The sequence below is a fragment of the Mucilaginibacter terrenus genome (genome assembly GCF_003432065.1).
GTDB lineage: Bacteria > Bacteroidota > Bacteroidia > Sphingobacteriales > Sphingobacteriaceae > Mucilaginibacter > Mucilaginibacter terrenus.
The window spans coordinates 1,671,945-1,729,615 of sequence record NZ_QWDE01000001.1 but is presented as its reverse complement, the minus strand read 5'-3'; the positions used below and the strand labels follow the sequence as shown (position 1 = coordinate 1,729,615).

Sequence of the window (57,671 nt, the reverse complement as noted above, 5' to 3'; positions counted from 1 at the left end):
TTTGTCGCGGCCACAAATTTCTTTGCTCAGATCAGGCAGGAATGATGGATTTGTAAGTGCTTGTGTGCCTACAATAACGCGGTGCACACCAGAATCAATAAGTTCTTTAACCTTATCTATGCTGCGTATACCGCCGCCGTATTGAACCTTCATGTCTGTTTTCTGTATTACATCAAACAGGTATTGCTGATTGCTGAAATCGTTTTTGGCGCCGTTCAGGTCGATGATGTGGATGAAGTTTGTACCGTTGCTCTGGTACCTTTCTATCATCTCTTCCAGTGTAACGTCGTATTCGGTTACCTGGCTGTAGTCACCTTCACGCAGGCGAACAACCTTTTTATCCAGAATATCAATTGCGGGGATAATGTACATGTGTTTAAATATTTGCAAAGTTTTTTAATAAGGTTTCACCATACACACCTGACTTCTCGGGGTGAAACTGCACTCCGTAAAAGTTATCATGCCAAATTGATGCCGAAAACTTGTTAATGTAATTTGTTGATGATAAAGTATATAGCTTATCGTACTCAATAAAGTATGAATGTACAAAGTAAAAATGGCTCCCCGACGGGATATTGGCAAAAAGTGGGTTGTCTTTCTCTGTAAATACCTGGTTCCAGCCGGTGTGGGGTACTTTGTATCCTTCGCTATGCGGAAACTTAAGCGTTTTGATCGGAAAAAGATTCAACAGATCGGCACTGCCTTCCTCGCTGTAAGCTGTAAGTAATTGCATGCCAACGCAAATACCCAGGGTAGGCTTGTTAAGCGATTTTATTTTGGGTACTAAACCGGTGTGCTGTAGTTTAGCCATTGCAGCGCCCGCATGCCCAACTCCCGGAATGATGTAACGATCGTACTTTTCGAAGTCTTCTTCGGTATTTATCATGCCATAGCTTACGCCAAGGCGGTCTAGCGCCGCGGTAAGCGAAAAGATATTGCCGGCGCCGTAGCGTATGATGCCAAGCCCCCCAACCCCCTGAAGGGGGAGCTCTTGAGCTTCTTCTTTATTATTTTCGTTATCCATTTTGCTAACGTGTAAACCGTTTAAAGGATTAAGTCCTGGTTCCCCCCTTTAAGGGGCTAGGGGGTTAAAGCAGCCCTTTGGTACTCGGTAAAACCATTTTATCCGGGTCCCGCTTAACAGCCATTTTAATAGCTTTGGCAAATGCTTTAAATATCGCCTCTATTTTGTGATGCTCGTTTTGTCCCTCTGCCTTTATGTTCAGGTTGCACTTTGCCGCATCGCTAAACGATTTAAAAAAGTGGTAGAACATCTCGGTAGGTACATCTCCAACCTTTTCACGCTTAAAATCGGCGTCCCAAACTATCCAGTTACGGCCGCCAAAATCAATGGCTGCTTGTGCAAGGCAATCGTCCATGGGCAGGCAAAAACCATAACGTTCTATCCCCATTTTGTTGCCTAGTGCTAAAGCAAAAACCTCGCCTAATGCAATTCCGGTATCTTCTATGGTATGGTGCTCGTCTATGTGCAGGTCGCCTTTTGCCTCTACGGTAAGGTCGAAGCCTCCGTGGCGGGCTATCTGGTCCAGCATATGGTCAAAAAAGTGCAGTCCTGTAGAAACCTTCGCATCGCCGGTACCATCCAGATTTAACTTTATGTATATGTCGGTTTCCTTAGTTGCGCGGCGGTGTTCTACCACACGTTTGCCTAATTTCAAGAACTCATAGATGTCTTTCCAACTGTTAGTTTCCAAGGCTATAACATCGGCGAGGTTATCACTGCCGGCATCAAACTCCCCGTCACCTAAGCCGGTGCGGTTATTTAACCAAATGCTTTTTGCACCCAGGTTACGGGCCAGTAAAATATCGTTCTTACGGTCGCCAATGGTAAAGGAGTTTGCAAGGTCGTACCTGGTAGCATCCAGGTATTGCGTAAGCAAGCCCGTAGCCGGTTTACGCGTTGGTTGGTTATCTTTTGCAAAAGTGCGATCTATAGCCTGACGCGTAAAATGTACACCTTCGTTCTCGTAAGTATTAATAATGAAGTTGTGCACCGGCCAAAAAGTATCTTCCGGGAATGACGAGGTACCCATACCATCCTGATTGGTTACCATTACCAGTTCATAGCCGAATTCTGCAGCTATTTTTGGAAGGTATTGCAGGCAGCCCGGGTAAAAGGTCAGCTTTTCAAATGAGTCTATCTGCTCATCAGGCGTTTCGTTAATAAGTGTGCCGTCGCGGTCTATAAACAGAACTTTTTGCAATTGGCTCATTGATATTGTTGTAAAGTAGCTATCAGTTTATTGTTTTCTTCCGGCGTGCCTATAGTAATGCGCAGGCAACCTTCACAAAGCTCTACGTTATTGCGGTTTCGCACAATTATACCGTTATCTACCAGGTAGTTGTAAATACCTTTAGCATCGGTTGTCTTTACCAGGATAAAGTTAGCATCGGAAGGGTAGATGTCACGCACAAAGGTCATGTCTTTTAAGGTAAGCACCAGTTTGTCGCGCTGTTCCAGCGTTTCTTTTATCCAGGCATTTACCTGTTCTACATTGGCCAGTGCCTGCAAAGTAAGTGTTTGCGATGCTTCGTTAATGTTATAAGGTGGCTTAACCTTATTCATAACTTCAATAATCTCTTCACTGGCAAACGCCATACCCACGCGCAAACCTGCAAGCCCCCACGCTTTTGAAAGCGTTTGTAATACTACCAGGTTGGCGTATTCGGTAAGTTCCTGTATAAAGGTTTTCTGCCGGCTAAAGTTTATGTAAGCTTCATCAACTACTACTATGCCATGGAAATTTGCCAGTAACGTTTCTATATCATCACGATTGATGGAGTTACCTGTAGGGTTGTTGGGTGAGCAGATAAAGATGAGCTTGGTGTTATCATCTATAGCTTCGGCAATGCCTTCCAGGTTTAATTGATATCCATCTGTAAGCAGCACCTTTTTTATAGCAACATCATTTATGTTGGCTGACACCTCGTACATGCCGTAGGTGGGTGGGACGATAATTACGTTATCTACACCCGGGTTGCAAAAACTGCGGAATAGCACATCGATAGCTTCGTCGCTGCCGTTACCTAAAAAAATATTACGGGCAGGCACACCTTTTATCTGGCTCAGGCGCAGCTTAACCTGGTGCTGCATCGGATCCGGGTAGCGGTTAAACGCCTGTACCAGCGGCGAGCCGAAGGCATTTTCGTTAGCATCTAAAAACACACTGGCCTCTCCCTGGAACTCATCCCGTGCAGACGAGTAGGGTACAAGGCGTTTAATGTTATCCCTGAGAAGGTTATTTATATCAAACATCTTTCATCTTTTGCTCGTCATTGCGAGGTACGAAGCAATCTCACTGCTTCAATTCTACTAGCATGTGTAGAGATTGCTTCGTACCTCGCAATGACGGTTTATTTACATCTTTAATTATCAAACCCAAGCATCGGCTTCAGTTTCACTATCGTCTTCGTTTCTCGTACTAAAGCTTTCTAGCTGTTAAGGCGGATTGAAACCGTATTCCTGTGCGCGTGCAACCCTTCAAGTTCGGCAAGTATCTCTACCGATGGACCAATGTTTTGGATGCCCTGTTCTGTTAAATGCTGAAAAGTGATCTTCTTTACAAATGAATCTACAGATACCCCTGAGTAAGCCCGCGCGTAACTGCTGGTTGGCAGTGTGTGATTGGTGCCCGATGCATAATCACCTGCACTTTCCGGTGTTAAGTTCCCGAGGAAAACAGATCCGGCATTAATGATCTCCGGTGTTACTTGCTCCCAATTATCGGTTGCTAATATCAGGTGTTCCGGGGCATATTGGTTGCTGAATTCCATAGCCTCAAGCAGGTTATTCGTTAGCACCGCGTAAGAGTTATCTACTGCCTGGCGTGCAATCTCTGCCCTTGGCAGCACCTGTAATTGCTTTTCTACCTCCAGCAGCGTCGCGTCGATCAACCGCTGAGAGGTGCTTACCAACACCGACTGGCTGTCTATTCCGTGCTCAGCCTGCGCCAAAAGATCCGCAGCTACATAGGCCGGGTTTGCAGTTTCGTCTGCAATAACCAACACTTCCGATGGGCCCGCAGGCATATCTATGGCGGTGGTTGTTGTGCTTTGTATTATAGTTTTAGCCTTGGTTACAAACTGATTACCCGGGCCAAATATCTTATCTACCTTGCTGATGGTTTCAGTACCGTAAGCCATTGCTGCTACGGCTTGCGCACCTCCAACGAGGTATACCTTATCAATACCCAGCATCAAGGCCACATAGGCGATAAAGGCATTCACCTTACCATTCTTTTGCGGTGGAGAGCAAACAATTATCTCTTTACAGCCGGCAATTTTTGCCGGGATGCCCAGCATCAGAAAGGTGGATGGTAAAACTGCTGTGCCACCTGGTATATATAACCCAACCTTTTCTATCGGCCTAAGTTCGCGCCAACAGGTTACTCCCGGCATGGTTTCCACCTTATCTTCTGTTTTTACCTGTGATTGGTGGAACTTGTAGATATTGTCATAAGCCGTTTGCAGCGCCCTTTGCTGATCTGCAGATACCGCAGCAGCTATTTCGGTCAGTTCGGCATTATCCAGGTATAGCTTCTCTAACAGCACCTTGTCAAACTTGCTGGCGTAGTCAACCAAAGCGCTGTCGCCATGCTGTTTAACATTGTCTATGATATCTTCGACAAGCGTACGTATCTCGTTAGCAGGGTCAACATTGCGTTGAACAACACTGGTAATATCGGTCGACTTTAAATCTTTGTAACTGTAAATCTTCATCTACGATTGAGGTTTGGCTTGCAGTTGGTGCAAGTTTTGCACATTACTGCAAACTGCCACTGCAAACTCTATACTACAATATTATCTTCTCTATAGGCATTACTACAATGCCCTGTGCACCTGCTTGCTTTAGCTGACTAATGCGATCCCAGAAGTCGCGCTCGGGTATCACGGTGTGTACAGCTACCCAACCTTCTTCGGCCAGTGGCACCACCGACGGGCTTTTTACGCCGGGCAATAAAGCAATTACCGCCTGAAGATTATCGCGTTCTACGTTCAAAACCACGTATTTGGTTTCTTTTGCCCGTAAAACTGACTGAATGCGTTGGATAAGTTCCTGTATCAAATCTTCGTTCTCGCTACCAGCGCGGCCGATCAGCACCGCTTCAGACGACATTACATCAGCAAAGGGTTTTAACCCGTTGCTTTTCAGGGTGCCACCGGTTGATACCAGGTCGCAGATGGCATCGCTCAGGCCCAGCCCGGGTGATATTTCTACGGAGCCGGAAATGGTGCGGATATCAGCAACAATGTTTTGTTCTTTCAGGAACTTCCCAAGAATCACCGGGTAGGTGGTAGCTATCGAGCGGCCGTTAAGCTGGCCAATGCTTTCGATGCCGGTGTTGTTAGGCACCGCGATTTTAAGCGAGCACTTGCCGAATCCAAGCCGCTGCAGGTAACTTACTTTAACCTCTGTTTCCTGTATAACGTTCTCGCCTACAATGCCCAGATCGGCGATGCCATCCTGAACATATTCTGGGATATCATCGTCGCGCAGGAAAAGTATTTCTAACGGGAAGTTGGAGACAGGGGAGATAAGCGAGCTTTTGTAATTTTCGAAGTTTAAGCCGCAATTCTTTAATAATTCAACGGATTTTTCGTTGAGCCGACCCGATTTTTGGATCGCTATTTTTAGTGTTTTCACAAGCTGGAATTAAGGTACTATAAAAAAATGGGGTTGTTATTTCACGTAGAAACATACATTATCTATTCATCACCGGGCGGTGATGGTGCAGATGCAGATGATGTTGTTTGTACTGTTCCATTTTTTATATAGTAAAACTATGGGTAAGCGCTGCAAATATAGACAGTTGTTTATTAAATCAAAATGATATGAAGATATTTGTGCGTTTTTCGAGAGCTACTTGCTTCCTTTCAAAGTGTCCAACCCGTTGTACTCGTATATCGCACCTTCTTCGCCGAAGTCTTTGATCAGGCGCAGCTTCTTTTGTTTCTGTATGTCAGGCAGGGTAATCAGCTCCTTATTCTCCAGCGCTTTGAACCAGATAAGGTAAAACCTCCGGGTATCCATAAAGCGTTTGATGTTATCTTTAAAGAACACATGCGGCACCAGGTAACTGGACATTCCCGAGAAAAAGTATACCGCTTCGTGCGCGTCGGTATAAACAATAACTTTCGGGTCAAACAGCTTTTTGTCCATGGTGCGCAGGTAGTTGGCCATAGGCGACTCTGCCCAGCTGTTATCGGTGTAGCCAGGAGCGCCGTATTCATCTGCTACCTGGTCCTTGTAACGTTTATAATCTATAATGAACTCTTTTACGCAAAAGCCCAGCATTAACAACGTGAACACCGCGCCTACGATCATCCGCGTACGTTTCATCTGTATGGTCTTCAACCATAGCAACGCCCAACTGGTATATCCCCAAAGCGTAGTAAGGTAAAGGGGCGACAACAACCTGCTGTTTATCCGCTCGTAACGGGAGAAAGTAGACGACAGTATGATGAACAGCCCGTAAACCAGCGAAAAGGTAATAGCCAGGTTCTCATAGCTGTTAAGGTGGCGGCGATAAAAGTTATAAGTAAGCGCGGCTATAAAACCCAGCAACATTACCGAAGCAATCGGTATAGCCAGGAAGTACTGATTGGGAGTAAAGCCTGCCCAATCGCACATCACAGTGCCAAAGTAGTACAGGTTGTCTATAAACGGCGTTATAGATGGTTCGCGCGGGCCGGTTACGGTGCCGGTTACCAGCGCGTTGTGAACCAGGTTGGCAACCAGTAATGAAATACATATCAGCCCGTATATTACTATGTGGCCTATCTTCCTTTTGATGGTAAGCGTACGGTCCAGCAGCAGGAGCAGGCCGCCTGTGCCCACAATAGTGACCGCCGCATATCGGGTTATACAGCTGATCGCCGCTATAACGGCTGCAATAACCAGCCACTTAAGCGTATGTGTATTTAAATATTGCCTGAAGGCGATAATAAAGAAAAGTACCTCGATTATAAAAAGCGTTTCTGACCATAGATAGGAGTAGATCTGCAGCAGGCCGGGGCTCAGTGCTATGGCAACCAGCATCAGCCATTTGTAAAGCTGTGAGGATGGCACAAACCGGTTCATGATCCACCCGCTGGTGTACAGCAGCGATGCGAACAGTGTGGCATTTAACACAGCGCCGAAAGCTACGGGATCTATACGGGAGATCACCGTTATGCAACCCAGGAACAATGGATAGAATACCGGAAAATCTACAATGGGTATATGATTGAACGTTTTTAGCGAGCCGTCAGTAGCAAAACTGCGGGCAGCGCTGGTGTACATAATGGAGTCTGGCGAGATGCCAATGCCGCTGTAACTCGTAAAAAGGCAGATAAGGAAAAAGCCCGCGGCGCAAGCTATTAACGTGTCAAGATCTTTAATTGAACGCGAAAAGGCCATGCGGTTTTAACGTGTTTAATACCCGATTGTTTCACTTGCGTGTTTGGCTGCTATAAACCAGCACTTAAAGGAACTTGCGAAAACTAGTCTATGAGGTCCAGCACAGTGCTTATCGGCTGGTCGCTGTCAATCAAAATTCCCTTGACACCGGCTGCTGTTCCGGCAACTACATCGCGCTCACGGTCACCTATAAAGTACGACTTCGATGGATCTATATTGTACTTTTCAATCCCCTGTAGCAATAGGCCTGGCTTTGGTTTGCGGCAATCGCAGTCGCCCGTAAACAACGGGTGATGCGGGCAATAGAAAAAATCTTTTATGTCTACGCCATGTTCAGCGTACTTTGTTTTAAGAAGCGCGTGCATTTTGCCCAGTTCGTCTTCGGAGTACCAGCCTTTTGCAATGCCGCCCTGATTAGTTGCTACCAGCAGTAAATAGCCACGGTCTTGCAGTTCTTTCAGCGCGTCAAAATTATCAAGGATATGAAAGTCTTCTACTTTACAAACATAATCGCCCATTTCCTGGTTAAGTACGCCATCGCGGTCCAGAAATACTGCCTTATTCTTTTCGGACATATTATAGCTATCAGATATTATAGGCGGCAAAATTACTGCAAAGGCTTCATTTATTATGTGTGCATATTAATAGCAAGTCCAAAATTATCAACTTACTATTTTTTGTAGACTATTTTTATAGACATTGCAAAAAGCATATTTGTTCTGCTGATTGTTTTACAATAATGTAAAAACTGTACCTCTGATATTATAAAATTATTATTATTAAGTAACTTCGTTATTACCCGAATTACAAATACTCGGTTAAAAACGATGGATCAAACTGAAGGCAACCAGGGTCTCTACAGGCCCGAATTTGAACACGACTCTTGCGGAACAGGTTTTATAACCAACATCAACGGACATAAATCGCACAACATTATTGATGATGCTTTAACGATGCTGGAAAACATGGAGCATCGTGGTGCCTGTGGCTGTGACCCGGAAAGCGGCGACGGTGCAGGTATATTGATACAGCTTCCGCACGAATTTTTGATGGAAGAATGCTCTAACCTGGAGATTAGTTTGCCGGAACCCGGCGAGTACGGCGTAGGGATGATCTTTTTCCCTAAGGAGCCATCATTAAAAAAGGCCTGCCGAACCATTATTACCAATGCAATAGAAAAACTTGGGCTGCACAAACTGGGTTACCGCAAAATGGCGGTTGATTCATCAGTTATTGGTGAAACCGCCCGCCAGGCCGAGCCGGACGTGGAACAGCTGTTCATCTCCCGCCCGCACCACATTACCAACGCCGACGATTTTGAGCGTAAGCTGTATATATTAAGGCGCTACATCAACAAAACAGTTGTTGATACTGTGCCCGGCGCAGGGGAGTACTTTTACTTTACCTCGCTATCCTGCAAAACCATCGTATACAAAGGCCAGGTAACTACTTACCAGCTGCGTAAATATTTTTCAGATCTTGCTGATCCGCGTATGGCATCAGGCTTTGCCATGATCCACTCGCGCTTTTCAACTAACACTTTCCCTTCTTGGAAACTGGCTCAGCCATTCCGCTTAATTGCGCACAATGGCGAGATCAACACGCTTACCGGTAATCTTAACTGGTTCTATTCGGGCTTAAAGTCCTATGCTTCGTCTTACTTCACTGCTGAAGAAATGGACATGTTGCTGCCGGTTATCGACAACAACCAGTCCGACTCAGCTTGCCTGGATAACATTATAGAAGTGTTGCTGCATTCCGGCCGCTCGTTACCCCACGTAATGATGATGCTGGTACCCGAGGCATGGGATGGTAACGAGCAGATGGACCCTATTAAAAAGGCGTTTTACGAATACCATGCTACGCTGATGGAACCATGGGACGGCCCGGCTGCCATTACTTTTACCGATGGTAAACTGGTAGGCGCCTTGCTTGACCGTAATGGTCTTCGCCCGCTGCGTTACGTTATAACCAATGATGGCCGCGTTATAGCTGCTTCAGAAGCAGGCACGCTTACCATTGACGAGAGCACCGTGGTACGTAAAGGCCGACTGCAGCCTGGCAAAATGCTCCTGATAGATACCGAAAAAGGACGCATTATTACGGACGATGAAATAAAGAAACAAGTTGCTTCGCAGCAGCCTTATGGCCGCTGGCTGGAGAATTATAAAATACAACTAGGTGAACTTTCCGAGCCTCGTTTGGCATTCGCGAGCTTATCGCCTGATTCGGTTTTCCGCTACCAGCAGGTGTTTGGTTACACCCGCGAGGATATAGATACCATCATTAAGCCTATGGCTTTGGACGGTAAGGAGCCTATCGGCTCTATGGGTACCGATGTGCCGCTGGCTATCCTGTCAGATAAACCTCAGCACCTTTCCAGCTACTTTAAGCAATTTTTTGCCCAGGTTACCAACCCACCGATAGACCCTATCCGCGAGCGTTTGGTAATGAGCCTTGCTACTTTTATAGGCAACAACGGTAACCTGCTGGACGAAGATAAAATGCACTGCCACTGCGTAGTGCTTAACCACCCAATATTAAAAAACCACCAGCTGGAAAAGCTTCGCTCTATTGATACCGGCCTTTTCCATGCTAAAACCTTACAAACGTATTTCAAGGCTGATGGCCTGCCGGGCTCACTGGAGAAAGGTATAGCGCGCCTGTGCCGCTATGCCGAGGATGCTGTTGATGACGGGTTCGAGGTGTTGATCCTGTCTGACCGTGCTGTAGATTCTGAACACGCACCTATACCGATGCTGCTGGCTGTTTCGGCTGTGCACCACCATCTAATTAAAAAAGGATGTCGTGGTTCAGTAGGTATTGTTGCCGAAGTGGGCGACGCTTGGGAAGTGCACCACTTTGCCACCTTGCTGGCATTTGGCGCAACAGCCATTAACCCTTACTTGGCGCTTTCTACTATAGAAACGCTAAGGAACAATGGCAACCTGGAGACTGATCTGGATCTGAAGTCGCTTTACAAAAACTATGTGAAATCTGTAAACGACGGCTTACTGAAGATATTCTCTAAAATGGGAATTTCTACCCTGCAGTCGTACCACGGTTCACAGGTATTTGAGATATTGGGCATTAACAAAGCCGTTGTAGATAAGTACTTTCACGGTGCAGTTACCCGCATTGGCGGGCTTGGCCTTGACGAGATTGCCCGCGAGGCGCTTTGCAAGCACAAAATTGGCTTCAGCAGCAATAAAACTGATACCAAGCTGCTTGCCGAGGGTGGCATTTACCAGTGGAAACGCAGGGGCGAAGCACACTTGTTTAACCCGGATACGGTGCACCTGCTGCAGCATGCTACCCGCAGCAACAGCTATGCGGTTTACAAAAACTACGCTGCCAAAGTTAACGAACAAACAGAAAAGCATTACACTATACGCGGCCTGCTGGACTTTGCGCATCACCGCGAATCCATCAGTATAGATGAGGTAGAACCGGCAGAAAACATCATGAAGCGCTTTGCTACAGGTGCCATGTCGTTCGGCTCTATCTCGCACGAAGCGCACAGCACAATGGCTATTGCTATGAACCGCATTGGCGGCAAAAGCAATACCGGCGAAGGCGGCGAAGACGAGATACGCTACGATAAGCTGCCAAACGGCGATTCGATGCGTTCTGCTATAAAGCAGGTAGCTTCTGCACGTTTTGGTGTAACAGCCAATTACCTCACCAATGCCGATGAGCTGCAGATAAAGATGGCGCAGGGTGCAAAACCAGGCGAAGGCGGGCAGCTACCGGGCCACAAGGTAGATGACTGGATTGCCAAAACCCGTCACTCTACACCGGGTGTTGGTTTAATATCGCCACCGCCGCACCACGATATTTACTCTATTGAAGATTTGGCACAGCTGATCTTCGACCTTAAAAATGCTAACCGTGCTGCCCGTATCAACGTTAAGCTGGTATCAAAAGCGGGTGTAGGCACCATTGCAGCAGGTGTTGCAAAAGCACATGCCGATGTAATATTGATAGCAGGTTATGATGGTGGTACAGGTGCATCGCCAATAAGCTCTATAAAACATGCAGGCTTGCCTTGGGAACTTGGCCTGGCCGAAGCGCACCAGACCCTGGTACGCAATAAGCTACGCAGCCGTGTAGTGCTGCAAACAGATGGCCAGCTAAAAACCGGTCGCGACCTTGCCATTGCCGCCCTTATGGGTGCCGAAGAGTGGGGTGTTGCAACAGCTGCACTGGTTGCAGGCGGCTGTATCATGATGCGTAAATGCCACCTGAACACTTGCCCAGTTGGTGTAGCTACACAAGATCCGGAACTGAGAAAACTATTCAGCGGTAAGGCTGACCACATTGTGAACCTGTTCCGCTTTATGGCTGAAGAGCTGCGCGAGATAATGGCTGAGCTTGGCTTCCGTACCATTAACGAGATGGTGGGCCGCGTACAGTTCCTGAAGGTTAGGGACAACATCCAGAGCTGGAAAGCTAAAAAGGTTGACCTGAGCGGCATACTGCACCCGGTGACCAATGCTAAAGGCTTAACACTTTACAACAGCGAAAAACAGGATCACGGCATGGATGCCATCCTTGACTGGAAATTGTTGGAGAGCGCTAAAGTTGCGCTGGAGGACAAGACCCCGGTATTCGCCACGTTTGATGTAAAGAACGTAGACCGCACCATTGGTACACTTCTTTCTAACGAAATATCAAAGATCTACGGTTCTGCAGGCTTGCCTGATAATACTATCAACTATAAATTTAAAGGTTCGGCAGGGCAAAGCTTTGGCGCGTTCACCACAAAAGGTATTTCTTTTGAACTGGAAGGCGAAGCTAACGACTATGTAGGTAAGGGCTTATCCGGAGCACAACTGGCTATTTATCCTGCTGCAAACTCAACCTTTACTCCGGAGGATAACATTATCATAGGTAACGTTGCGCTTTACGGCGCTACCTCCGGCGAACTGTTTGTTCGTGGTATGGCAGGCGAGCGTTTTGCGGTGCGTAACTCCGGCGCCACAGCCGTGGTAGAAGGTACCGGCGACCACGGTTGCGAGTACATGACCGGCGGCCGTGCACTTATCCTTGGTAAAACAGGCCGCAACTTCGCGGCAGGCATGAGCGGCGGTTTGGCCTGGATATACGATCCGGAGAAAAGTTTTGCAGCCAACTGCAACACCGAAATGGTAGACCTTGACCCGCTGTCGTTAAAAGACGAAGAGCAAATATTAGACTTACTTAAGAAACACATTCACCTTACCGGCAGCAAGGTTGCGCAAACCATCCTGAAGAACTGGAATGAAGCGTCGGGCAACTTTGTGAAGGTTTATCCGAAAGAGTACAAGAAGGTGATAGAAAAACAACAATACCAAACAGCTAGTTAATTTTATGGGAAAAGTTACAGGATTTCAGGAATTTAACAGGGAACTTCCCCAAAAAACACCGGTTGCCGAAAGGGTAAAGAACTATAACGAGTTTGTAGGCCTGTACCCAGAGGAAAAACTTAACCAGCAGTCTGCACGCTGTATGAACTGCGGTATACCTTTTTGCCACAACGGCTGCCCGCTGGGTAATGTTATACCTGAGTTTAACGACGCGGTATACCGCAAGAACTGGGGCGAAGCTTACCAGATATTATCATCAACAAACAACTTCCCGGAGTTTACCGGCAGGATATGCCCGGCTCCGTGCGAGTCGGCATGTGTGTTAGGCATTAACAAACCGCCTGTTGCTATCGAGGAAATAGAGAAGCACATTATAGAGATAGCTTACTCCAAAAATATGGTTAAGCCTGTTGCGCCGCTTATTAAAACGGGCAAAAAGGTGGCTGTAGTAGGCTCAGGCCCGGCAGGACTAGCCGCCGCGGCACAGCTAAGCAAAGCGGGACACAGCGTGACAGTTTACGAACGCGACGACCGCCCGGGTGGTTTGCTCCGTTACGGTATTCCGGATTTTAAATTGGAGAAGTGGGTTATAGACCGCCGTATCCAGATCATGGAAGAAGATGGTGTGGTGTTTAAAACCAACGTGGAAGTAGGGAAGACCATCCCTGCAGACGAACTGGTGCGCACACATGATGCAGTTGTACTAGCTGGTGGCTCAACCATTCCGCGTAACCTACCTATACCCGGCAGGGAGCTAAAGGGTGTTCACTACGCCATGGATTTTCTGAAACAGCAAAACAAGCGTGTAAGCGACATTGCTGTTGAGGGCGAGGAGATTATTGCTACAGATAAAGATGTGGTAGTTATAGGCGGTGGCGATACCGGCAGTGACTGCGTGGGTACATCAAACCGCCAGGGTGCACGTTCTGTAAAACAGTTTGAGGTAATGGTACAACCGCCAGAGCAGCGCACGCCGCACATGCCATGGCCAACGTACCCAATGGTACTTAAGACAACCAGCAGCCATGAAGAAGGGGTTGAGCGTTTCTGGGGCATCAACACCAAAGAGTTTTTAGGCGACGAGAACGGCGAACTGCGTGCACTTAAGGTGAGCGAAGTTAGCTGGGAAATAGATGTAATGGGCCGGCCAATTAAGTTTAGCGAAGTACCCGGCAGCGAACGGGAGATACCTTGCCAGCGTGTTTTCCTGGCAATGGGCTTTGTTAACCCACAGTTCGAAGGTGCTTTACAGCAGCTTAACGTAGCGTTGGACGACCGCAAAAACGTGAAGGCTAAAGAAGGTAACTTCCGCACCAACGTAAGCAAAGTGTTTGCAGCAGGCGACATGCGCCGCGGACAGTCGCTGGTGGTTTGGGCAATATCCGAAGGCCGTGAGGCTGCACGTAAGGTAGACGAGTTCCTGATGGGGCACTCCAACCTGGAAAGCAAGGATGCCGTTAACCAGTTTGAGCAGGTATTCTATTAACACGTTTTAGAAGATTAGAATATAAAAAGGCTGCCTTATGGCGGCCTTTTTTTGTTGGCGGGCAAACGGCTTTTTACACCTGTAATAAATACTATTACTTGCAAATTTATTTTGTTTTTACCTGTTTTTTTGCTGCGGTTTTTGAAGGTTACTGCAAGGTTTTCAAGTAAAAAGACGCCTTAACGATGCTTTTTTCAAAGGTTTTTACCATGAGATAACGGTTCGCCAAAAGAGTGTTCAAAATGCACCGGCACAAAAAAAGCTGAACACTTTTGAACATCTGACTTAATTAGCCTCCTATTTTTCTGAAGGATTTTTCTTACCGGCAGCAAGCATTTCCACCATCTTAGTCAGGCGTGCCTCACGGGTTTTTTCCTGTTTGGCGCTTAATATCCAAACAACGTATTCCTTTTTATGAGAGTAGGCGAGGGAGTTAAAATAATTAAGAAGCTGGGGCTGTTGCGAGAGGAGTACTGCGGCATCATCAGGCAATCGTACGGTCTTATCATCCGGGTTAATATACGCCGAGTAGTCGTTTGCTTTTATAGCTTCGTTGCATGATTCAGAATGCTTTACCAGGCTTTCCGGCCGGAAACGGAGGGTGGTCCACACATCATCTATAGCTGCAGATGCTACAGGGCGTAATCCGTAAGGTTTAGAAGCTTCCCAGCCGCTCATCATCTCTAGATCGGTATCTATGCCCTTGTTCTTCTTGGGGTATATGCACCAAAGTATAGTACCGGGTTTAAGTATAGTTGCTAGCAGCTTAAGCGAGCTTTTAAATTCAGTGCTGTTCTTAACAAAAAACTGTACGCCATCGACAGCATCATCCAAGCTGTAGGTCAGCATAATGCTGTCAGGCAGGGGTTCCAGCTTAGTGGTATAACCTTCAGGAGCATCAAGGATTAACCAGGTTTGTCCGGGCTTCATTAACAGTTTTTTGGCAAGGGGGCTGATCATGATAGGGTGGTTTTGCTAGTTAGCATCAGAGGCGAGCAGATCGGGTATTATCTTTTTTGCCTGTATCTGCCAATTTTTAACTTTCGAGTCGCCAAAGTCTGCGTATGCATTATATTTCTTAAAATTATATTTGGCAGAGCCAGATTTAAAAGGTCCTGCAATGCCTAAATGTTCTGCTTTTTCACTATCTGAGCTGAATTTAAAAGCATAATACAAGTTCCCTTTGTTGGTCACCGTACCTAATAAGCCAATTTTATCAATTGTAATATCTTCAGCTTCAGTTAGGTAATTATACAGGCATGTTTTAGCAAAAGCAAGTTGCGTGCGGTATTTAGCAGGGGCTTTTTCAAGTTGTTTTTCATCGTTAAGCGCTTTTAATACGCCTAGCCTGGTACTCAAACTATCCAAAAGTTTATTCAAGACAGTTGGAGATACGGAAAGGTGATTTTTTATTCTTGTAATAGCGGCATTGTTAACCAAACCAGCATAATTATCTTTCTGGATGATGGTGTTGGTGAAACTATTGGTGATAGGTTGCCTTTTTATAGCATTCATAAGTTCCAGGTAGTAGTAAACGCCTACATACCAGTTATTTGAAGTCGAATCTTTGTGCATTAAGTAGCCGTTCAAATCCTCCATTGCGTGCGCCGTAATTTCATTAAAGTGCTCTTTCAAATAGGTGTCGTATTTACCTTTTTCATTAGTCATGTTATTGACTACGTTAAGCAAATTTTTACGATAGTGTGGGTTTTTAAAAAGTGGTATTATGCGGGCACTGTTTGCAACAACAAAGTTTAAAGAGTCTGACATCGGCCTGAATGCAGTATAAAGATTGTCAGATTCAATCGATTCGCCGCCCGTAAGTAAGTTCAGGTAAAGGTCATAACCGGCCTTTTTATTAGCATCAACAATAGTTTTCAGTATTAAGGGCCTAAGTTCTTGCTTGTCTTTTGCGATTACATTATAAAGTTTTGTCAGCTCGGAAAGCGTATTTACGTCATTGGTATCTGCAAGTAACTGTATCAACTTTCCGCGTGTACCAGTAGCCAGACTGTCGTCGTCATAACTTCTGTGTAATGCTTTGTACAGTAATGGCAGTTCGTCTCTTTGAAACTTGTAATAAGATAAGGCTCCCCTTGCGTACTTGTAAGTTACACTATCTGTACTGGCCAGATCGTTTAGGATCAGTTGCGCTTTCGACGATGCCAATGATATTGGAGCGGTTTCGTTTATCTTACTGATAGAGTTAAAAAACATGTTGCTTTGATCGCTGTAAAGCTCTTTACCGGATTGATAGGAGGATAAGTAAACAACATCGTCATTGCTAATAAACAACCTGTAACGATGCATGTTGCTGGATTCTTTAGCTTTGATTAGGAAGTCGTGGCCGCCAATTCCGTTTACTGTAATTGCACTGTCTCTTACTAGCGTATCAGAATACTTGACCAAGCCATTACCTAGTCGTTTGTATAAGGAATCTATATTTGCAATCCTGTAATAGTTGCTGATAGTTGCATGTTCTACCCCAAACAGATCACCAGAGGCAGGGTTTGTGGTGAAGAATGTGGTAGACTTTGGCAGGAACGAGTCGTAGGTAATTGTAGAATCAGGTATAACCCGTGGTTTGTCAAAAACCTTTACAGTCAGATTGCCGCCGTCTAGTGCGTATTCTTTTAGTTCTGACCTTAGGTAAGGCATAAAGGTAAAAGAACTGAAAAAGTCATCATTGTCTTCAATTGGCTTACCTTCACTGATGTTTTGCTTTAAGAGCATATATACGCGGTTGCCTCGTATAAACACTTGTGCGTGCATGTTGAAGTTATTCATGACTAATCGTAAGTCGCGGCCTTCGTTGCCATCTTTAATTATCTGCTTCTGGCTTATAACTTTTACTCCTTTACTGGTCATTTCTTTTGTTAGAGCGTCAAATGCCTTTTCCGGCTGTGCAAGGAAGGTACCTGCGGGATAGTCGTTGTGTCTTACAAGATAGTTCTGGAGATTTGCACTATCTATTGACATGTACATGTTTACATCTACGTTGTAGGTATGTTGGCTTATTTTCGTGGGGATGATTCTGTGTATCAGTTGAGGCTGCACGGGTATCTTCACGCTGAATGCAGCCGAATCATTTTTAAAGGTTATCCAGCTTTTATTCTTTTCAATGTTCGGATTAAAACTTTTAAACGAGTTGAAGAAACGATTAGCGTAAAAGGAGTTTAGAGAGCTAAAGTTGTTCCCCGCATAAAGGCAATACAGCATATTGTTATTTTCAACCACGCGATATCGTGTTCCCTTGCCGGCATTGTCTTTCAGGAAGATGTCTACTGCCTTTTTACCATCTACAAGAATATTCTTGATGCTTGCAACCTTGTATTGTTGATTTGCAGAGAGCCGTTTTACCATCCTATCGATAGCTTTTTGACCAACAGGCTGGCTGCCCCGAGCACTTTCAAGCGCGGCAAATGCACCAAAAAACATATCATTGGCAATGTCCTGGAAGAATACCGTATTTACACCGAGTATCTTATCTGTTTGTATAGGGGTAAAAGGAACTTCTAAGGAGTAGCCCCTGCTTTCGTCAGTAAAAGCTGTCCATTTAAGTTCGCTGTAATCGGTACCATATTTTTCAGCAACACCTGTAAAATCAGCGGCCACAGCGGTAACAATATAGCCTTTATCACGTAACAGCTTAATAAGTCCATTTTCTCCGGGTAAGTGAGCTACACCAACAGCAGTAAAAATAGGCTGCTCTTTCATTCGCGCTATCATGCTGTTAAGCATTACGCCATTACGTAATATCATTATAGAATCAGCTATGTTGGCTTCTCCCATATATTCAGCAATATAATCTACGTTGCCCTCCTGGTAGACAGTTACCAACTTGTCAGTTTGATCCAGTTCTTCCTCGTCGTTATCGCTGTCTGCAAGGTACGCCAGCCTTTCCTTTATTTCCGTACTGTGCGCTCCAAAATATCCCTTGAACTGATCGCCTGCATTTTCCAGTCCGTAAATGTTCTTTTCCATTGCTCGCGCAACACCAAAAAGGTAGGCATCAACAAAGGTTTTTCGATCATCCGGCCTCTCCCTTTCAGGTTTAAGGGTTGACTCGGCCTGAATTGGGTCTATATCTCCCATGGGATAGCCGTTCTTCTTCTTAAAGCGTTTGGCCAATTTGTCGTAATCGGCTTTATTTAGCATGTTTTTAAGGCTGCGTGTGCTGTCGCGGTTGCTCATGGTGATGAACATCTCCTTCACCACTGTATCAGGGTGCACCTCAAGCGCAAAAGATGGACAGCTTTGAATAGCGAGCATTACGGAATCGCTGAAATGGAAAGCGCGATCATCTTTCACGTGCATGGTGCCGAAAAGGAAAGATGGCTTCGCCATACCTTGTCCGGTAACTTTCCAGAGTAAATTGTATGGCCTTTTTTGTTGCGCAGATGCAGTAGAGCAGAGCATTGCAAAACCTATTATTGCTACTGCAAAATTTCTGGCTGATTTAAACACCATAAAACATGATGTACACGGTTGGTAAAATTTTATCATTTTGTGATACCTTAGGTACCTGAAAGATAAAAAAAAATTAGAGCTACTCGGCTAGTTTAGAAAAGAAATCCCAAAGCACAATACCTGCCGATACCACGATGTTAAACGAATGCTTGGTACCGAATTGCGGTATTTCAAGGCAGGTGTCTATCATCTGCATAGCTTCATCGCTTACGCCATTAACTTCATTGCCGAAAATAAGGGCGTAGTTTTCTCCGGCAGCTGGGGTAAACTCGTTTAGCATTGTGCTGTTTTCGGCTTGTTCAACGGCGACTATCTTGTAACCATCATTGCGTAATTGATTAAGAGCGGCAGTTACATCCTCAAAATACTCCCAGTGTACTGATTGCGTGGCACCGAGAGCCGTTTTCTCTATTTCGCGATGCGGCGGTTGTGCCGTAATGCCGCACAAGTATACAGCAGTTGCGGCAAAGCCGTCGGCTGTGCGGAAAATGGAGCCGATGTTGTGCATGCTTCGCACATTGTCAAGTACAACTACAACCGGCAGTTTTTCCTGTGTTTTAAATTCCTCTACCGATGCACGGTTGAGTTCGTCCAGCTTAAGTTTACGCATGTACTGTATCTTGCAATAAACCTACTCCATCGCCAATTAATGAGCTGTAAACAGCAGGAGCGTAGCCGATGGTGTTTGTGTAATACTCCGTTACATCAGCGCTAAATTTTTCAAATGCGCTCGATTTTACCAGCGCAATGGCACAGCCTCCGAAACCCGCGCCAGTCATCCGGGCACCGGCAACATTGGGGTTGGTTTTGCTATAGTCCACAACTGCATCCAACTCTTTACCGCTTACCTCGTACAAATCGCGCAAGGAGTCATGGGAGGCATACATCAGCCGACCGAATTCGTTAAGATCATTAGCATTTAAAGCGTTAGCCGCCAACTTAACACGGTCGTTTTCCTCGATAACGTGTGTGGCGCGCTTTAATACCATTTCGTCGGTTATCAGGTGTTTATGTTTGTTGAAGGTATCGGTATCTATATCGCAGAGGTTTTCTATGTTTAGCTCCTGCTTCAGCGCAGCTAAAGCTGTATGGCATTCCTGCACACGTTCATTGTATTTAGATTCTGCCAGTTTGCGTGGCTTGTTGGTATTTATGATAGCGAGTACGTACTCTCCAAGATTGCTGTCTACAGCCTCGTATTCGAGTGTGTTGCAATCTAACATCAAGGCCTTGTTCTTTTCACCAAAAGCTACCGAGAACTGATCCATTATGCCGCTGTTCAGACCGATAAAGACGTTTTCTACCCATTTAGAAAGAAGAACGAGTTCGAGCTTTGTATATCCCCCATCAAAAAGGTCATTTAGCGCAAAAGCGGTAGCTACCTCTATCGAAGCCGACGACGATAGGCCCGAAGCAATAGGGATGTTGCCGTAGTAAAGTATATCTAACCCTTTCAGAGTTTTACCATCTTTTAAGAAGTGCGTAATAACACCTAATGGATAGTTATACCAGTATGTCCCGGTCTTTTCGTAAGTATCTTTAAGCGCAACCTCAGCAGTATCTTCAAAATTGAGGCTTTTAAAACGAAATACGTTATCATCGTTTGGTGCAACCAGCAGGTAAGTTCCAAATGTTACGGCACATGGCATAACCAAGCCGCCATTATAGTCTATATGTTCGCCTATCAGGTTCACCCTTCCAGGGCAGAAATAGGTTTGCGTAGGTTGCTTATCGTAGTATGTAGAAAACTCTTCTCTCAGGCGATCTTCCATGGTTGTAGTAGTATAGCGCAAATATTGTAAAACTTACAGTTATTTGCGGCGGTTTGGCAGATTATAGATTTATTTTGTTGGTTAAACACAAGCTCTGTATACTTGTTAGTCAGTTATACTAACAATCAAAAAATGAACCAATACTTAATTACAGCCTACGACTATACGGATGAAGGCGCTATTGACCGCCGAATGAATGTACGCTCGCATCATCTGGACGGAGCTGCTGCACTAAAAGCCAGTGGGAACTATGTGCTAGGAGGAGCAATTCTGAACGATGATGGCAAGATGATCGGCTCTGTGATGGTACTCCAGTTTGAAAGTGAAGAAGGGCTTGAAGCCTGGAAACAAAGTGAACCCTACATTGTGCAAAAGATATGGGAAACGGTGGATGTAAAGCCGTTCCGAGTTGCCAGTGTGGGATAGTACCAGCAGTTAATTACTCAGCATCAGAAAAACTGTCAAAGTACCAGTAGCCCTGCGGATTTTTGACATAGTTTACGGAGTAACTATGTCCCTCGGTGCGAATGTTGAACGAAAGGTTGTATACTGATTTATCCTGCGGGATGAATTGTTCTAATATACTATCGGCTATTAACTGGATGTTTGCAGCCTGATTATTAACGATAGGTGGAGGTTGTAAACTCGCCTGGTAATCGTCAAAATTTGCAAACTTGTAGGTGATGCCCGCTACAGAGCCAGCTGACTGGCGGGCTGCTTCGAAAGCGGCCTGCTCTGCTTGCAGGCGATATTCTTCCATCGCTTTCAGAAGGTCTTCGGCGGATATTTCCGGTACACCATCTGCGTGTTTTACTTCGTAGCTGTTTAGTATTTCTTCTTTGGTTTTCATCCGTTCAAAGATATTAGTAGTTAAAGGAAAAGGGCACTTATTAGTGCCCTTTTCCTTTAAACTTATCCACCTACCGGCGGCGAGATAGCATCGAGTTCATCGATATCTTCTTGGTCAAGCTTAACGTTAGCGGTTTCCATGTTTTCTTCCAGGTGTGTAACACTTGATGTACCCGGGATTAGTAAGATGTTAGGCGAGTGGTTCAGGAGCCAGCTTAGTGCTACCTGGTGAACAGTGACACCATGTTTATCCGCTACTTTCTGCAGCACTTCCTGGCTGTGTATATTTCCTCCACTAAGCGGGTACCATGGTATAAAGGCTATATTGTTTTGTTCACAGTATTCTAAAACACCCTCCCATTTGCGGTTATCTACACTGTACATATTTTGCACAGACACCACCTCAAAGAACTCACGAGCTTTTTTTATGTCTTCGACATCCACTTCTGACAACCCAATGTGCTTGATTTTACCATCCTGTTGCGCCTGTTTAAGGAAGGCAAAAGTTTCTTCGGCGGGCACTTCGGGATCAATACGATGTAACTGATAAAGATCGATTTGATCAAGCTTTAATCTTTTAAGGCTTCCTTCCAGAGCTTCTTTAAGGTGGGCGGGACTTGCGTCTACCGGCCATTGATCTGGCCCGGTACGAAGCAAACCCCCTTTAGTGCCAATTACCAGATTAGCCGGGTAAGGGTGTAATGCCTCGGCAATTAATTCTTCCGACACGTTAGGGCCGTAGCTATCAGCCGTGTCTATAAAAGTAACGCCTAATTCTAAGGCTCGCTTTAATACGCGTATAGATTCATCGTGATCTTTCGGTGGTCCCCAAATTCCTTTGCCGGTTATACGCATGGCGCCATAACCAAGCCGGTTTATCGTAAGATCGCCGCCTATGCTAAATGTTTTTTGAGATGTTATTTCGTTGCTCATCGTTATTTAATTTATCAAATAAGTAACGTGGGACTGGTGACATTGTTCATAATACAACGCCATAGATGTGTCATATACTATCGCCAAACGCCAATTATAAATCCCATTACAGTTAGTGAAACGACGCTGTATCCGCCGTTGATAAAAATCAGCCTCCATGATTTTAGTTCGAAAAGGCTGTGTATCGCTATGGCAGCAAAGGTCCATACTCCCGCTAAGAAGCCTGCGGTAGCACCCCAGCTTGCATCGGTTTTTGCATCGGCCAAAAACATGGCCAGGTTAGCGGCCATCAAGAGTGAGAAAAAGGCTGTAAACCCAAAGATCCTGATCTTGTTGGAGGCTTGGAGTTGTTCGGTATTTAAATTGTTGTCTGATTGCCAAGCGTTAGCAAACAGGAGAGGTGAATACCATAAGCCTCCAATCAAAAAGGCTGATAAAGCAGCTATGATAATAGCTGGCCAGTGTACGAGCGACATATTCATAATTAACTAGGTTTTAAGTGATAATAAAACTAATCAATTATGGGCAAGTAATGCAAACGCTATTTAACAGTGTATCTATATACGTACCGCCCCAGGTTGCCATCAGCATCCATGCCTTCTATAGTTGCCTTGTAAGTTCCCCTGCCATCTGCATTGTAGAATTCCACAAAAGTAGCGCCGGTTGTTTTATCCGTTACCACCTTAGGGTTCCAGTAAATGGTAGTACGTAGGTCACCACCAAGATTGCCTGTTTTAATAACATCATACTTAGGAGAGTAGAACTCCCGGTTAATGGCGTAGCCCAGCGGCATTATGGTAAGTATATTTGGAGGCGGTATTAACTCCTGTAATTGTGCAAATGATACTTTAGTGCCTTTCTCTTTCTTTTTCAGCGTTATTTCTACAAGGCCGGCAGTGCCGTACTGCGCGTCAATGCCGCTAACGCCAGTATTTTTAAACACCTCAATGTTATCAACTTCCGCAACAGAAACTGTACTTAGTGAGGTGAAATCTACCGGCATCCCGTTTAGAAAGACTTGCATAGGTTTTTTGTCGCTGTTGTAATTACGAGCAAGATAAATTATGTTGTTATCGACCGTTACCCCAAGCAGCATGGATGGTAAGCAGGTCATCAAGTTATTACATCCTTTAAGTCTGCTACCATCAACAGTTTGGTCGGCGAGTGCTGGTAAGCCGGTTAAAGCGGGAAAATTTGAGTGACTCGCAGGCTTTATAACAGTAGATTTAATCACTACTTCTTTCAAAATGTGCAGGTTATCGTACCTGCGTTTACTGTTTTGCAGATAGTCTTTAAATGTACTGTCGATATTTACCACCTCATCTCCTGTCATGTTATTTTTTGATGGGTACTGGTAAGTTTCATCATTCGCAGTTACAACCAGGTTCCTGCTTGGTGTGTTGGATGCACGGCCAGTAATAATAACTTTAGAGGAATCGGCGAAGTTTAATTTGGAGAAGCGGAAATTGCCGACCATATCGGTCACCGACTCTGCAAAAAAGTTCTTAGAAGGTACCTGTAGTTTTACATACCCTTTGGAGATGGTCATGCCGGTACTATTACGTAAAACTCCGCTTACCTCAAGCCCGTTTTGTTCTGGAAGTATAGTGATGTTAGGTGCCTTTCCTGCAATTATATTTCGGTAAGAAATGCGCCTGTAACCTTGAGTAAGCATTAATATGTCCAGGTTATCTGCTGCAGCTGCATCTTTGCCAAAATAGTAGTTAGGCTTTTCTATATAGCCTTTAAGGTCTGATGTAAGCAGCAGGCTTGTTAAGATTGTAGTTTCAGAGCTCTCATCAAACGGTACCTTGGTTTCGTCTATTACCGATATTGAAAAGTTGCCGGCTACCGGTAAGGTTTTGTTTTTAGCGGATACTGCCAACCTGACCTTTTGACGCGTGGTATAGCTTTTTGCGGCTGAAGTTAGCGATAAATTAAGTGCATCATTATGCTGCATGAAAACAACACGTTCTGAAAGCGCTACACCATGATCAGTTAATAGAGTAAGTTGTACTAATCCGGTCGGGAATTTGCTTTTAGGGATTGCTGCGCTGTAAATGGCGCTTGTTAACGACGTTTGTGCTGCGAAGAAAACAGCGCCCCCGCTTTGTGCAATTATATAGTAGACCTTGCCTTGGTTGGCTTGAAAATAGGTGCTGTTTGCCGAAATTTTTATTGTAAGGTTCTCAGGATCGTTGTTATAAGCTGACAGGTTTATTCCTGAAGTACGGATGCGGGGCATGTCGTAGCTGCCTTTATTACCGTCGGTGTAGGTGACGTTGGCCTTATAAGTTTTACCCTCTTCGGGTGTAAAGGCGAAGAAACCCATTCCCAAATGCGCTGAGGTGATTGTAGCTACCACAGTTCCGGTGTTGTCTGTAACGTCGCCTTTCACATCAGTACCTGTGCCATTGTTGTTAATCGCTTTAAATGCCACCTTAGAACGTACACCGGTAATAAGTTCGCCGCCTTCCGGAAAGAACTGAATATCGTTACCACCAACAAAGTTCTTAAGTGGGAAACTGCTGGTCACCGCTTTGCGGTTGCCCATATCTATCACCGTAACCAGCGTTCCGTTTTTTATGGGTCCGGCGCTGCCGGTAAATTCAGCTGTTAGTATCCCATTTGCATCAGTGGTGCCTTTGCCTTTGCTTATCTCTTCGCCGTTTGATACTACCGTCCAGGTTACTTTTTTATTGGACAGTAATGTGTTGCTCTGCTCTTTATAGGTTATAGCTGCGTTAACCTTGGTTGCGCCGCCGTTTACTGTAGATTTAAATGAAGCGTTTGTAGCTACCTCGTTTTGCACGGCATTGCCTATTACTACATTCTTATTAAAAAAGTACTCGGGTTCATAGTTGCGCATGTAAGCTGTGTAGGCTCTTAAATGATAATTTCCCTGTCGGAAATCGGCAGGTAGCAGTGGCAGGCTGCCGCTTGCTACACCATTAACTATCGGGAGTTTAAGTAACCTGCTGATAGAATCCTGGCCGTTTGCAATATCTACGTACACTACATTGCTTATTTGTGTTGGCAGGTGATTATCCATAGTTACATATGCCTTAAACCAAATAGTATCTCCTGCGGCATAGTAGGGCTTATCCAGATGAAGATAAACTTTCTCGAAAGGGTAGGTGGCTATCTGTTTTGAAGTTTTGGTAACTATCGTATTTAAACTTACTGTATCGCGCTGTGCTAAAGCAGGCAGGCAAAACGCGGTCAGCAGAAGAAATAATGCGTATCTTTTTAAATTCATCGTAAAATAAGTGTACCGGGCTAAGATAAACATTTAGCTTTATGGGCTGTTTAATATGCAGGGGTTTTAACACTTTATAACATTATTGTTAGATAAATAGTATGGGTATCGAAATAGAAAGAAAGTTTTTGGTTGACCATGCAAAATGGCAGGCAATTAGCAAACCCGAAGGCAGGTTGTTTAAGCAGGGCTATATATTAAGTGATGACCACCGGGTCGTGCGCATCCGTGTGACGGATACAGTTGCTTACCTTACCCTTAAAGGCAGCACCACGGGTATTACCCGCAGCGAATACGAGTATGAAATACCAATTGCTGATGGTAATGAGATACTTAATGACCTCACCGTATCTAAGATAGAGAAGACCCGTTACGAAATAGAGGTTGGCGGCAACACGTGGGAGGTAGATGTGTTTACCGGCGATAACGCGGGACTGATTGTGGCGGAAATAGAACTAAACAGCGAAGACCAGCAGTTTGAAAAGCCCGACTGGGTGCTGCAGGAAGTAAGTACTGATAACCGATACCATAACTCTAACCTGGCGGTTACACCTTACAAAAACTGGGGCGGAGTGAGCATCTGATTTTTACTCCAACTGTTCAAAAGTGTTCAGCTTTTTTTGTGCCGGTGCAATTTTAGCGCAATTTGAACACCTGCAGAAAACCTTCAGAAATAGCCCTTAACAGCATCAAAATGACTGTTTTTGTATTATTTTGTGTGCAGTAGCCTTTAAAAATCGCACTAATTCACATTGTAATTTTCAGCTTTTTTTGGAATGTGGAGTTTTTTTACAGGTATAAAGCGGCTGATTTTTAATTCCATAAAAAAAGGAGCGGTTACCAAGGCAACCGCTCCTTTTTTCCTTTTTACAGGAAGTATTATTTACCAGCCGCTACCTTTTTTAGCGTTGCCGTTTTTGATGTGCTCTTCGGCAGTGGCTTTACCCATTATAGCAGCCATTTTGTTGCCTTCGGCATCTTTGCCGGTTGCAATATATCTGCCAGACTTAATATCGATAACCGGATCGATCATAGGTACATTTTTAGTCTTTGTTTTTACCGAATAGGCCGTAATGCCTCCTGATTTTGCTGCCATGATGTGTAATGTTTTTTTTAGTGTAACTGTATTGTTTATAAATTGTTTTTAGAAGCCTGCGTTAAGTTGTGATAAGCACAGCATTAGGTTTGCAGCCGGCAAGATATGTATTTCTAATTAACTAACAAATTTAATACGGGCTCGTATAATTTGTTACGACCAGCGAGTAGACTGCAGAATCGAGGAATTTACCATCAAAGTAATGGTTCTCTCTATAGTAGGCTTCCCGTACAAAACCGTTGCGCTCCAGCAGTTTTATAGAGGCTTGGTTGTCCGGGTCAACGTTAGCTTCAATGGAGTGTAAGCCCATATCATTAAAGCCGTAGGCTATAACAGCTGCAATAGCTTCCTGCATAAGTCCTTTGCCCTGGTGGCTTGCAGCCAGCATATAACCAATTTCTGCACGGTAGTTGTGTTTTTCTATGCGCCAAAGGCAAATATTTCCAATCGCTTCATTATCAGCATGCTCTGTTATCATCCAGTTAATACTTTCATTTGCCGCCTGGTTGCTTTTTATTACCTCCACCCAGGCATTTGCCTCATCGCGGCCGGTCATCAAAGGCCTGCCAATGTACTGCATCATCTGTGGGTCGGACCGTACGCTGAGCACATGCTCAGCATCCGCAAGCTCAATGTCACGAAGCAACAGGCGGTTGGTTTTTAGTGTTGGGAAGGGTGTGAAATTAGTTACAAGCATGGCGAATTGATTAACCCGAATATAGCTTTAAACCAAAAAGAAAAAGAACTATTTAAGCATATACTTGTAGTATATCCAACTTAAATGTTACACAACATGAGACGATACGTAATAATATTAGCAGCTGCCATGGCCTCATGCGCAGGAAACAAAAGCGAAAAAAATGCAGACAGCCTTGCTACCGACAGCGGGAAAGGGGACACTTCTTACGCCGCGAAGCTAAATACGCCGGCGCAAAACATGGAGTATTGTTTTTTACGCACTGAAGGAACGGAGAACCAGGATACCACTGCTGTTCACCTGATAATAAACGGGAATAAAGTAAGCGGCGAATTAAACTGGTTGCCAAAAGAAAAAGACAGGCGAAAGGGTACTTTGCTGGGCACACTAAACGGTAATAAAATTGATGCCGTATGGAGCTTTATGCAGGAAGGCCAAAAGGATACCATGGCCGTTCAGTTTAAGCTTTCATCACAAAGCCTTGGCCAAAAGCCATACGTTACAGACACCAAAACGGGCAGACAGCAAACGGACAGCCGTGCAGGTTATACGCTGAACTACAACCTGGATAACTGTACCAAAGGCAAATAAACAACTCCGGTGTCAGGCCAATGTGCTTGGCACCATTTCAAATGTATGCGATCAGCCCTCTGGTTAGTCGGCTGTGCCCACGTCTTTTCTTGTATCTGCAGTACCTACATCTTTTCTGGTGTCAGCAGTTCCAACGTCTTTTCTGGTAGAGGTGGTCTTCTTAGTGATAGTGTCGCGGTGAGCGGGAACAATGGTGAATGCAGATACGATGCCGGTTGTTAATACTAATGCTGCTGCTATAATGGTCTTTTTCATGTTTTTAATACTTTGATTTAATTCTTGACTCTTGATTCTTGCCTCTTAACTTAGGTTTTATGCTTAGTCCGCTGTGCCTACGTCTTTTCTTGTGTCTGCTGTACCTACATCTTTCCTGGTGTCGGCAGTTCCGACGTCTTTTCTTGTGGAGGTTGTTTTCTTAGTGATGGTATCGCGGTGAGCGGGAACGATGGTGAATGCCGATACGATACCTGTTGTTAATACTAATGCTGCTGCTATGATGGTCTTTTTCATGTTTTTAATACTTTGATTTAATTCTTAATTCTTGACTCTTGATTCTTGCCTCTTAACTTAGGTTTTATGCTTAGTCCGCCGTGCCTACGTCTTTTCTTGTATCTGCAGTACCTACATCTTTCCTGGTGTCCGCAGTTCCTACGTCTTTTCTTGTAGAGGTGGTCTTCTTATTGATGGTATCGCGGTGAGCGGGAACGATGGTGAATGCCGATACGATACCTGTTGTTAATACTAATGCTGCTGCTATAATGGTCTTTTTCATGATTCTTGATTTTGATTTTCTATGATTACTGATGATTTACTTTTCTACCTGTTACTTAATTAATCAGCAGTGCCTACGTCTTTTCTTGTGTCCGCTGTACCAACATCTTTCCTGGTGTCGGCAGTTCCAACGTCTTTTCTTGTAGAGGTGGTCTTTTTAGTGATTGTGTCGCGGTGAGCGGGAGCGATGGTGAATGCTGATACGATACCGGTTGTTAATACTAATGCTGCTGCTATGATGGTCTTTTTCATGTTTTTAATACTTTGATTTAATTCTTAATTCTTAATTCTTGACTCTTGCCTCTTGACTTAGGTTTTATGCTTAGTCCGCCGTGCCTACGTCTTTTCTTGTATCTGCAGTACCTACATCTTTCCTGGTGTCCGCAGTTCCTACGTCTTTTCTTGTAGAGGTGGTCTTCTTAGTGATGGTGTCGCGTTGGGCAGGGATAACGGTGAATGCCGAGATAACGCCGGTGGTAAATACTAGTGCTGCCGCGATAATTGTCTTTTTCATTGTTTTATTATTGAATTGCTTTTATAGAGTTTATTATTTTCTTTTTATTAATCAGCCGTGCCTACGTCTTTTCTAAAGGGGCTGGTGTTTTGCTCAATAACTGAGGCCGTTTTTGCCGTAAGTTGTTTTTTGCAGGAAACAACTGTTGCCGACACTAATACAAGGGCTGCTATTATAATTTTTTTCATATTGATGTATTTAATTCGTTATAATTTATGGATGATCAATCTGCTGTGCCTACATCTTTGCGGAGGCCTACGCCAGCTTTAAGAGTAACCTTGACTACCTTTATATCTGTTCGCTGCATACAGGAAGCCAGTATACCTGTCAAAACAATAAATGTCGTAAGGCGGATTTTTTTCATAGGGTTTTGTACGTGTAATATCATTGACAGATACTTTTAATTATCAACAACCAGTATGCTTTGTTAATAAAAGCACATCCCTAGCGATGTGCAATTTTCAAAAGGTAGATTGATGTTTTGTAAATTTGCCAAACAATAACCTTAGGTGACACTAAGTTGTTGTTTTACAGTAATTTAACAGTTCAAATATACTTATGTTTTTTAATTAACAGTAAATATTGTCGAAAAAGTTAAGCACATTTTTTTGAAATTTTACTTTAACCTGTTTACTTGTCATAATATTCCTAACTTTCCACTAAAATCAACATACAGAGGCCGATGATCAAAGTTTATTTACTGGGTATATTCTTGTTTTTAGGTTCGGCTGCTCGTGCTAATGGTAGCGCCGAATTAAACAACAACGATACCACCGAAGTAGTTAAGCTAAATAAGCTGGCTTATGCCAACCGGTTAACCAGCCCACAGCAAACGGTGTCTTACGCCTCCCGTGCTTTGGGGATAGCAAAAGATATTAAGTATACCCGCGGCATAGGCGAGTCTTTCCGGATAAGGGGTATTGGTAACTACTATCTTAACCAATCAAGGCAGGCTATTGACGACTACCTTAACGCTCTTGATTTTTTTAAGCAAGCCAATGATATCCGCAGCGAGGCCAAGGTGTATAACAACATAGGTAACTTATACCTGGATAATAATTACGGCATGGCGCTCGATTATCTTAATAAATCACTTGGGGTAGCACGGCAGCTAAAAGATGAGCAATTAATAGCTTCAACATACCTTAACATAGGCAACGTTTACTATCGTAAAAAAAGCTTTAACCAGGCGCTTAACTTTTATAACAAGAGTAACGAACTTTTTATTAAAACAAAGGATACCGTAAACATTGTACAGGCCGAACAGAACAGGGGGGTAATTTACTTCGCGCTTAACCAGCTTGATACGGCCGAGAACCTGTTACTCTCGGCCAACAAGGCAGCCAAACAGATGGACCTTAACAAGCTTGTGGCCAGCACAAACCTTACACTTGCATCATTATACATTGCCAAAGGGAAATTTAATGATGCCGAAAGGATAATGCAGGAAGGGCTTGCCTATTCTAAGCAGGTTGAGGACGAAAAGCTGGCATCTGATTATAACTGGACGATTTACCAGCTGGAACTAAAGCGGAAGAACTACGAGCGAGCGCTTAAATACCTGCAAATGATTTTTAAGCAGGACAGTACTATTCATATCTCCAACGAGTCGACCCAGATAAACATCATACAAGAACAATTTAAGGTACAGGCAGAGCAGCGGGATAAAGACTTGATTATACAGCGGCAGCAAAACGACCGTATAAAGTTTTGGGCGGTAACCATAGTAGCCGGCCTGCTGCTGGTAGTAATTGCTTTGCTGGTGAGCAACGTAAAGCGCAAAGCAGCTACCAACGCTAAGCTTACAGACCTGAACGGGGAAGTATCTCGGCAAAAAGATAACCTGGACAGGATAAACCACCACCTGGAAGAGATTATAGATGAGCGCACCAAAGATCTCCAGCTGAAAAATAAAAAGCTGTCCGACTACTCCAGCTACCTATCTCACCAGATAAGGGGGCCAATAGCAACATTGCGCGGACTAATGAATCTGGAAAAAGAAGGACTGGTTGATCAGGAAGAATGTATACGGATGATGGACAAATGCGTATCAGACATTGATCAGAAAATTATTGAAATGAGCGACATGCTTAATGATACCAGCAACCCCATGGCATAATCTTAAGCAGCCGGTAAATGGGTATGAATTTGCGCTTCCAGTAATCCGAGGTATACACAATAATGAGATATCATCTGCAGGATGTGTAACTGCCTGTGGCGCTCGTACCCCTCGGTTTCAAAGGCAAGCTTTTCATCACCGGCGGTAACAAAAAACCTCACTTCTCCCTTACGCGGTTTAAATCTTGCTTTTAGCAAGTTAAAAGCCTTTACTTTAAGCTTATTACTAGGATCATGAATAGTACCATCCTTCTGCACGTCAGCGTTTGAAATAGATATCATGTAAGTCGACATAAACTCTCCGTTTTGATTACGTCGTTTACCTTACAATTATATTTCCAAAACCAGTTTGTTTAAGATATTTAACACATTAAGTTTTATAACTTAACATTTAAAGCGTTAAATTTCACCTTGCGCAATATTTTTACGATAGGTTAAACTATATTAAGTAATGCGAAAAATTGAGATGTCCACAAAAAAAGTAAGTGTTGCTTTTACTAAACAACACCCACTTTTTATAAGCTGCCGTTCTTGCTTAATAGCTCTTCATAAAGCAGTATCACCTTGCGCTGCAGGCTGGTAATCTCTGTCTCTCTGTCAAATAACTTCTTTTGAACAAGAGTAAGGCTGTGGTCTTGTGTGGTTGGTTCCTCAACATATTCAAGCGATAGCAGGTTTACTACACTCACTTCAAAAATATTGGCGATTTGTTCCAGACGAGATAAATTGATGTCGGTAACTCCGGTTTCAATTTTTGAGAACGCAGGAATAGAAATACCTAAACGGTTAGCTACATCTTCCTGGCTCCAGCCGCGTTCGTGGCGAAGCGTACGGATGTTCTTACCAGCCGATTTGTTGGTTTTCTTTTTAATTGATTCGCTCATCATGTACATAATAAATTAATTATAGGAAAAGGGTATCAAATACTATCCAAACCCAGTGCCATATTCATATATGTGCATTTGACTGCTGTATTAAGGCATAGTTAATTGTTGATGAAAAAAAAGTGTGGAATTACTTCTACAAGAAACGGGAATAAGTGTTACTCATTCCCGTTTACGATGCTCAGTTTAGCAAATTTAAGCAGCAGTTGTTTCTGCCCTATGTCTTTAAAAAAGATGGTTGCTTTTATATCGGGCTTGTTGCCTTCCAGGCTAATAACTTTGCCAAATCCAAAACGTTCATGTTCTACCTGCATGCCTACCTGCAGGTTAGATGTGTCAGACGGTTTAAAGCCGGGTGATGGCACGTGTGCCTTAGCCAGTATGGATGTTGTTTTAGCGGCTGACGGTGCGGTAGCAACCTTTGGCCGTGAAAATGTATCGGGTTTGCTATCGGCTTTACGGCTCCAGGCGGTACGTTCGTCATCAAAAAACGAACTTGTTGCCGGTTTAGCCGATTTTTCCAGATCAAGGAACTTGGCGTCTATCTCGTCCAGAAAGCGGCTTGGCTCGCAGTTAATGAGTGTGCCAAATTTAAAACGAGAAGTAGCGTAGCTGATGCTTAGCTTACGCTCAGCACGGGTTACGGCTACGTAGAACAAACGGCGCTCTTCCTCCAGGTCTGACCTTGAATTGAGTGACATTTGCGACGGGAACAGATTTTCCTCTAAACCAACTACATATACCTGCGGGAACTCCAATCCTTTTGACGAGTGGATGGTCATGAGCGAAACAGTATCGGCGTTGGGGTTCTTGTCGTTGTCGTCATTGGTAAGCAGCGCAACGTCCTGCATGAAAATATCCAGGCCTTTTTCCTCAATGTCCTCACGTTCCGAAAACTCCTTTATACCGTTTAACAACTCCTGTATGTTTTCGTAGCGGTTAAGCCCTTCTACAGATTTATCCTCGTACAAGTCCTTAAGCAAGCCCGAGTGCTGGGCAATATGCAAGGCAGCTTCATAGGCGCTCTGATTTTTGGTGATCACCTGGAAACTCTGAATCATGGTGGCAAAGTTCACCAGCGACGCAGGTGCTTTCTCCACGTAACGGTTAGCCTGCAGTATGATCTCAAAAGGGGTAAGCTGGTGTTTGTCTGCCGCTACTATCACCCTGTCTACAGTTGTATCGCCAATACCACGTTTAGGGTAGTTGATAACGCGTTTTAACGCTTCTTCATCGTTAGGGTTAAAGGTGAGCCTGAAATAGGCGATAAGGTCCTTTATTTCTTTACGCTGATAGAAGGAGAGGCCGCCATAAATTTTATACGGGATGTTAAGCTTTCTAAGCGCCTCTTCCATAGAGCGGGACTGCGCGTTAGTACGGTACAATATAGCGAAGTCGTGCCACTTCATACTGTAGTTGCTACGGTCCTGCATAATGGCTTCTGCCACCATCTTGCCTTCCTCGTTGTCGCTGAAGGCGCGCATTACTTTTATTTTGTCGCCTGTCTCTTTTTCGGAGAAAACGTTCTTCTTAAGCTGATCCTTATTATTGGCGATAATGCTGTTGGCAACGTTAACAATATTTTGAGTAGAGCGGTAGTTCTGCTCCAGCTTAAACACCTTCAGATCAGGGTAATCCTTCTCAAAGTTGAGGATGTTCTGGATGTTTGCACCACGGAAAGCATATATACTCTGCGCGTCGTCGCCTACCACGCAGATATTTTCGCGCACCGCAGCAAGGCGTTTCACGATCAGGTACTGAGAAAAATTGGTATCCTGATACTCATCCACCATCAGGTATTTAAACTTTTGCTGGTATTTGTGCAGTACATCGGGGTGGTTCTTCAGTAACTCGTTCGTCTTGAACAGAAGGTCGTCAAAGTCCATCGCCCCTGCACGGAAACAACGCTGCGCATAGGTTTGGTAAATAACACCAAGCTTGCCGCGGCCGCTGGAATGGTCATCTGCCTGAATCTGATCGTTCTGCTGGTATTCCTGCCAGCCTACCAGGTTGTTTTTAGCGGCAGAGATGCGGTTATATACAAAATTTGCATTATACAGTTTATCATCCAGGCTCATTTCTTTAAGTATCGCGCGGATTACACTCTTGCTGTCGTCGGTATCGTAAATGGTAAAGTTGTTAGGGTAGCCAATCTTCTCTGCTTCAACGCGCAATAACTTGGCAAACACCGAGTGGAAGGTACCCATCCAAATGTTCTTGGCTTCGGGCCCGCATATGTGGTTGATACGCTCGCGCATTTCCTTTGCGGCCTTGTTCGTAAACGTAAGCACCAGTATGTTAAACGAATCTACCCCGCTACGTATAAGGTGAGCCACACGGTAGGTAATAACACGCGTTTTGCCGGAGCCGGCACCTGCAATAATCATTACCGGGCCTTCAATTTGCAGTACTGCGGCTTTTTGTTCGGGGTTTAGCCCTTTTAAATAATCCAAATCCTGTCCTCTTTTCTAAAGTTGCGAAATTAGCTAATTGCGCCGAAAGGTTAAAGGTAACACCCCTGATGTTTAAAGTTTAATTTTTATACCACCGTTCACAACAAAGCCATCCAGCGGGGCATAGATGTCGTTAAAGGTTGGGTTAGTGATGCTGCCGGTGTATATGCTGCCAAACTTCGTTTGCCGGGTATCTGTGAGGTTCTCAAAGTTTATAAAAAGCGAGAACCGCTTCCACATCTTTTCAGCCATCAGGCCGGTGGTCCAGTAGGCACGACCGGTTGTACCATTGTTAAGTTTTTGCGGACTAAAGTAATAGGCTTCCAGCCCGATCTTCAGGAGGTCTTCTATTTCATAAATAAGCACATTGTTCAACCGGTGTTTGGAAACAAGGGGATAGGTGCTAATGGTATTGCCCGTGTGCTGACTAACATCAGCATAAGTGTAACCAATAAACAGCTTAAAATCTTTATAGGAGAGCTTAACATTTGTTTCTATCCCTTTGGTGTTCAAATCTCCGGGCGGCTGCTGGTATTGCAGGTTGCCGTTAGACAGGGCGGTCAGCAGGATAGGCTGTTCTATTCGGGTGTAAAAGAACAATTGGTTAATGCTAAGTCCAACCTGATTGTCAAACAGGCCGGTACGGTAGTTTATATCATAATTAGCGCCATAAGAACGTTCTGCTTTGGTGTTTGCAACATCTACAGGCAGCACATTGCGGAACTGTATGCGTTCAGCGTCTTCTGTAAACACCGTTGGTGCCTTGTAGCCCAAACCGCCACCCAGCCGTGTAGATAACTTATCGCTGATGTTCCACAAGGCCGATATCCGCGGTAGTACAAACCAGCCGTAACGGTTATGATGGTCGGCGCGAAGGCCGGTCTCCAATATCACTTTCCGGCTGATATCCCATGTATTTTGCACAAAACCACCCACCGTTACGTAATTATAACTTCTTAAAGGGAAGTCGCTGCTGCGGGTTTCGCTAAAATTCTCAGTCAGATAGTTCAGTCCCGAGATCCACTCGCTTTTGGCCCCCTTGTAGGAGTAATTGGCTTCGCTGTAGGTAGAGATTTGTTTCCCTGCGAACCGGTAATCGGGTAATGTTATTGTTCGGTCGAAGTAGCTCAGGCTATTCTTTACAATTATACTGCTGTTGTTGTCCAACCTATGTTGTAAGGTTGCCTGAGTGCTGTACCTGCCGGTTTTATTGTTTTCAAAGTAAGTGTGCTGCGCGTCGCCATCGCCGCGGATGAAGTGCAGGTCGCCGCCGATGCGTTTCTCAATTGTGCTGTTGACCCCGATAGACAGATCTGTACGATGCGATAAATAAAGGAACAGCTTCGGGTTTAGCGTAAACCGGTCGAATTTGGGGATGGCGGTAAGATCGATACCGGCAGGATCATACGGTGAGCCATGATTATAGGCGGCATAAACTGTAGCACCAGTCTTATTGAACTTTTCGGCGTAAAAGCTGCTCACATCCAGTCCGCCGGCAGATGTTCCGTTCAGCAGAAAGTTAAGCTGCCTTTTGTCTGAAGGGCTTTTAGACACCAGATTTACCAGGCCGGCTATCGCGCCGCCGCCGTAAAGGGTAGAGGAGGAGCCTTTTATCACCTCGACCTGTTTAAGATCCAGCGGGGCTATTTGTAACAGGCCCAAGCCTCCCGAAAAGCCAGAATATAGCGGGAAACCATCGCGAATGATCTGCGTGTACTTGCCGTCTAAGCCTTGTATACGTATGCTGGAGTTGCCTGTTGTAACAGATGTTTGCTGTGTTTGTATCCCGGTGCTTTCGGCAAGCATCATGCGGATGTCGCCGGGCTTCATATTGCCTTTTTCGTCTATTTCTTCCCCTGCAATCATTTCTACCCGGGTAGGGATGTTGGCAATGGTTCGGCTGCTACGTGTGGCGCTTACCCGCACTTCTTCCAGTTCTTCACCTTCATCTTCAGTCTCGAGTAATACCAGTATAGGCTGTGTTTGCTGTACCGGGAAAACAAGGGTGTCTGTACGGGTTTTATAACCAACATAACGGTACTGCAGCACCTGTTTGCCGTTCGGGATATTGGTCAAGATAATCAGTCCGGCGGTGTCTGCTGCCGCTGCTTTTGTACTGTTTAGTAATGTTGCGGTGGCGCCAATAAGCGGCAGGTTTGTTTTAGCGTCTTTAATAACTGCCTTAAAGGTATTTTGAGAAACTGCGGTGACAGCAAATAATAGCGCCGGCACCAGCATGAACATTTTTTTCATGAAGAGGATTTATAAGTTAGCAATGTGATTGCCGCAGAGCGGCATTAACGTACGGCTAACTTATTTTTGGCGGCTGCCAGATGGATTGCGCTACCTCTTTTAAAATTGGCTGCCGATAGGCAGAGGAATGTTCTACAGGTTCTTCGCGGGCGATAGTTGCCGTATAAAACACTGCATTATTTACCACAAAACCTGCACAGCTTCCGCAAGAGAAAAAGGGCGAGCAGCCCTGGCAGCCTTTTTCCTTTGGCAGGCTTTTGCCTGCAAGTTCTTTTTGCAGGGGTGCTGTTTCCATGCAGTTGTCGCTGCAGCATGGCCTTACAGCCAGCATCAGCACATATAACAACAGCAGAATGGCAAATGATCTCACATGGCAAATATAGTGAGAATGCAGATAGTATATTGTATGCTGACGCTACCTACTTGCGCCAGCATACTTATACTTATCATTACGGAACTTGATTTTTAACATCCTTTATTAGGTATCACGTAGATCACGTTACCGGCAACAGATAAGTTGAAGCCAGTATTACCTATAGCAGGAAAGCTTAGTTTATGCCAGGTTTTACCCATGTCGGCTGACCGGAATAAACCATTTGCGCAACCACATATCAAATATTTACCCATCTGTTTTACCGACAAAATATCCGATGAGGATTTAAGCAAGCCTATTTTTTTCATTAGTAAACCACTCCAGGATGGTTTCAGTTCTTCGCCTATGGCTTTCCATGTTTTTCCGCTGTCTAAAGAGATGTGCAGGCTGTTGGTCTGAGTTATGGTGTTGTACACTATCGCAGCAAATCCGCCGTCTATACGCTCTACAGCGATGCCGAGGCCGCCCTCACTAAGTACAGGCTCCCAATTTTCTCCTTCATTAGTAGATCTTAATATTCCATTTTTGCTGGTGGTCAGGAGTACCCCATCCGATTCTACTATCTGCATTCTTCCGTCTCCAACATGCACTTGTTTCCAGGTTTTCCCATTGTTAGTTGATCTGAAAAGGCTGTTGCTCGAGCCAACGAGAACTGTGCCTGCCGCAGTTTCAAAAACGGTTCTTACTTCTTTCTCCTTATAATTCTTGTACATCCAATCTTCTGTTTTGTCAATGCTTGTGGCTTGCTCCTGAAAATTGGTATAAATGGGTGACCAACTATTTGTTCCTTCCGGTTTTTGTAAAAACTGGCCCCGTAAATCATAGGCGAGCATCCCATTTTTGCCAGGGATGATGTTACGTTGGTTACCCGGAAACATTTCTTTCGCCCAGAATGGCGTGGCGGACTTTGGATCACTGCGATAAAATCCATTGCCAGCACGTAAATACAGCCCCAGGTCATCTGCAAATAAACCACCTCTCCACACACCTTCTCTCTGCAAATTCTCAGGCAATCCGTTACTAATGTCCTGCCATGTTTGTCCGCCATCAGCAGATTTAAAAATGATGTTTGCAATCGACAATGATTTGCCCTCTTTTGTAGGTGCCTTTTTTACTTCCTTATCTGTAAGTACAAAAGAATTTAGTAGAAATACTCCCAGGAAGATAGCCGGAATAAATAACAATAATCTTTTCATTTGATGAGTTTTAAGTAGAGTTTATGTTCAGAATTAGTTTTCTGATCCTGTCAGAGTTGGTGCAACAAAAATACTTTGATGTATTTAGGCATGAGGAACTTAGATTGTAAATAAAATTGTAAACTTTGTAAATAAATTCTTGACGCTATGGCTGATAGCCGAAACCTGCTCTCCGGGAAACTTAACTACGTCTTTGCAGCGATAACGCTTTTGCTGATCTCGACAATCTGCGTGGCCTTTGGTATGGCGCAGGGCGATGACTTTGACCTGGCAAGGAGAGAGATTTTGCTCCGCAGGATTGGGCATGAGTTGCTGTTACAATCAGGTGATAGTACATCGAGAGTGCTACCTGTTAAGAAAATAGCAAATAACGAGTACCAGATAAGTTTTGAGAAAGATTTTACTTTTCTGCCGGATTCACTGGTAAATACTACCAGGCGGTTGTTGGCCAAAGACCCGCTTGCAGGTGATTATGTTGTTAACGTACTTAATAGCGGCGGTGCTGGCATAACCTACGGTTATGCTGTTTCTGAAAATAAGAAATATGATATTGTGGCCTGTATCGGCAGGAAGCAACCCAAAGCGTATTACACAATCAATATAAAATTTAAACCGGGTGCTATAATCACGGTAAGAAATAAAATCCTGCTGGGTGGCCTGCCGTTTTTGGCACTGGTGGGATTTGTTTTATTTAGATATGGCAAGCCACCAAAGGCTTTAACAGAGGTGCAGTATACCAACACGTTAACCTTGGGGCAAGGATTGTTCGACGCAAAAAACCGTAAGCTCTTTGTTAACGGAAACACAACAGAGCTTACCGGGACAGAAACCCGTTTGCTGCGAATTTTCGCTTTGGCTCCTAACGAGATAATAGAAAGAAGCAGGCTGCAAAAGGAAATATGGGAGGATGAAGGCGTTATTGTTGGGCGCAGCCTGGATATGTTCATCTCAAAACTCAGAAAGAAGCTGGAAGCTGATGCAACTGTTAAAATTATTGTTGTACGCAGCAAAGGGTACAAGCTGGATGTTAACCAGCCAGCGCAGATATAACTTAATTAGTTTGCAGTAAGTATAAGCTGTTTTCTCACCGCCTGCCATATTATCCAGCCGAAAGGTATTAGCCATATTACATCGTTCCAAACATTTACCCACAAAAATACGGGCGTAAGCTTACCTGCCCATATGTAGTACAACGAACCTACCGGCCCTAACAACTTTCCTATCCACCCCACGAGTATAAGCGGCCAATAAGTATTAGGATCACGTGAGGCAAAATAGTAAGCAATGCCATACACACCCACCAGCATGCCAATGCAGCGGATCAGGATCAGCAGAAAATCAGTAGGTGGGTTGCCAAAAAGCATGATCTGCGGCCATGCCGATATAACAATGCCCCAAACAATATTGTAAATAGCAGCTAGAAACATGATAATGCGGGCCCGTTTCAGGCGATCCGAAGCTTTCATAGTTATAGAATTAACGCTCAAAGTTAAGATTATTATAATTGAACTTTCAAAATAAATTGAAATATACCGCGCATGAATGTTAGCATTTTGTTTTTTTTACAACTATAATTGCCACCGTTTGTCATACCACAAAGTACTACCGCATGAATCGTCTCGCCAATTCCACTTCTCCATATCTATTGCAGCACGCCAATAACCCTGTAGACTGGTATCCCTGGGGACCTGAAGCACTGCGAAAAGCTAAAGAAGAAAATAAGCTGATACTCGTAAGCATTGGGTATTCCGCTTGCCACTGGTGCCATGTTATGGAACACGAAAGCTTTGAGGACGAAGGTGTTGCCGCTGTTATGAACGAACATTTTGTTTGTATAAAGGTTGACAGGGAGGAGCGCCCCGATGTAGACCAGATTTACATGAGCGCGGTGCAACTAATGACGGGTCGGGGCGGTTGGCCACTTAACTGTATCTGCCTGCCAGATCAGCGCCCAATTTACGGCGGTACATACTTCCGTAAGAACGATTGGGTAAGCCTGCTGTTTAACCTGGCCGATTTTTACAACACCAAGCCCGATGAGGCAGAGGAGTACGCGGTAAAACTTACCGAGGGCATAAACCAATATGAATCTGTAGCCTTTGTGCATGAACAGGCAGAATACAGCCGTGCAGACCTGGAGCCAATAATGAAGACCTGGCGCAGGTATATAGATAATAAGGAAGGTGGTTTTGGCGGAGCGCCTAAATTCCCGATGCCTAACAACTGGATATTCCTGATGCGGTATGCGCATTTGCTTAAGGACGATGATATAGCTGCATCAGTACAGCTTACACTTAAAAAGATGGCGTATGGTGGCATATATGACCACATAGGCGGCGGGTTTGCACGCTATGCGGTAGATGGTGTATGGCATGTGCCGCATTTTGAGAAGATGATGTATGATAACGGGCAACTGCTCAGCCTTTACTCGGAAGCTTACACCTGGAAACGTGATCAGCTGTATGAAACCATTGCCGATGAGATAATCACTTTTGTGGAACGTGAGCTTACGTCACCTGAATATGGTTTTTACTCGGCGCTGGATGCAGATAGTGAAGGCAAAGAAGGAAAGTATTACATTTTCACTAAAGCTGAACTTCAACAGATATTGGATGGTGACACCGAACTATTTTGCATTTATTACAATGTAACCGATGAAGGTAACTGGGAAGAAGAGCACTCTAACGTATTTTTCCGGCGAGACGACGACGAAGAACTTGCTCAAAAGCTGGGCATAGCGGCAGATGAGCTTCGCGGAAGGATCAACCTCGCCCGCCAGAAGGTTTTTGATGCGCGTGATAAACGCATAAGGCCAGGTTTGGACAACAAAATACTGGCAAGTTGGAACGGGCTGATGCTGAAAGGCCTCTGTGATGCTTATAGGGCGTTTGGCAATGTGGGCTACCTTGATCTGGCGCTGCGCAACGCGGAGTTCATCACAACTAATTTATTGTCGGGCGATAAGTTGCTGCGGGTTTTTAAAGAACCGGTATTGCTGCCAAACGGCGACCATGAGCCAATTGCAACCTTTTTAGACGATTACGCTAACGTTACCGAAGCCTTGATAGCCCTTTATGAGGTTACCTTTAACGAGCAATGGCTGCAAACGGCCAAAGGCATTGCAGACTACGCTATACTGCACTACTATGATAAACAAACCGGCATATTCTATTACACAGCAGACGATGACCAGCACCTTATTGCCCGTAAGTATGAGATAATGGATGGGGTGATACCATCATCTAACTCGGTAATGGCGCGTAACCTACGTAAATTGGCGCTGTTTTTTGATGAGGAAAGCTATCACGAGATAGCCGCCCAAATGCTGCGGAACATAGTACCACATCTTGCAAAATACGGCACAGCTTACCCGAACTGGACAACGCTGCTTGCTGAGGAGATATTGGGAACTTACGAAGTGGCTATTACAGGGCAGGATGCAGGGCAACTGCGCGCGGAGTTCGAGAGCTATTATGTCCCAAATAAGATCATTTTAGGAGGTGATGCAGCAACTTTATCGTTGCTGGCGGATAAGCCCGGCAATGTATCTAAGATATATGTATGCAGGGATAGGGTTTGCAGCTTACCGGCAGACAATGTGGCAGATTCGTTAAAACAAATTGAATAATAAACGTTTATTATTAAGCTGGTAATAAAACGGCCTTAGTTTTGCAGGCAATGTTTTTTACACATTATTAAACGAGCAAATAAATTCTCATGAAAATAGAACCACAGCACGTAGTATCATTAACCTACGATCTTTACACCAAACAAGAGGACGGCAGCGAAGGCCTTGTAGAAAGCGCAACCCAGGAGCAGCCGCTTACCTTTTTATTCGGCGCAGGCCAAATGATACCAAAGTTTGAAGAAAATTTGAGCACCCTGTCCACTGGCGATAGCTACGATTTTCATATACAGGCAGCAGAAGCATACGGCGAATTTGACGAAGAAGCCGTAGCTAACCTTCCAAAAGAAATGTTTAACGGTTCCGACCTGCCCCAGATAGGCGAGGTGCTGCCGTTACAGGATAACAATGGCAACCGTTTCCAGGGCCAGGTAGTATCAGTAACCGAAGATTCGGTAATTGTAGACCTGAACCACCCAATGGCCGGACAGGACCTGCATTTTAAAGGCGAGATCATTAATGTTCGCCCGGCAACACCGGAAGAACTGTCCCATGGCCACGCGCACGGCCCGGATGGTCACCACAGCCACTAACAAAAACGATAAAGGCCCGCTGTATAGCGGGCCTTCTTATTCTACTCATTATCGAAATCGAGGTGACCATCGTCGGTAATGTACGCCTTGATCATGATGCGACATGATATGCCTTCTCCGTTTAAAGTGGCTGGCGTAAATACCATATCAGCAGGGTCGGGCAGGTGCGTATTCATATTTATAACGCGTTCAAAATTTGGCGCCACCAGGTGAACCTTGTAGTCTGCCAGTCGTCCGTAAGGGCTTACCAGTAATTCTACCACTGCCGAGAAGATGTTTTTGTTGATGTCACTCAAGTCTCTCGGTAGGGTAAATAGTCTTAAATAGGGTATGTATCCGTAATACCTGCCGCCTATCTTTATTGGTTTGGTCACCTTAGCAGTTGAGTCAAGGTCACGGTCTACAAAATACCTTAGCGCGGAGGTGATATCCTCCCTTCCCTCAAATTTTAATTCCTTGTTGTCGTAATCATAAGTTTCTATAAGCCGGCCTTTGCTGTCAAAAAAACGCCATATGCCAACCCGCACGTTTTTGTTATACATGCCCGAAGCTACAGGTGTACTCTTTTTGTACAGTGCCTGGTAAAGGCCATGCATTATGTTCTTATTTTCTTTATAGGTTTGGTACACTTCTGTAACCGAATCGGTTAGCCGGTTTTTACGTTGAGTAAGCTCCTGTGCATGGCCGCTGGCCGCGTTCAACAGTAGAACCAACATCAGCGGCAAATAACATTTATATAGTTTATTAAGCATGTTTATTAACGTATTCTATTAATGGATTATAGTCTTTCAACAAGCGAATAAATTCGGCTTTGTTTTCCGGGGAAATAACTATCGAGTCAAATTTGTTGTAAAATATTTCCAGCCGGTCTAGTGATAAAGCAGGAGCGCTGAAAATGGTCCTGGTATCTTCTATTTTTTTAATTGCCGCTATCTCTATAATCTTGTTATGAAACAGCCCGCTCTTAACCTGTAAGGATGTATCGCTAACAGCATACCAGGTGTCAAAAAAAGCCGGCAGAAAAATGGCACAGATAACGGTCAGCATTACGGCAAGCGCAATGTATTCACCGGTATACAGGTAAATGCCTCCTATAGCAACCATAATTATTAAAGGGATGTAAATTACAAATCCTCTTTTAGACGGAAATACCCTGCGCTGGTTTAACATGGTGCTAATATAATGAAAGCAGGCTGTTACTGACCGCCACCGCGCCGGCCACCGCCAAAGTTTCGTCGTCCTCCACCGCCGTTACCACGCCCGCGCTGGCTGCCGGCAAATTTTTGCAGTCTCAACGTAAACGTGAGCATAAAATACCTGCCCAACCTGTTGGTACGTGTATCAATAATCTGGTTGCCTGCTACACTGCGGCTTACGCCTGTATTTTGGTTAAACAAGTCGAACGCCTGGAAACGCAGAGAACCTATATGGCTTTTCAAAAACTGGTACTCTACATAAGTACTTAGCAGGGTAGGGTTGGCCTTTACGGTGCTGCTGAAGCCGTTGTTTATAGTTTGGGTAAGATTATAACCCAATACCCAGTCATTAAAGAAGTAGTTGCGGCCATCTAGTCCCAGCGTCCAGGTACGGGCATTGGTGTTTATAGAAGACGGCAAACTGTACTTAGTGGTGTTTACGCTGTAATTACCACTTATCTCCGTATCCATCAGGCTGTCAATATCAATCCTTAGCCGGGCGCCCTGGTTAAATACCCAGTTCTTACCCACATTACGCTCGTCCTCTATAAAAGAAACATTGTTGCTAAAACTTGCTCCGCCGTTAAGTGTCACTGTGAACTTTCGGTTAGCAAACGGTTTTGAGAACGCGTAATTGCCATTGGCTGAGTAAAAGCCATCGGTATTCAAATAGCGCGTTTCCTGTGCTGTATTGTTGCGGGTGCCTATAGCACTGCTGTCCAGCGTTACCGGCCGCGTATTGGCTACTATTTTATCCTGCGTAGAAGTAAAAGACAAGTTAGTAAACAAGGAGTTTCCGCTGGCAATGTCAAACTGGTTGTAGCGCAGGCTGATATTGTTGCTGAACTCCGGCTTCAGATCCGGGTTGCCGTAGACGCGATTTTGGGGGTTAGAAAAATCCGGTTGTAACTGCAGCTGTGTAAAACTTGGCTGGTTGTTACTTCCGGTGTAGTTAACTGCAAGCGAGTGGTTGCGTGAAAAGTTGTAGATGAATCTTGCTGTAGGTATATAGTTAAAGGTATGTGTACTGGTGCTGAAATTTTTCGACTGCCCGTTTAACTCAGTTGGCTGTACTGCCAGGCCGAGAGTGTAGTTGTATTTGGCCTTTACACCACGCAGGTTCAATCCAAAACGGTTAGTGATGAACTGATAGTTATATAAAGTGCTTAACGAATCGGTAAAGGTTTGCACGCCGGTAAGCGGATCAATGTTGAAGTTGTCACGTTCATTATCAGTATTGCTGCGGTTATAAGCATAATTTGCTTCCAAAAAATTACCGGCGACCAGCGGCTCTGTATAGGATAACGACACCCCAACCCGGGACGAGCTGTTGTTAGTATTTATTTGCTGATACAGCGGCGTTACAACGGTGTCCTGCCGGGTGGTGTACTGATCGTTTAGGTCCTGTGTGTTTTTTGAATAGTTAAGATTGGTATTGATGCTAAAGTTGCGCCCTTTCTTGCGGAACTTATGATTGTACAGCACGCTCACACCGCCGCTGGGAGATGTTGCGTTGGTAAGTGCAAGTTCGTTACCGGTTACAAGTGAATTGTTGCGGGTGTTGCTAAAGACATCCGAGGTGTTATCGTTTGATGAATTGTACGAAAAGCTAGGGTTTACCTTCAGGTAGTTGAGTGTATCTATGCGGTACTCGATGTTGAAGTCGAATCGGTGGTTAAGGTTATGTGTTTTGCTTTCGCTATTATCATTATTGATGATGGTACCCGATTGAAAGAGGTTTTGTTGCTGCGATGTAGTAGTTGCCAGCTTATCACGGTCGGCAAAACTGTAGCTGCCATAAGCAGTTATTTTCTTGCCCCATTCGTTGCGGTAGTTGAATCCCAGCGAGCGGTTTGTGGTGATACCATTAGCGGTACTTACCCCGCCGGAAGCGCCGGCGTTGCCTCCGCCACGTCCACCGCGCCCGCCACCACCTCCACCTGATCCAAGGTTAAAAGCGTTGGCATTGGTATTATTTATAGTACCAATAAGTGACAGTTGCTCATCTTCCTTAAAGGCATTTGCCGATGCACGTACAACATACCGGTCATCGTTACCTATCCCGGCGGTACCCTGGCCAAACTTGCCCGTACGTTTCCCTTTTTGTATAGTGATGTTTAATATCTTTTCAGGATCGCCCGTTTTAATGCCTGTAAGGTTAGCCTGGTCGCCGTAGTCATCAATCACCTGTATGTTCTCCACGATATCTGCCGGAAGGTTTTGCGTAGCGGTTTGTACATCCCCGCTAAAGTAATTTTTGCCGTTTACCCGCACCTTGGTAACTTGTTTCCCATGTGCAGTTACGTTGCCGTCCTTGTCTACTGATACGCCGGGCAACTTTTTTAACAAATCCTCAACCGGCGAGCCTTCCCGCACTTTGTAGGCAGCGGCTTTGTATTCAACAGTGTCTTCTTTTATGGTGATAGGGTTTATGGCCGTAACATTAACCGTGTTCAGCATGTTGGTTGCCATTATCAACCTTATGGGCTCCAAACGTATAGCGCCGGTATTATCATCCATAGCGTACCGCCTTGAGAACGCCTGGTAACCTAGCCCGCTTACCGTTATTTTAAAGTTTTTAGAAAATACAGCGCCAAAGACAAACGCACCCTTAATATCGCTCGCCACCACCACGCTGTCTTTCTCTGATGTGAGCTTCACCGTCATCCCCGGCACGGCACCTACGCTATCTACTAAAGATCCGCTAACAGATCTTGGCTGTTGGGCAGACACTTTTGCAGCAATAAATAATAATAACAACAAGGGGGCTAAACGTTTGATCATGATAAAGCAATTAACTCATCACATGACCATTAATGCGCTAACAGGTTTAAAAATCTGTTCTATGTCATACTATTGTTGCAGAGTATAGTACTTGTTAACTACTAGTTTAATTATATCTTAATATTTTTAAGAGTAAGTATGTGTTTTTTAAAATAAAGTTAGTATCTTTAAAACGCCCCCTAATAACTAAATTATAAACCGTTAATTTAAACTAACCTCCCGATACTGATGGCATTTATCCATGATGTGCTAGAGCGCCCTTCCTATGGCTGGAAGGATGAGAACGGCAACCTTGCCAAACCTGCTCCTGGCCAAATATTTAAAGAATTTTTTTCACGACTAAACATCTTTCGCAGCAAAAAGAACTGGCTTTCTTTTATGAGCTGGGCTATGGTAGCTGTATTGGCAGTGTTCCTGCTGCTGTTCGTTTTTAAATATTTCTCTCTGCAGGGCCTTATCATTGCTTTTGTATACAGCATGGTGGTAATGGGTACGCATGGCACCATCTGGTACCACAGGTACTGTACCCATGGCGCCTATAAGTTCAGCAATAATTTCTGGCGCTTTGTTACTCAAAATCTTACGTTGAAAATCATTCCTGAAGAGATTTACGCTATATCGCACCACGTGCACCACGCACTTTCAGATACCCCAGGCGATCCGTACAACGCGCAGGGAGGCTTTTTATACTGTTTCCTGGCAGATGTTAACCACCAGCCCATTAACCGCAACATGAACGAGAAGGATTATCAGCGTTGCCTTACCCTAATGAAGCACACCGGTGTTACCTGCAATAGTTACACACAATACCAAAAATGGGGATCGCTGGCTAAACCTTTTAATATGATATTAGGGGTAATTGCCAACTGGGCCTTCTGGTTCACGGTGTTTTACCTTATTGGCGGACCAGCGCTGGCTTGTGCCATATTTGGCGCTGCAGGGTTTTGGGCCGTAGGAGTACGTACATTTAACTATGAAGGCCACGGAAAGGGTGAAGATAAACGCCGCGAAGGTATTGATCATAACCGTAAGGACATGTCGGTAAATCAGCTTTGGCCTGGCCTTGTTGCCGGTGAGTGGCACAACAACCATCACCTGTTCCCTAAAAGCGCCCGCTCGGGTTTTAAGCCTTACCAGATAGACATGGCCTGGGTTTATATCAAATTGATGTATACGTTTGGTGCAGTTAGCCAGTATAAGGATAGCAAAGCCCAGTTCCTTAAAGAATATGTACAGCCGGCCTTACAGCCCGAACCTGTTTACTGTCCGCAAACCGGCAAGCAGATTTTTGCAACTAAGTAGGTTTTAACTTATCATGATATTATTTTACCGCCTCAAAATGGTAAATGTAAAAGGGATGTGACAGCATCCCTTTTTTTATTGCAAATGATTGGTTAAAAGCATGTTTTTTAAAATGATTAGCTAACTTAGTAAACCAATTATTTATCCTCCTGCTATGCTTAAGAGATTATCTTGCTTTTTAGTGGTTGTTGCTGCCCTGCAATTTACTGTTGCTGCTTGCGCACAAAATTCCGGCCCTGGTATTTTTGACAGCCATACCAATGTAGGTGCTGTAAAGCACAAAGGCGAGGTAATGTACAATGCTGCCAAACAGCAATATACCATCAGCGGATCGGGAACTAATATTTGGGCAAATACTGATGAGTTTCATTTTGTTTGGAAAAAACTAAAGGGCGACTTTATTCTGCGTACGAACGCGGAGTTTATAGGCAAAGGCGTAGAGCTGCACCGCAAGTGGGGCTTTATGGTACGTAAAACATTAGAGGGCAATTCTGCACACGTTAATGCTGTTGTACATGGCGACGGTTTAACCTCTTTGCAATACCGTAAAACAGCGGGTGCGGTAACTGAAGAACAAAAATCTACAGTGACGTTTGCAGGTGTGATACAACTGGAGCGAAAGGGAAATACTTACACTATGTCGGCAGCAAAAAAAGGCGATGTATTTGGTCCCGAGGAAAAGGTCGACCTTGATCTTGGAGATGAGGTATACGTCGGATTATTCGTTTGCTCGCACAATCCTGATGTTACCGAAAAGGCAATCTTCAGCAACGTTCGCATTGTGTCTCCGGCCCCTGCAGATCTTGTTCCATACAAAAAATATCTTGGCAGCGCTATTGAGATACTGGATATGGAAACTCAACACAGCCGGATCATCTACCAGTCGCCAAAATCATTACAGGCACCAAACTGGACAAAGGACAACAAATCCCTCATTTATAATAGTGACGGAACCTTGTACAAGTATAGCCTTGCTAGCAACACACCTGTACCATTAAATACAAACCCTGCTAAAAACAATAATAACGATCATGTTATATCTTTTGATGGCAAAATGCTTACCATCAGCAGCGGCGATGGCGGGCCCTCAATTGGTTATACTGTACCGGTAAACGGGGGCGAGGCCAAGGCTGTAACCACCAAAGGCGTTGGTGCTTCATATATGCACGGCTGGTCTCCTGATGGTAAATACCTGGTATTTTGTGGAGAGCGCAAGGGCGAATACGATGTGTACCGCATCCCTTCAGGCGGTGGTCCCGAAGAGCGCCTTACCACAACCCCGGGGCTTGACGACGGGCCTGAATATACGCCCAATGGTAAGTACATTTACTTCAACTCAGTGCGGTCTGGCCTGATGCAGGTGTGGCGAATGGATGCAGATGGCAAAAACCAGGTGCAGATTACTAATGATGATTATAACAACTGGTTTCCGCACGTTTCGCCGGACGGGAAGTGGATCGTTTACATCACATTCCTTAAAAACGAGGTTGCACCTGGCGATCATCCTTTTTACAAACATGTTTATATAAGAGTGATGCCTGTAACCGGCGGTCCGTCTAAAGTAGTTGCTTATCTTTACGGTGGGCAGGGTACTATAAATACACCATCCTGGTCGCCGGATAGTAAGCACATTGCCTTTGTAAGCAATTCAGACCTTTTATTTCCTGTGTTCCCGATAGCAAAAAACTAAATCTCAAAAATATGAATCCATCTCGCAGAAGCTTTATTAAAACCGGCGCCCTGGCGGTAACTGCCGCGGCTTTCTTACCTAAAAATGTATTGGCTGCACCAAAACTACAACGGGTAGGCTTACAGTTGTATTCCGTACGCGAGCGTATGAAAACCGATCCGTCTGGAACGCTGAAAAAGCTTGCAGATATGGGTTATGTATACGTAGAGCATGCCAATTATATCGACCGCAAGTTTTATGGCTGGAATGCAAAAGAGTTTAAAAAGGTATTAGATGATTTAGGATTAAAAATGCCTAGCGGGCATACCGTTATGACCGCCCAGCATTGGGACGCTGCTAAAAATGATTTTACCGATGCCTGGAAATATACTGTAGAAGACGCTGCTATTCTTGAGCAGAAATATGTGATAAGCCCGTGGATGGACGAAAGGGTGCGTACCGATAAAGATGCACTTAACCGAATCCTGGATCAGTTTAATAAGAGTGGTGAGCTTTGTAAGAAATCGGGGATGAAGTTTGGCTATCACAATCACGATTTTGAGTTTACCACCATGGTAGGCGATATAAGGCTGTTTGACTATATACTTCAGCATACCGATCCTTCCCTGGTGGCACAGCAGCTGGATATGGGCAACATGTACGGACGCGAAAATTCAGCAGTGTCTCTTATCAAAAAGTATCCGGGCAGGTTTGAGCTGATGCACGTAAAAGATGAAATTAAGAGTGCAGAGCACCCTAATGAAGGCACCGGATACGAAAGCTGTGTGTTGGGTAAAGGTGTATTGCCTGTACAAGATGTACTTAAAGCTGCCAAAAAAGACGGCAATACTACCTACTTGATTATTGAGCAGGAGTCGTACCAGGGAATGGACCCGATTGACTCTGTAAAAATTGATTTACAAACCATGAAAAAGTGGGGTTATTAGTAGTTTAACCGTACTTTTCAGCGTTAAGTATGTCGGGACAGCGCGCAAGCGTTCCCCTAACCGATCATTAAACTAAACATCGCTATAAATTGAACCTTCAAATGAACCGGCGAATAGCCATCCGCAACATGGCGCTTATTTTAGGCAGCGCGGCGGTACTACCATCCTGCTTTAACGACAAAAAAGGCAAGCCGGTAGTAGAACTTAAACATCTGGAGATAGATGCCGACCAGGAAAACCTGGTTACTAACCTTGCAGAAACCATTTTGCCTAGAACGAGTACCCCCGGTGCTAAAGAACTCGGTATAAATCTTTTTATATTAAAAATGATAGATGATTGTACGGGCAAAGAGCAGCAGGACGCTTTCAAAGCAGGCCTTAAAGAGTTTGACGAAGCAGCAGAAAAAAAATACGGCAAATCCTTCAATCAGCTAACTCAGCAGGAGCGTACCGCCTTTGTTGTTGACCTGGAGAAACAGGCTAAAGAAAGAGGTGCTAAGGAAGAAGCCGCAGTCAAGGCTGATAAGAACCACAAACCCGAAGAGCCGGCAAAGCTGGATACGTTTTACGGTATGGTGAAAGGCTATACAGTGTTTGGGTACACTACATCCCAATACTTCATGACCAAACAGGTAGTTTATGAATTAGTGCCGGGCAGGTACAACGCAATGTTCCCGGTTAAAAAGAAGGCAACAGCATAAGATGGCATTTTTAAATATAGATAGCGTAAAAGAACGCACGTTTGATGCCATAGTTATCGGCTCGGGCATGAGCGGTAGCTGGGCAGCAAAAGAACTTGGAGAAAAAGGGCTAAAAACGCTTGTGTTAGAGCGTGGCCGTGATGTTAAACATATAAAGGATTACCCTACAACCAATTTATATCCCTGGGAGTTTCCGCACCACGGTGTAATCCCCGAGGATGTTCAAAAGGCAAACCCCATAGTAAATCGTTGTTATGCCTTTGGTGAGGACGCTGCTCATTTCTTTGTTAAAGATGCTGAGCATCCTTACGTTCAGGAGAAACCGTTCGACTGGATTCGCGGATACCAGGTAGGCGGTAAATCCTTACTGTGGGCACGCCAAACCCAACGCTGGAGCGATTTTGATTTTGAAGGCCCTGCACGCGATGGTTTCGCGGTAGACTGGCCTATACGGTATAAAGACATTGCACCATGGTACAGCCATGTAGAAAAATTCGCTGGTATATCTGGTAATCGCGATGGCTTACCGCACTTGCCGGATGGTGAATTTTTACCGGCTTTCCCGTTAAATGCTGTAGAGAGTTACTTCAGCAAGCACGTAAAAACTAAATACAGCCGTGATGTTATAAGCGCCCGCTGCGCGCATTTGTCAAAGCCGAACCCGATCCATCTGCAACAGGGCAGGGCACAATGCCAGGAGCGTACCCTTTGCCAGCGTGGTTGTCCGTTTGGTGGCTATTTTAGTGCTAACTCGTCTACCATGCCGTGGGCGCTAAAAACCGGCAACGTTACACTTAGGCCGTTCTCGGTAGTTGAATCTATTATTTACAATGAAAAGCTGGGCAAAGCAACCGGCGTACGGGTTATAGACACTAATACTAAAGAAGCTATAGACTACCATGCCGATGTGATATTCCTTAATGCGGCGGCATTGAACAGTAATCTTGTGCTGCTTAATTCAACCTCCAATCGTTTCCCTAACGGTTTAGGTAATGATAGTGGCACACTGGGTAAATATGTTGCGTTTCATAATTATTCGGCGCACATCAGCGCCGAGGTAGAGGGTTTTGAAGAATGGGCAACCGACGGGCGCAATCCCGCGGGTGGTGGTTATATCCCGCGTTTCCGTAACTTACATAAACAAGAAACCAATTTCCTACGTGGTTATGGGGCTGGCTTAAGCGCTTACCGTGGCCGCACCAGCAGTGGCGAAGGTATTGGCGACGAATTGAAACAAAACCTTGCTAAAAAGGACCTTGGCCCTTGGCGTGTAGGATCGCACATGATGGGCGAAACCATCCCTAAGGAGAGTAACTATGTAGCGCTTGATAAGAGCAAGAAAGACCCCTGGGGTATACCGCAGCTTAAAATATCTGTGGATTATGACGATAACGATGCTAAGATGAAAGCCGATTACTTGGCGCAGCTGACAGAAATGTTCACTTCTGCCGGTTTCAAAAATATAAAAGGCGAAAGCGATCACCGTGCTCCCGGGCTGGATATCCATGAAATGGGTGGCGTGCGCATGGGTAACGATCCTAAGACATCAATGCTTGATAAATGGCACCGCTTGCATGCATGCCAAAATGTTTACGTGACCGACGGGGCGAGTATGACCTCAACATCATACCAAAACCCTTCGCTTACTTATATGGCATTTGCAGCACGCGCAGTAGATCATTACGTAGGAGAGAAAAAGAAACTGAACAGCTAAACGCCCGATCCTTAATTAGTTTAAGGATTATTGGACGGTGTATTATGCTGAATGTGTTTGCAAAACACAATGAAAAAAATTTGTAAGGTTATTTTTTGTTCATACATTAGGCGGAGTAACCAATACTAAACAAGATTTATTTTAACTCAATACTTTTATGTCTACAAACACTTATGACGCTATAGTCATTGGTTCAGGTATATCTGGCGGCTGGGCTGCTAAAGAACTGACCGAGAAGGGCTTGAAAACCATTATGTTGGAGCGCGGCAAGAATATAGAGCACATTAAGGATTATGTGAATGCCAACAAAGCCCCCTGGGAGTTCCCGCATCGTGGTGGCCGTACACAGCAAATGATAGAGGATTATCCGGTTTTAAAACGCGATTACCCTCTTAACGAAACTAACCTTGATTACTGGGTTAACGAAAAAGAAAGTCCTTATACTGAGATAAAACGTTTCGACTGGTTCCGTGGATATCACATGGGTGGCCGTTCACTAATGTGGGGCCGTCAGTCTTACCGCTGGCACGATACCGACTTTGAAGCTAACTTAAAAGACGGTATTGGTACAGATTGGCCTATCCGTTACAAAGATCTGGAGTCATGGTACGGCTATGCCGAGCGTTTCGCAGGTATTTCTGGCAGCAGGGATGGCGTTCCAATCCTTCCGGATGGCGACTTTATGCCACCTATGGAAATGAACGTTGTTGAAAAGGACGTAAAAAAACGTTTTAAAGAGTTTTATAAAGATCAGCGCCATTTTATTATTGGCCGTACAGCTAATATTACAGTACCACACAACAACCGTACAAATTGCCAGTACCGCAACAAGTGCTGGTTAGGATGTCCGTTTGGCGCATACTTCAGCACGCAGTCTGCCACTTTACCGGCAGCAATGGCAACCGGTAATCTTACCGTTCGCCCATGGTCAATTGTTACCAAGATCCTTTATGATAAGGATACCAAGAAAGCGAAAGGCGTAGAAGTACTGGATGCTGAAACAAACAAAACTTACGAGTTCTACGCTAAAATTGTGTTTGTTAATGCTTCTGCTTTAAACAGCGCTTGGGTGTTGATGAACTCTGCTACAGATATCTGGCCGGAAGGCTTAGGCAGCAGCAGCGGTCAGCTGGGCCACAACGTAATGGACCATCACCTTAACGTAGGTGCAGGTGGCCGTATAGAAGGTTTCCAGGATAAGTATTTCTTTGGCCGCAGGGCTAACGGCATCTATATACCACGTTACCGTAACTTAAATGGTGAAAAACGCGATTATATCCGTGGATTTGGCTACCAGGGTGGTGCAAGCCGCGGGGGCTGGAGCCGTGACATCGCCGAAATGAATATTGGTGGCGCCTTTAAAGACGCGCTGAGCGAACCAGGCGACTGGAGCATGGGTATAGGTGGTTTCGGTGAGACTTTACCGTATCATGAAAACCGCGTTTACCTGGATAAAAACAAGAAAGACAAATGGGGTTTGCCGGTACTGGCCGTTGATGCGGAAGTTAAAGATAACGAACGCAAAATGCGCATCGATATGATGAACGACGCCAAAGAAATGCTGGAAGCTGCCGGCGTTAAAGACGTGCAGACCTACAGCATGGAGCCGGTATTGGGGCGTGGTATTCATGAAATGGGTACAGCACGTATGGGCCGCGATCCGAAGGTGTCGGTATTGAACGAGTGGAACCAGGTTTGGGATGCTAAAAACGTATTTGTTACGGACGGCGCCGCAATGGCCTCAGCAGCTTGCCAGAACCCTTCATTAACTTACATGGCGCTTACCGCACGTGCAGCTGACTTCGCGGTTAAAGAGCTTAAAAAAGGAAACATCTAACATCTAAGAATAAAAAACATCATGACCGAGAAGAAAGACAACGTGCAGGAGCAAAATCAATCCAGGCGCGATTTTATCAAAACTGGTTCATTAGCCGCTGCAGGCTTCATGATCGTTCCGCGTTTTGTGCTGGGCGGCAAAGGTTTTATTGCCCCAAGTGACATGCTGAACGTAGCAGGCATTGGTGCCGGCGGTAAAGGCGAAAGCGACATTGCTGCATTCGCGAAAAGTGGAAAAGCTAACATCGCGTTCCTTTGCGACGTTGACGACCGCCGTGCTGCAAAATCACGTGCATCATTCCCGAAAGCTAAATATTACAAGGACTGGCGCGAGATGTACGACAAAGAGCACAAGAACTTTGATGCGGTTTCGGTATCAACCCCAGATCATAACCACGCTATTATAGCATACCATGCCATGCAAATGGGCAAGCACGTTTACGTGCAAAAACCACTCACCCATGATATTTGGGAGGCACGCTTGTTAACTGACGCAGCTAAAAAATACAAGGTGGTAACCCAAATGGGTAACCAGGGTGCATCTAACGATGGTACCCGCCTGATGTCCGAATGGTATGATGCCGACCTGATTGGCGATGTGCATACCGTATACTGCTGGACTAACCGTCCAGTGTGGCCTCAGGGCATCAAATGGCCCGAGCCAAGCCAAAACATTCCGAAAGAATTAGATTGGAATCTTTGGTTAGGTACAGCACCTAAAAAGGATTACGTAGAGAAACTGGTTCCGTTTAACTGGCGCGGCTGGTGGGATTACGGTACCGGCGCTTTAGGCGACATGGGCTGCCACCTGGTGGAAGCACCGTTCCGTGTACTGGGTATCCGTTATGCTAAAGATGTACAGGCAAGTGTAGGCAGTGTGTATGTTGATGAATTTAAACAAGGCCACTTCCCTGAAAGCTGCCCTCCATCAAGCCACATCACCTTAACTTTCCCTAAAACTGCTAAAACCAAAGGCGACGTTACGCTGCACTGGATGGACGGCGGTATACAGCCCGAAAGACCAATTGAGCTTGGCCCAAGTGAAAAATGGGGTGGTGAAGAAGGTAACGGTACGCTATTCATCGGTACTAAAGGTAAAATGTACGCCAGCACCTATTCAGATGCAGCTACGTTATTGCCGAAAGAGCGTACCGCAAGCGCAAACGCTCCGCAGAAGTACAAACGCGTTCCCGGCGGTGCAAACGGCCACTATGCACAGTGGGTTGAAGCATGTATTGCAGGCTACGGCAAGCAGGAAGTAAGCTCTCCGTTCGAGATAGCTGGTCCGCTTACAGAAGCGTTACTGATGGCTAACCTTGCAGTGCGTGGTCACGAACTAAAAGGTGGTAGCGTGAAGTTGATGTGGGATAATAACGCTATGAAGGTTACCAACTTTGATGATGTTAACCAGTACGTTAAACGCCAGTACCCTGCAGGCTTCGAGCTGAAGGCCTAGTGTTTGGCACAATAAAAGTAAACTCATAATTCTATAAAAAAATGAATAGAAGAGACGCAATAACCCGGGTGGGCTTAATCCTTGGGGGTACTGTAATAGGTGCCGAATTCTTCATCTCCGGTTGTAAATCGGGCAGTTCGGTTGATACAAGCGACCTTAAAAAGCCCGAAACTATAGCTTATATGGATGAGATAGGCGAAACTATTTTACCAGAAACCGGCACCCCCGGCGCTAAAGCTGCTAAAATAGGTGCGTTTATGGCAATAATGGTGAACGATTGCTACACTGCTGATGACCAGAAAGTGTTCAAGAAAGGTTTATCTGATCTTGACGAAGCCAGCAGCAAAAAGTACAGCAAGAAGTTTATGGAGGCTGATGCAAAACAGCGCACCGAACTGCTTACTGCGCTTGATAAGGAAGCTAAAGACTATAACAAAACCAAAAAGCCCGAAGATGCTAACCACTACTTCACTATGCTGAAGCAGTTAACCATCCTTGGCTACTTTACCTCGGAAGTTGGCGCTACCAAAGCGTTACGTTATGTTCCGGTGCCGGGAAAATACGTGGGCGACTTCCCTTACAAAAAGGGCGACCACGCCTGGGCTTTATCCTAACCGGTAATATTGCTACAATTATAACCCTCCCTGTAAAAGGGGAGGGCTTTTGTTTTGTGACAGCCGAAAGGTTGATAAGCAGATTACAGTAATTTTATGAATTACTGTTCAATAGTGTATATTAGACATTTATTAAAACTTTAAACAACAATTAACTAAGTATCCTTTCCGGAGGAGATTTAGGGGGAGCTTTTATGAGTAAAAGAAAATTACGCATGGGCATGATAGGTGGTGGTAAAGATGCCTTTATTGGCGCTATACACCGCATTGCCGCTAATATGGATGGCCAGATAGAGCTGGTTTGCGGCGCGTTAAGCGTTAACCCGGCAGTTGCCGAAGAGAGCGGCCGTATGCTGTTCCTGGACGAAAGCCGTATTTACACCAATTATGAGGACATGATTAAAACAGAGGCGCAGCTGCCTGCTGATAAACGCATGGACTTTGTTACTATTGTTACCCCAAATTTTGCCCACTTTGCACCGGCTATGCTGGCTTTGGAGAACGGCTTTAACGTAGTTGTAGAAAAACCTGTAACCTTTACCCTTGAAGAAGCACAGCAGCTTAAAGCAAAGGTTGAAGAAACCGGGCTGATGCTGTTGTTAACTCATACTTATGCCGGTTACCCAATGGTAAAAGAAGCTAAGCAGCTGGTTAAGAGCGGCGCGCTTGGTAAAGTGCGTAAGATATATGTAGAATACATACAAGGCTGGCTGAGCCGCCTGTCAGAGCGTGAGGGTAATGCCCAGGCTTC

Annotated in this window: 53 protein-coding genes (2 of these 53 cut by a window edge); 18 read left to right on the top strand and 35 right to left on the bottom strand. The window is 44.9% G+C overall.

Annotation, left to right across the window (positions count from 1 at the left end; all coding sequences use genetic code 11):
* The 8 genes from DYU05_RS07635 to DYU05_RS07600 form a co-directional block, all read right to left on the bottom strand.
* Positions 1-372 carry the 5' portion of a 1-(5-phosphoribosyl)-5-[(5-phosphoribosylamino)methylideneamino]imidazole-4-carboxamide isomerase gene (locus DYU05_RS07635; RefSeq protein ID WP_117382357.1) on the bottom strand. 378 nt of this gene lie to the left of the window's left edge, so only the first 372 of its 750 coding nucleotides appear in the window; the start codon lies at positions 370-372; its stop codon lies beyond the left edge, outside the window.
* Between the two features lie 4 nt (positions 373-376).
* The gene (gene hisH, locus DYU05_RS07630) at positions 377-1,024 is read right to left on the bottom strand and encodes an imidazole glycerol phosphate synthase subunit HisH (RefSeq protein WP_117382356.1); all 648 of its coding nucleotides are present in this window, start codon (positions 1,022-1,024) and stop codon (positions 377-379) included.
* 64 nt (positions 1,025-1,088) lie between these two features.
* Positions 1,089-2,234: a bifunctional histidinol-phosphatase/imidazoleglycerol-phosphate dehydratase HisB gene (gene hisB / locus DYU05_RS07625; protein ID WP_205771817.1), complete on the bottom strand. Its 1,146-nt coding sequence runs from the start codon at positions 2,232-2,234 to the stop codon at positions 1,089-1,091.
* Entirely contained in the window at positions 2,231-3,277 is a 1,047-nt protein-coding gene (gene hisC, locus DYU05_RS07620) for a histidinol-phosphate transaminase (RefSeq protein ID WP_117382355.1), read from the bottom strand. Before hisC ends, hisB begins: the two co-directional genes overlap by 4 nt.
* Before the next feature lie 176 nt (positions 3,278-3,453).
* Positions 3,454-4,740 carry a histidinol dehydrogenase gene (hisD, locus tag DYU05_RS07615; RefSeq protein ID WP_117382354.1) on the bottom strand — a complete coding sequence of 429 codons (1,287 nt, stop codon included), beginning with the start codon at positions 4,738-4,740 and terminating at the stop codon, positions 3,454-3,456.
* 73 nt (positions 4,741-4,813) lie between these two features.
* A complete protein-coding gene (gene hisG, locus DYU05_RS07610; protein ID WP_117382353.1) occupies positions 4,814-5,665 on the bottom strand; it encodes an ATP phosphoribosyltransferase in 852 nt (283 codons plus the stop codon).
* A 216-nt stretch (positions 5,666-5,881) separates the two neighbouring features.
* Complete coding sequence (locus DYU05_RS07605) at positions 5,882-7,420, bottom strand: hypothetical protein (RefSeq protein WP_117382352.1); 1,539 nt, start codon at positions 7,418-7,420, stop codon at positions 5,882-5,884.
* An 83-nt stretch (positions 7,421-7,503) separates the two neighbouring features.
* Positions 7,504-7,995 (bottom strand): D-glycero-alpha-D-manno-heptose-1,7-bisphosphate 7-phosphatase, encoded by a 492-nt coding sequence (locus tag DYU05_RS07600; RefSeq protein WP_117382351.1) that lies wholly within the window; start codon positions 7,993-7,995, stop codon positions 7,504-7,506.
* 252 nt (positions 7,996-8,247) lie between these two features.
* Between DYU05_RS07600 and gltB the strand changes: the two genes are divergently transcribed.
* Both gltB and DYU05_RS07590 read left to right on the top strand, forming a co-directional pair.
* The gene (gene gltB, locus DYU05_RS07595) at positions 8,248-12,768 is read left to right on the top strand and encodes a glutamate synthase large subunit (RefSeq protein ID WP_117382350.1); all 4,521 of its coding nucleotides are present in this window, start codon (positions 8,248-8,250) and stop codon (positions 12,766-12,768) included.
* Positions 12,769-12,772: 4 nt separating this feature from the next.
* Positions 12,773-14,254, top strand: a complete 1,482-nt coding sequence (locus DYU05_RS07590) for a glutamate synthase subunit beta (RefSeq protein ID WP_117382349.1) — start codon at positions 12,773-12,775, stop codon at positions 14,252-14,254.
* 297 nt (positions 14,255-14,551) lie between these two features.
* Here DYU05_RS07590 and DYU05_RS07585 read toward each other — a convergent pair whose 3' ends face one another.
* From DYU05_RS07585 to DYU05_RS07570, 4 genes are read right to left on the bottom strand one after another with little or no spacing between them, the layout of a single operon-like run.
* Positions 14,552-15,214, bottom strand: a complete 663-nt coding sequence (locus DYU05_RS07585; protein WP_117382348.1) for a YdeI/OmpD-associated family protein — start codon at positions 15,212-15,214, stop codon at positions 14,552-14,554.
* 15 nt (positions 15,215-15,229) lie between these two features.
* Positions 15,230-18,760 carry a TraB/GumN family protein gene (locus DYU05_RS07580; RefSeq protein ID WP_117382347.1) on the bottom strand — a complete coding sequence of 1,177 codons (3,531 nt, stop codon included), beginning with the start codon at positions 18,758-18,760 and terminating at the stop codon, positions 15,230-15,232.
* 43 nt (positions 18,761-18,803) lie between these two features.
* Positions 18,804-19,334, bottom strand: coding sequence for an RNA methyltransferase (locus DYU05_RS07575; protein ID WP_117382346.1), 531 nt, complete (start codon positions 19,332-19,334; stop codon positions 18,804-18,806).
* Positions 19,327-20,496 (bottom strand): galactokinase, encoded by a 1,170-nt coding sequence (locus DYU05_RS07570; RefSeq protein ID WP_117382345.1) that lies wholly within the window; start codon positions 20,494-20,496, stop codon positions 19,327-19,329. The genes DYU05_RS07575 and DYU05_RS07570 overlap by 8 nt, the downstream gene beginning before the upstream one ends.
* A gap of 132 nt (positions 20,497-20,628) precedes the next feature.
* Between DYU05_RS07570 and DYU05_RS07565 the strand changes: the two genes are divergently transcribed.
* Complete coding sequence (locus DYU05_RS07565; RefSeq protein WP_117382344.1) at positions 20,629-20,922, top strand: YciI family protein; 294 nt, start codon at positions 20,629-20,631, stop codon at positions 20,920-20,922.
* Positions 20,923-20,935: 13 nt separating this feature from the next.
* On the opposite strand, the gene DYU05_RS07560 is transcribed toward DYU05_RS07565, so the two are convergent.
* The 4 genes from DYU05_RS07560 to DYU05_RS07545 all read right to left on the bottom strand — a co-directional run bounded on the left by DYU05_RS07560 (position 20,936) and on the right by DYU05_RS07545 (position 25,537).
* Positions 20,936-21,346, bottom strand: a complete 411-nt coding sequence (locus tag DYU05_RS07560) for a hypothetical protein (RefSeq protein WP_117382343.1) — start codon at positions 21,344-21,346, stop codon at positions 20,936-20,938.
* A 62-nt stretch (positions 21,347-21,408) separates the two neighbouring features.
* Positions 21,409-22,278: an aldo/keto reductase gene (locus tag DYU05_RS07555; RefSeq protein WP_117382342.1), complete on the bottom strand. Its 870-nt coding sequence runs from the start codon at positions 22,276-22,278 to the stop codon at positions 21,409-21,411.
* 77 nt (positions 22,279-22,355) lie between these two features.
* Positions 22,356-22,760, bottom strand: a complete 405-nt coding sequence (locus tag DYU05_RS07550) for a DUF1761 domain-containing protein (protein WP_117382341.1) — start codon at positions 22,758-22,760, stop codon at positions 22,356-22,358.
* A 59-nt stretch (positions 22,761-22,819) separates the two neighbouring features.
* Positions 22,820-25,537: a carboxypeptidase regulatory-like domain-containing protein gene (locus tag DYU05_RS07545; protein ID WP_117382340.1), complete on the bottom strand. Its 2,718-nt coding sequence runs from the start codon at positions 25,535-25,537 to the stop codon at positions 22,820-22,822.
* Between the two features lie 101 nt (positions 25,538-25,638).
* Between DYU05_RS07545 and DYU05_RS07540 the strand changes: the two genes are divergently transcribed.
* Positions 25,639-26,121, top strand: coding sequence for a CYTH domain-containing protein (locus tag DYU05_RS07540; protein WP_117382339.1), 483 nt, complete (start codon positions 25,639-25,641; stop codon positions 26,119-26,121).
* 299 nt (positions 26,122-26,420) lie between these two features.
* Here the strand turns inward: DYU05_RS07540 and DYU05_RS07535 are convergent, their stop codons facing one another.
* Complete coding sequence (locus DYU05_RS07535; protein ID WP_117382338.1) at positions 26,421-26,633, bottom strand: hypothetical protein; 213 nt, start codon at positions 26,631-26,633, stop codon at positions 26,421-26,423.
* A gap of 130 nt (positions 26,634-26,763) precedes the next feature.
* A complete protein-coding gene (locus DYU05_RS07530; RefSeq protein ID WP_117382337.1) occupies positions 26,764-27,330 on the bottom strand; it encodes a GNAT family N-acetyltransferase in 567 nt (188 codons plus the stop codon).
* 96 nt (positions 27,331-27,426) lie between these two features.
* Between DYU05_RS07530 and DYU05_RS07525 the strand changes: the two genes are divergently transcribed.
* Positions 27,427-27,921, top strand: coding sequence for a hypothetical protein (locus DYU05_RS07525; RefSeq protein ID WP_133300194.1), 495 nt, complete (start codon positions 27,427-27,429; stop codon positions 27,919-27,921).
* 63 nt (positions 27,922-27,984) lie between these two features.
* On the opposite strand, the gene DYU05_RS07520 is transcribed toward DYU05_RS07525, so the two are convergent.
* The 7 genes from DYU05_RS07520 to DYU05_RS21070 form a co-directional block, all read right to left on the bottom strand.
* The gene (locus tag DYU05_RS07520; protein ID WP_117382335.1) at positions 27,985-28,176 is read right to left on the bottom strand and encodes a hypothetical protein; all 192 of its coding nucleotides are present in this window, start codon (positions 28,174-28,176) and stop codon (positions 27,985-27,987) included.
* A 63-nt stretch (positions 28,177-28,239) separates the two neighbouring features.
* Positions 28,240-28,431, bottom strand: coding sequence for a hypothetical protein (locus DYU05_RS07515; RefSeq protein WP_117382335.1), 192 nt, complete (start codon positions 28,429-28,431; stop codon positions 28,240-28,242).
* A 70-nt stretch (positions 28,432-28,501) separates the two neighbouring features.
* Positions 28,502-28,693, bottom strand: a complete 192-nt coding sequence (locus tag DYU05_RS07510; protein WP_117382334.1) for a hypothetical protein — start codon at positions 28,691-28,693, stop codon at positions 28,502-28,504.
* 59 nt (positions 28,694-28,752) lie between these two features.
* Complete coding sequence (locus tag DYU05_RS07505; protein ID WP_117382333.1) at positions 28,753-28,944, bottom strand: hypothetical protein; 192 nt, start codon at positions 28,942-28,944, stop codon at positions 28,753-28,755.
* Positions 28,945-29,014: 70 nt separating this feature from the next.
* Entirely contained in the window at positions 29,015-29,206 is a 192-nt protein-coding gene (locus DYU05_RS07500; RefSeq protein WP_117382332.1) for a hypothetical protein, read from the bottom strand.
* A 47-nt stretch (positions 29,207-29,253) separates the two neighbouring features.
* Positions 29,254-29,394, bottom strand: coding sequence for a hypothetical protein (locus tag DYU05_RS21075; protein WP_165852021.1), 141 nt, complete (start codon positions 29,392-29,394; stop codon positions 29,254-29,256).
* A gap of 35 nt (positions 29,395-29,429) precedes the next feature.
* Positions 29,430-29,570, bottom strand: coding sequence for a hypothetical protein (locus tag DYU05_RS21070; protein WP_165852020.1), 141 nt, complete (start codon positions 29,568-29,570; stop codon positions 29,430-29,432).
* 318 nt (positions 29,571-29,888) lie between these two features.
* Between DYU05_RS21070 and DYU05_RS07495 the strand changes: the two genes are divergently transcribed.
* Positions 29,889-31,325, top strand: coding sequence for a tetratricopeptide repeat protein (locus tag DYU05_RS07495; RefSeq protein WP_117382331.1), 1,437 nt, complete (start codon positions 29,889-29,891; stop codon positions 31,323-31,325).
* Positions 31,326-31,327: 2 nt separating this feature from the next.
* Here the strand turns inward: DYU05_RS07495 and DYU05_RS07490 are convergent, their stop codons facing one another.
* From DYU05_RS07490 to DYU05_RS07465, 6 genes are all read right to left on the bottom strand, one after another.
* Positions 31,328-31,618, bottom strand: a complete 291-nt coding sequence (locus DYU05_RS07490; protein ID WP_133300193.1) for a hypothetical protein — start codon at positions 31,616-31,618, stop codon at positions 31,328-31,330.
* 221 nt (positions 31,619-31,839) lie between these two features.
* Positions 31,840-32,211, bottom strand: coding sequence for a helix-turn-helix domain-containing protein (locus DYU05_RS07485; RefSeq protein ID WP_235853970.1), 372 nt, complete (start codon positions 32,209-32,211; stop codon positions 31,840-31,842).
* A 155-nt stretch (positions 32,212-32,366) separates the two neighbouring features.
* Positions 32,367-34,661, bottom strand: coding sequence for an ATP-dependent helicase (locus DYU05_RS07480; RefSeq protein ID WP_117382329.1), 2,295 nt, complete (start codon positions 34,659-34,661; stop codon positions 32,367-32,369).
* Positions 34,662-34,733: 72 nt separating this feature from the next.
* Positions 34,734-36,914, bottom strand: coding sequence for a TonB-dependent receptor (locus DYU05_RS07475; RefSeq protein WP_117382328.1), 2,181 nt, complete (start codon positions 36,912-36,914; stop codon positions 34,734-34,736).
* A gap of 55 nt (positions 36,915-36,969) precedes the next feature.
* The gene (locus DYU05_RS07470; protein WP_165852019.1) at positions 36,970-37,284 is read right to left on the bottom strand and encodes a DUF6660 family protein; all 315 of its coding nucleotides are present in this window, start codon (positions 37,282-37,284) and stop codon (positions 36,970-36,972) included.
* Between the two features lie 95 nt (positions 37,285-37,379).
* Positions 37,380-38,483 (bottom strand): WD40/YVTN/BNR-like repeat-containing protein, encoded by a 1,104-nt coding sequence (locus DYU05_RS07465; RefSeq protein ID WP_117382326.1) that lies wholly within the window; start codon positions 38,481-38,483, stop codon positions 37,380-37,382.
* 147 nt (positions 38,484-38,630) lie between these two features.
* On the opposite strand from DYU05_RS07465, the gene DYU05_RS07460 reads away from it, so the two are divergent.
* Entirely contained in the window at positions 38,631-39,533 is a 903-nt protein-coding gene (locus tag DYU05_RS07460) for a winged helix-turn-helix domain-containing protein (protein ID WP_117382325.1), read from the top strand.
* 5 nt (positions 39,534-39,538) lie between these two features.
* On the opposite strand, the gene DYU05_RS07455 is transcribed toward DYU05_RS07460, so the two are convergent.
* Positions 39,539-39,949, bottom strand: coding sequence for a hypothetical protein (locus DYU05_RS07455; protein ID WP_205771816.1), 411 nt, complete (start codon positions 39,947-39,949; stop codon positions 39,539-39,541).
* A gap of 143 nt (positions 39,950-40,092) precedes the next feature.
* On the opposite strand from DYU05_RS07455, the gene DYU05_RS07450 reads away from it, so the two are divergent.
* On the top strand, positions 40,093-42,111 hold the full coding sequence (locus DYU05_RS07450) for a thioredoxin domain-containing protein (RefSeq protein WP_117382324.1): 2,019 nt from the start codon (positions 40,093-40,095) through the stop codon (positions 42,109-42,111).
* 89 nt (positions 42,112-42,200) lie between these two features.
* Positions 42,201-42,701 (top strand): FKBP-type peptidyl-prolyl cis-trans isomerase, encoded by a 501-nt coding sequence (locus DYU05_RS07445; RefSeq protein WP_117382323.1) that lies wholly within the window; start codon positions 42,201-42,203, stop codon positions 42,699-42,701.
* A 41-nt stretch (positions 42,702-42,742) separates the two neighbouring features.
* Here DYU05_RS07445 and DYU05_RS07440 read toward each other — a convergent pair whose 3' ends face one another.
* The 3 genes from DYU05_RS07440 to DYU05_RS07430 are packed head-to-tail and all read right to left on the bottom strand — an operon-like array spanning position 42,743 to position 46,681.
* Positions 42,743-43,453 (bottom strand): toxin-antitoxin system YwqK family antitoxin, encoded by a 711-nt coding sequence (locus DYU05_RS07440; protein WP_133300191.1) that lies wholly within the window; start codon positions 43,451-43,453, stop codon positions 42,743-42,745.
* On the bottom strand, positions 43,446-43,871 hold the full coding sequence (locus DYU05_RS07435) for a PH domain-containing protein (protein ID WP_117382321.1): 426 nt from the start codon (positions 43,869-43,871) through the stop codon (positions 43,446-43,448). The genes DYU05_RS07440 and DYU05_RS07435 overlap by 8 nt, the downstream gene beginning before the upstream one ends.
* Positions 43,872-43,897: 26 nt before the next feature.
* A complete protein-coding gene (locus DYU05_RS07430) occupies positions 43,898-46,681 on the bottom strand; it encodes a TonB-dependent receptor (protein WP_117382320.1) in 2,784 nt (927 codons plus the stop codon).
* Positions 46,682-46,909: 228 nt separating this feature from the next.
* Between DYU05_RS07430 and DYU05_RS07425 the strand changes: the two genes are divergently transcribed.
* The 9 genes from DYU05_RS07425 to DYU05_RS07385 form a co-directional block, all read left to right on the top strand.
* On the top strand, positions 46,910-47,983 hold the full coding sequence (locus tag DYU05_RS07425; RefSeq protein WP_117382319.1) for a fatty acid desaturase: 1,074 nt from the start codon (positions 46,910-46,912) through the stop codon (positions 47,981-47,983).
* Positions 47,984-48,137: 154 nt separating this feature from the next.
* Positions 48,138-49,673: a TolB family protein gene (locus DYU05_RS07420; RefSeq protein WP_117382318.1), complete on the top strand. Its 1,536-nt coding sequence runs from the start codon at positions 48,138-48,140 to the stop codon at positions 49,671-49,673.
* 11 nt (positions 49,674-49,684) lie between these two features.
* Complete coding sequence (locus DYU05_RS07415; RefSeq protein WP_117382317.1) at positions 49,685-50,599, top strand: TIM barrel protein; 915 nt, start codon at positions 49,685-49,687, stop codon at positions 50,597-50,599.
* 101 nt (positions 50,600-50,700) lie between these two features.
* The gene (locus DYU05_RS07410; RefSeq protein WP_117382316.1) at positions 50,701-51,300 is read left to right on the top strand and encodes a gluconate 2-dehydrogenase subunit 3 family protein; all 600 of its coding nucleotides are present in this window, start codon (positions 50,701-50,703) and stop codon (positions 51,298-51,300) included.
* Between the two features lies 1 nt (position 51,301).
* Positions 51,302-53,014 (top strand): GMC oxidoreductase, encoded by a 1,713-nt coding sequence (locus tag DYU05_RS07405; protein WP_117382315.1) that lies wholly within the window; start codon positions 51,302-51,304, stop codon positions 53,012-53,014.
* A gap of 157 nt (positions 53,015-53,171) precedes the next feature.
* Positions 53,172-54,851, top strand: coding sequence for a GMC oxidoreductase (locus DYU05_RS07400; RefSeq protein ID WP_117382314.1), 1,680 nt, complete (start codon positions 53,172-53,174; stop codon positions 54,849-54,851).
* Positions 54,852-54,872: 21 nt separating this feature from the next.
* Positions 54,873-56,306 carry a Gfo/Idh/MocA family protein gene (locus DYU05_RS07395; RefSeq protein ID WP_117382313.1) on the top strand — a complete coding sequence of 478 codons (1,434 nt, stop codon included), beginning with the start codon at positions 54,873-54,875 and terminating at the stop codon, positions 56,304-56,306.
* 41 nt (positions 56,307-56,347) lie between these two features.
* Entirely contained in the window at positions 56,348-56,920 is a 573-nt protein-coding gene (locus tag DYU05_RS07390; RefSeq protein WP_117382312.1) for a gluconate 2-dehydrogenase subunit 3 family protein, read from the top strand.
* A gap of 194 nt (positions 56,921-57,114) precedes the next feature.
* Positions 57,115-57,671: the 5' end (the start) of a Gfo/Idh/MocA family protein gene (locus DYU05_RS07385; protein WP_205771815.1), read on the top strand. 613 nt of this gene lie beyond the right edge of the window; 557 of the gene's 1,170 nt are visible here — the first part of the coding sequence; the start codon lies at positions 57,115-57,117; the stop codon falls past the right edge of the window.

Excerpts from the sequence above, each read along its gene's own strand:
- DYU05_RS21070 (WP_165852020.1), bottom strand. The coding sequence starts at position 29,570 with ATGAAAAAAATCCGCCTTACGACATTTATTGTTTTGACAGGTATACTG.
- DYU05_RS07600 (WP_117382351.1), bottom strand. The coding sequence starts at position 7,995 with ATGTCCGAAAAGAATAAGGCAGTATTTCTGGACCGCGATGGCGTACTT.
- DYU05_RS07405 (WP_117382315.1), top strand. The coding sequence starts at position 51,302 with ATGGCATTTTTAAATATAGATAGCGTAAAAGAACGCACGTTTGATGCC.
- DYU05_RS07425 (WP_117382319.1), top strand. The coding sequence starts at position 46,910 with ATGGCATTTATCCATGATGTGCTAGAGCGCCCTTCCTATGGCTGGAAG.
- DYU05_RS07580 (WP_117382347.1), bottom strand. The coding sequence starts at position 18,760 with ATGATAAAATTTTACCAACCGTGTACATCATGTTTTATGGTGTTTAAA.
- gltB (WP_117382350.1), top strand. The coding sequence starts at position 8,248 with ATGGATCAAACTGAAGGCAACCAGGGTCTCTACAGGCCCGAATTTGAA.
- DYU05_RS07495 (WP_117382331.1), top strand. The coding sequence starts at position 29,889 with ATGATCAAAGTTTATTTACTGGGTATATTCTTGTTTTTAGGTTCGGCT.
- DYU05_RS07450 (WP_117382324.1), top strand. The coding sequence starts at position 40,093 with ATGAATCGTCTCGCCAATTCCACTTCTCCATATCTATTGCAGCACGCC.
- DYU05_RS07605 (WP_117382352.1), bottom strand. The coding sequence starts at position 7,420 with ATGGCCTTTTCGCGTTCAATTAAAGATCTTGACACGTTAATAGCTTGC.
- DYU05_RS21075 (WP_165852021.1), bottom strand. The coding sequence starts at position 29,394 with ATGAAAAAAATTATAATAGCAGCCCTTGTATTAGTGTCGGCAACAGTT.
- DYU05_RS07415 (WP_117382317.1), top strand. The coding sequence starts at position 49,685 with ATGAATCCATCTCGCAGAAGCTTTATTAAAACCGGCGCCCTGGCGGTA.
- DYU05_RS07445 (WP_117382323.1), top strand. The coding sequence starts at position 42,201 with ATGAAAATAGAACCACAGCACGTAGTATCATTAACCTACGATCTTTAC.
- DYU05_RS07590 (WP_117382349.1), top strand. The coding sequence starts at position 12,773 with ATGGGAAAAGTTACAGGATTTCAGGAATTTAACAGGGAACTTCCCCAA.
- hisH (WP_117382356.1), bottom strand. The coding sequence starts at position 1,024 with ATGGATAACGAAAATAATAAAGAAGAAGCTCAAGAGCTCCCCCTTCAG.
- DYU05_RS07520 (WP_117382335.1), bottom strand. The coding sequence starts at position 28,176 with ATGAAAAAGACCATTATAGCAGCAGCATTAGTATTAACAACCGGCATC.
- DYU05_RS07440 (WP_133300191.1), bottom strand. The coding sequence starts at position 43,453 with ATGCTTAATAAACTATATAAATGTTATTTGCCGCTGATGTTGGTTCTA.
- DYU05_RS07565 (WP_117382344.1), top strand. The coding sequence starts at position 20,629 with ATGAACCAATACTTAATTACAGCCTACGACTATACGGATGAAGGCGCT.
- DYU05_RS07430 (WP_117382320.1), bottom strand. The coding sequence starts at position 46,681 with ATGATCAAACGTTTAGCCCCCTTGTTGTTATTATTATTTATTGCTGCA.
- DYU05_RS07575 (WP_117382346.1), bottom strand. The coding sequence starts at position 19,334 with ATGCGTAAACTTAAGCTGGACGAACTCAACCGTGCATCGGTAGAGGAA.
- hisB (WP_205771817.1), bottom strand. The coding sequence starts at position 2,234 with ATGAGCCAATTGCAAAAAGTTCTGTTTATAGACCGCGACGGCACACTT.
- DYU05_RS07540 (WP_117382339.1), top strand. The coding sequence starts at position 25,639 with ATGGGTATCGAAATAGAAAGAAAGTTTTTGGTTGACCATGCAAAATGG.
- DYU05_RS07505 (WP_117382333.1), bottom strand. The coding sequence starts at position 28,944 with ATGAAAAAGACCATCATAGCAGCAGCATTAGTATTAACAACCGGTATC.
- DYU05_RS07390 (WP_117382312.1), top strand. The coding sequence starts at position 56,348 with ATGAATAGAAGAGACGCAATAACCCGGGTGGGCTTAATCCTTGGGGGT.
- DYU05_RS07420 (WP_117382318.1), top strand. The coding sequence starts at position 48,138 with ATGCTTAAGAGATTATCTTGCTTTTTAGTGGTTGTTGCTGCCCTGCAA.
- hisD (WP_117382354.1), bottom strand. The coding sequence starts at position 4,740 with ATGAAGATTTACAGTTACAAAGATTTAAAGTCGACCGATATTACCAGT.
- DYU05_RS07545 (WP_117382340.1), bottom strand. The coding sequence starts at position 25,537 with ATGAATTTAAAAAGATACGCATTATTTCTTCTGCTGACCGCGTTTTGC.
- DYU05_RS07560 (WP_117382343.1), bottom strand. The coding sequence starts at position 21,346 with ATGAAAACCAAAGAAGAAATACTAAACAGCTACGAAGTAAAACACGCA.
- DYU05_RS07460 (WP_117382325.1), top strand. The coding sequence starts at position 38,631 with ATGGCTGATAGCCGAAACCTGCTCTCCGGGAAACTTAACTACGTCTTT.
- DYU05_RS07475 (WP_117382328.1), bottom strand. The coding sequence starts at position 36,914 with ATGAAAAAAATGTTCATGCTGGTGCCGGCGCTATTATTTGCTGTCACC.
- DYU05_RS07570 (WP_117382345.1), bottom strand. The coding sequence starts at position 20,496 with ATGGAAGATCGCCTGAGAGAAGAGTTTTCTACATACTACGATAAGCAA.
- DYU05_RS07490 (WP_133300193.1), bottom strand. The coding sequence starts at position 31,618 with ATGTCGACTTACATGATATCTATTTCAAACGCTGACGTGCAGAAGGAT.
- DYU05_RS07530 (WP_117382337.1), bottom strand. The coding sequence starts at position 27,330 with ATGCTTGTAACTAATTTCACACCCTTCCCAACACTAAAAACCAACCGC.
- DYU05_RS07435 (WP_117382321.1), bottom strand. The coding sequence starts at position 43,871 with ATGTTAAACCAGCGCAGGGTATTTCCGTCTAAAAGAGGATTTGTAATT.
- DYU05_RS07550 (WP_117382341.1), bottom strand. The coding sequence starts at position 22,760 with ATGAATATGTCGCTCGTACACTGGCCAGCTATTATCATAGCTGCTTTA.
- DYU05_RS07555 (WP_117382342.1), bottom strand. The coding sequence starts at position 22,278 with ATGAGCAACGAAATAACATCTCAAAAAACATTTAGCATAGGCGGCGAT.
- DYU05_RS07500 (WP_117382332.1), bottom strand. The coding sequence starts at position 29,206 with ATGAAAAAGACAATTATCGCGGCAGCACTAGTATTTACCACCGGCGTT.
- DYU05_RS07585 (WP_117382348.1), bottom strand. The coding sequence starts at position 15,214 with ATGATCAGCCCCCTTGCCAAAAAACTGTTAATGAAGCCCGGACAAACC.
- hisC (WP_117382355.1), bottom strand. The coding sequence starts at position 3,277 with ATGTTTGATATAAATAACCTTCTCAGGGATAACATTAAACGCCTTGTA.
- DYU05_RS07395 (WP_117382313.1), top strand. The coding sequence starts at position 54,873 with ATGACCGAGAAGAAAGACAACGTGCAGGAGCAAAATCAATCCAGGCGC.
- DYU05_RS07515 (WP_117382335.1), bottom strand. The coding sequence starts at position 28,431 with ATGAAAAAGACCATCATAGCAGCAGCATTAGTATTAACAACAGGTATC.
- DYU05_RS07410 (WP_117382316.1), top strand. The coding sequence starts at position 50,701 with ATGAACCGGCGAATAGCCATCCGCAACATGGCGCTTATTTTAGGCAGC.
- DYU05_RS07465 (WP_117382326.1), bottom strand. The coding sequence starts at position 38,483 with ATGAAAAGATTATTGTTATTTATTCCGGCTATCTTCCTGGGAGTATTT.
- DYU05_RS07455 (WP_205771816.1), bottom strand. The coding sequence starts at position 39,949 with ATGAAAGCTTCGGATCGCCTGAAACGGGCCCGCATTATCATGTTTCTA.
- DYU05_RS07485 (WP_235853970.1), bottom strand. The coding sequence starts at position 32,211 with ATGATGAGCGAATCAATTAAAAAGAAAACCAACAAATCGGCTGGTAAG.
- DYU05_RS07510 (WP_117382334.1), bottom strand. The coding sequence starts at position 28,693 with ATGAAAAAGACCATTATAGCAGCAGCATTAGTATTAACAACAGGTATC.
- DYU05_RS07400 (WP_117382314.1), top strand. The coding sequence starts at position 53,172 with ATGTCTACAAACACTTATGACGCTATAGTCATTGGTTCAGGTATATCT.
- DYU05_RS07535 (WP_117382338.1), bottom strand. The coding sequence starts at position 26,633 with ATGGCAGCAAAATCAGGAGGCATTACGGCCTATTCGGTAAAAACAAAG.
- DYU05_RS07525 (WP_133300194.1), top strand. The coding sequence starts at position 27,427 with ATGAGACGATACGTAATAATATTAGCAGCTGCCATGGCCTCATGCGCA.